This is a genomic window from Sinorhizobium chiapasense, assembly GCF_036488675.1.
GTDB classification, from domain to species: domain Bacteria; phylum Pseudomonadota; class Alphaproteobacteria; order Rhizobiales; family Rhizobiaceae; genus Sinorhizobium; species Sinorhizobium chiapasense.
Map to the genome: position 1 here is coordinate 3547672 of NZ_CP133148.1, position 57671 is coordinate 3605342.

Annotated in this window: 48 protein-coding genes (2 of these 48 only partly in view); 29 read left to right on the top strand and 19 right to left on the bottom strand. The window is 62.5% G+C overall.

What is annotated here, in order from left to right:
• Window positions 1-2 carry a 2-nt sliver of a tyrosine-type recombinase/integrase gene (locus tag RB548_RS16995; RefSeq protein WP_331372406.1) on the bottom strand. The gene continues 1270 nt to the left of window position 1, outside the view, so a 2-nt sliver of its 1272-nt coding sequence is all that appears in the window; the start codon is cut by the window's left edge — 2 of its three bases fall inside, at window positions 1-2; its stop codon lies beyond the left edge, outside the window.
• A gap of 349 nt (window positions 3-351) precedes the next feature.
• On the opposite strand from RB548_RS16995, the gene RB548_RS17000 reads away from it, so the two are divergent.
• Window positions 352-1065 carry an LssY C-terminal domain-containing protein gene (locus RB548_RS17000; protein WP_331372407.1) on the top strand — a complete coding sequence of 238 codons (714 nt, stop codon included), beginning with the start codon at window positions 352-354 and terminating at the stop codon, window positions 1063-1065.
• Between the two features lie 113 nt (window positions 1066-1178).
• On the opposite strand, the gene RB548_RS17005 is transcribed toward RB548_RS17000, so the two are convergent.
• The gene (locus tag RB548_RS17005) at window positions 1179-1904 is read right to left on the bottom strand and encodes an META domain-containing protein (protein WP_331372408.1); all 726 of its coding nucleotides are present in this window, start codon (window positions 1902-1904) and stop codon (window positions 1179-1181) included.
• Window positions 1905-2114: 210 nt separating this feature from the next.
• Here RB548_RS17005 and dxr point away from each other — a divergent pair, with 210 nt between their 5' ends.
• Entirely contained in the window at window positions 2115-3290 is a 1176-nt protein-coding gene (gene dxr, locus RB548_RS17010; RefSeq protein ID WP_331372409.1) for a 1-deoxy-D-xylulose-5-phosphate reductoisomerase, read from the top strand.
• Between the two features lie 185 nt (window positions 3291-3475).
• On the opposite strand, the gene hemA is transcribed toward dxr, so the two are convergent.
• From hemA to RB548_RS17030, 4 genes are all read right to left on the bottom strand, one after another.
• Window positions 3476-4690, bottom strand: coding sequence for a 5-aminolevulinate synthase (hemA, locus tag RB548_RS17015; protein ID WP_331375001.1), 1215 nt, complete (start codon window positions 4688-4690; stop codon window positions 3476-3478).
• Window positions 4691-4896: 206 nt separating this feature from the next.
• Entirely contained in the window at window positions 4897-5694 is a 798-nt protein-coding gene (locus RB548_RS17020; protein ID WP_331372410.1) for an FAD binding domain-containing protein, read from the bottom strand.
• A gap of 15 nt (window positions 5695-5709) precedes the next feature.
• Window positions 5710-8058 (bottom strand): xanthine dehydrogenase family protein molybdopterin-binding subunit, encoded by a 2349-nt coding sequence (locus RB548_RS17025; RefSeq protein WP_331372411.1) that lies wholly within the window; start codon window positions 8056-8058, stop codon window positions 5710-5712.
• 83 nt (window positions 8059-8141) lie between these two features.
• A complete protein-coding gene (locus RB548_RS17030; RefSeq protein WP_283961809.1) occupies window positions 8142-8630 on the bottom strand; it encodes a (2Fe-2S)-binding protein in 489 nt (162 codons plus the stop codon).
• Between the two features lie 425 nt (window positions 8631-9055).
• Here RB548_RS17030 and RB548_RS17035 point away from each other — a divergent pair, with 425 nt between their 5' ends.
• The 5 genes from RB548_RS17035 (at window position 9056) to RB548_RS17055 (ending at window position 20949) form a co-directional block, all read left to right on the top strand.
• Window positions 9056-9307, top strand: a complete 252-nt coding sequence (locus tag RB548_RS17035) for a glycine zipper domain-containing protein (protein WP_180939260.1) — start codon at window positions 9056-9058, stop codon at window positions 9305-9307.
• Between the two features lie 281 nt (window positions 9308-9588).
• The gene (locus RB548_RS17040; protein ID WP_331372412.1) at window positions 9589-10788 is read left to right on the top strand and encodes an NAD-dependent formate dehydrogenase; all 1200 of its coding nucleotides are present in this window, start codon (window positions 9589-9591) and stop codon (window positions 10786-10788) included.
• A 273-nt stretch (window positions 10789-11061) separates the two neighbouring features.
• Entirely contained in the window at window positions 11062-12975 is a 1914-nt protein-coding gene (locus RB548_RS17045; RefSeq protein WP_331372413.1) for an autotransporter assembly complex protein TamA, read from the top strand.
• A 99-nt stretch (window positions 12976-13074) separates the two neighbouring features.
• On the top strand, window positions 13075-20118 hold the full coding sequence (locus RB548_RS17050; protein WP_331372414.1) for a translocation/assembly module TamB domain-containing protein: 7044 nt from the start codon (window positions 13075-13077) through the stop codon (window positions 20116-20118).
• Window positions 20119-20169: 51 nt separating this feature from the next.
• Window positions 20170-20949, top strand: a complete 780-nt coding sequence (locus RB548_RS17055) for an APH(3')-II family aminoglycoside O-phosphotransferase (RefSeq protein WP_331372415.1) — start codon at window positions 20170-20172, stop codon at window positions 20947-20949.
• A 194-nt stretch (window positions 20950-21143) separates the two neighbouring features.
• On the opposite strand, the gene RB548_RS17060 is transcribed toward RB548_RS17055, so the two are convergent.
• Window positions 21144-21620: a VOC family protein gene (locus RB548_RS17060; protein ID WP_331372416.1), complete on the bottom strand. Its 477-nt coding sequence runs from the start codon at window positions 21618-21620 to the stop codon at window positions 21144-21146.
• Window positions 21621-21889: 269 nt separating this feature from the next.
• On the opposite strand from RB548_RS17060, the gene tnpA reads away from it, so the two are divergent.
• The 4 genes from tnpA (at window position 21890) to RB548_RS17080 (ending at window position 24890) form a co-directional block, all read left to right on the top strand.
• Window positions 21890-22228, top strand: a complete 339-nt coding sequence (gene tnpA, locus RB548_RS17065; RefSeq protein WP_331372417.1) for an IS66-like element accessory protein TnpA — start codon at window positions 21890-21892, stop codon at window positions 22226-22228.
• A complete protein-coding gene (gene tnpB / locus RB548_RS17070; RefSeq protein ID WP_041414013.1) occupies window positions 22225-22572 on the top strand; it encodes an IS66 family insertion sequence element accessory protein TnpB in 348 nt (115 codons plus the stop codon). Before tnpA ends, tnpB begins: the two co-directional genes overlap by 4 nt.
• Window positions 22573-22650: 78 nt before the next feature.
• Window positions 22651-24303, top strand: a complete 1653-nt coding sequence (tnpC, locus tag RB548_RS17075; RefSeq protein ID WP_331372418.1) for an IS66 family transposase — start codon at window positions 22651-22653, stop codon at window positions 24301-24303.
• 2 nt (window positions 24304-24305) lie between these two features.
• Window positions 24306-24890, top strand: a complete 585-nt coding sequence (locus tag RB548_RS17080; protein ID WP_331372419.1) for a plasmid pRiA4b ORF-3 family protein — start codon at window positions 24306-24308, stop codon at window positions 24888-24890.
• A gap of 148 nt (window positions 24891-25038) precedes the next feature.
• On the opposite strand, the gene RB548_RS17085 is transcribed toward RB548_RS17080, so the two are convergent.
• Window positions 25039-25473, bottom strand: a complete 435-nt coding sequence (locus tag RB548_RS17085; RefSeq protein ID WP_331372420.1) for an Lrp/AsnC family transcriptional regulator — start codon at window positions 25471-25473, stop codon at window positions 25039-25041.
• A 141-nt stretch (window positions 25474-25614) separates the two neighbouring features.
• Between RB548_RS17085 and rocF the strand changes: the two genes are divergently transcribed.
• From rocF to RB548_RS17100, 3 genes are all read left to right on the top strand, one after another.
• Entirely contained in the window at window positions 25615-26538 is a 924-nt protein-coding gene (rocF, locus tag RB548_RS17090) for an arginase (RefSeq protein WP_331372421.1), read from the top strand.
• A gap of 80 nt (window positions 26539-26618) precedes the next feature.
• Window positions 26619-27824: an ornithine--oxo-acid transaminase gene (rocD, locus tag RB548_RS17095; RefSeq protein WP_331372422.1), complete on the top strand. Its 1206-nt coding sequence runs from the start codon at window positions 26619-26621 to the stop codon at window positions 27822-27824.
• Window positions 27825-28063: 239 nt separating this feature from the next.
• Entirely contained in the window at window positions 28064-28543 is a 480-nt protein-coding gene (locus RB548_RS17100) for a chemotaxis protein CheW (RefSeq protein WP_283978039.1), read from the top strand.
• A gap of 276 nt (window positions 28544-28819) precedes the next feature.
• Here RB548_RS17100 and RB548_RS17105 read toward each other — a convergent pair whose 3' ends face one another.
• The 7 genes from RB548_RS17105 to RB548_RS17135 all read right to left on the bottom strand — a co-directional run bounded on the left by RB548_RS17105 (window position 28820) and on the right by RB548_RS17135 (window position 37037).
• Entirely contained in the window at window positions 28820-29050 is a 231-nt protein-coding gene (locus RB548_RS17105; protein ID WP_331372423.1) for a formate dehydrogenase subunit delta, read from the bottom strand.
• Window positions 29040-29867: a formate dehydrogenase accessory sulfurtransferase FdhD gene (gene fdhD, locus RB548_RS17110; protein ID WP_331372424.1), complete on the bottom strand. Its 828-nt coding sequence runs from the start codon at window positions 29865-29867 to the stop codon at window positions 29040-29042. The genes RB548_RS17105 and fdhD overlap by 11 nt, the downstream gene beginning before the upstream one ends.
• Before the next feature lie 21 nt (window positions 29868-29888).
• Complete coding sequence (gene fdhF / locus RB548_RS17115) at window positions 29889-32768, bottom strand: formate dehydrogenase subunit alpha (RefSeq protein ID WP_331372425.1); 2880 nt, start codon at window positions 32766-32768, stop codon at window positions 29889-29891.
• Window positions 32769-32991: 223 nt separating this feature from the next.
• Window positions 32992-34548 (bottom strand): formate dehydrogenase beta subunit, encoded by a 1557-nt coding sequence (locus RB548_RS17120; protein WP_331372426.1) that lies wholly within the window; start codon window positions 34546-34548, stop codon window positions 32992-32994.
• A complete protein-coding gene (locus tag RB548_RS17125; protein ID WP_331372427.1) occupies window positions 34545-35024 on the bottom strand; it encodes a formate dehydrogenase subunit gamma in 480 nt (159 codons plus the stop codon). The genes RB548_RS17120 and RB548_RS17125 overlap by 4 nt, the downstream gene beginning before the upstream one ends.
• A gap of 175 nt (window positions 35025-35199) precedes the next feature.
• Window positions 35200-36096 (bottom strand): LysR family transcriptional regulator, encoded by an 897-nt coding sequence (locus tag RB548_RS17130; protein ID WP_331372428.1) that lies wholly within the window; start codon window positions 36094-36096, stop codon window positions 35200-35202.
• A gap of 170 nt (window positions 36097-36266) precedes the next feature.
• Window positions 36267-37037 carry an SDR family NAD(P)-dependent oxidoreductase gene (locus RB548_RS17135; RefSeq protein ID WP_331372429.1) on the bottom strand — a complete coding sequence of 257 codons (771 nt, stop codon included), beginning with the start codon at window positions 37035-37037 and terminating at the stop codon, window positions 36267-36269.
• 278 nt (window positions 37038-37315) lie between these two features.
• Between RB548_RS17135 and RB548_RS17140 the strand changes: the two genes are divergently transcribed.
• The 11 genes from RB548_RS17140 (at window position 37316) to RB548_RS17190 (ending at window position 49520) form a co-directional block, all read left to right on the top strand.
• Window positions 37316-38080: a DeoR/GlpR family DNA-binding transcription regulator gene (locus RB548_RS17140; protein ID WP_331372430.1), complete on the top strand. Its 765-nt coding sequence runs from the start codon at window positions 37316-37318 to the stop codon at window positions 38078-38080.
• A 129-nt stretch (window positions 38081-38209) separates the two neighbouring features.
• Window positions 38210-39727 carry a glycerol-3-phosphate dehydrogenase gene (gene glpD / locus RB548_RS17145; RefSeq protein WP_331372431.1) on the top strand — a complete coding sequence of 506 codons (1518 nt, stop codon included), beginning with the start codon at window positions 38210-38212 and terminating at the stop codon, window positions 39725-39727.
• Between the two features lie 99 nt (window positions 39728-39826).
• Window positions 39827-40897 carry an ABC transporter ATP-binding protein gene (locus tag RB548_RS17150; RefSeq protein WP_331372432.1) on the top strand — a complete coding sequence of 357 codons (1071 nt, stop codon included), beginning with the start codon at window positions 39827-39829 and terminating at the stop codon, window positions 40895-40897.
• Between the two features lie 20 nt (window positions 40898-40917).
• Entirely contained in the window at window positions 40918-41988 is a 1071-nt protein-coding gene (locus tag RB548_RS17155; protein ID WP_331372433.1) for an ABC transporter ATP-binding protein, read from the top strand.
• 3 nt (window positions 41989-41991) lie between these two features.
• On the top strand, window positions 41992-42858 hold the full coding sequence (locus RB548_RS17160) for a carbohydrate ABC transporter permease (protein ID WP_331372434.1): 867 nt from the start codon (window positions 41992-41994) through the stop codon (window positions 42856-42858).
• A 20-nt stretch (window positions 42859-42878) separates the two neighbouring features.
• Entirely contained in the window at window positions 42879-43703 is an 825-nt protein-coding gene (locus tag RB548_RS17165; RefSeq protein WP_331372435.1) for a carbohydrate ABC transporter permease, read from the top strand.
• Window positions 43703-44122, top strand: a complete 420-nt coding sequence (locus RB548_RS17170) for a DUF2160 domain-containing protein (RefSeq protein WP_331372436.1) — start codon at window positions 43703-43705, stop codon at window positions 44120-44122. The genes RB548_RS17165 and RB548_RS17170 overlap by 1 nt, the downstream gene beginning before the upstream one ends.
• Before the next feature lie 80 nt (window positions 44123-44202).
• Window positions 44203-45927, top strand: coding sequence for an ABC transporter substrate-binding protein (locus RB548_RS17175; protein ID WP_331372437.1), 1725 nt, complete (start codon window positions 44203-44205; stop codon window positions 45925-45927).
• A 337-nt stretch (window positions 45928-46264) separates the two neighbouring features.
• Entirely contained in the window at window positions 46265-47737 is a 1473-nt protein-coding gene (locus RB548_RS17180) for a nucleobase:cation symporter-2 family protein (RefSeq protein ID WP_331372438.1), read from the top strand.
• A gap of 94 nt (window positions 47738-47831) precedes the next feature.
• Window positions 47832-48437 carry a nucleoside deaminase gene (locus tag RB548_RS17185; RefSeq protein WP_331372439.1) on the top strand — a complete coding sequence of 202 codons (606 nt, stop codon included), beginning with the start codon at window positions 47832-47834 and terminating at the stop codon, window positions 48435-48437.
• A gap of 165 nt (window positions 48438-48602) precedes the next feature.
• Window positions 48603-49520 (top strand): DMT family transporter, encoded by a 918-nt coding sequence (locus RB548_RS17190; RefSeq protein WP_331372440.1) that lies wholly within the window; start codon window positions 48603-48605, stop codon window positions 49518-49520.
• Window positions 49521-49526: 6 nt separating this feature from the next.
• Here RB548_RS17190 and RB548_RS17195 read toward each other — a convergent pair whose 3' ends face one another.
• Window positions 49527-49955, bottom strand: a complete 429-nt coding sequence (locus tag RB548_RS17195) for a Fur family transcriptional regulator (protein WP_331372441.1) — start codon at window positions 49953-49955, stop codon at window positions 49527-49529.
• A 122-nt stretch (window positions 49956-50077) separates the two neighbouring features.
• Here RB548_RS17195 and RB548_RS17200 point away from each other — a divergent pair, with 122 nt between their 5' ends.
• The 4 genes from RB548_RS17200 to RB548_RS17215 are packed head-to-tail and all read left to right on the top strand — an operon-like array spanning window position 50078 to window position 53629.
• Window positions 50078-50983 (top strand): metal ABC transporter substrate-binding protein, encoded by a 906-nt coding sequence (locus RB548_RS17200; RefSeq protein ID WP_331372442.1) that lies wholly within the window; start codon window positions 50078-50080, stop codon window positions 50981-50983.
• Entirely contained in the window at window positions 50980-51909 is a 930-nt protein-coding gene (locus tag RB548_RS17205; protein WP_331372443.1) for a manganese/iron ABC transporter ATP-binding protein, read from the top strand. The genes RB548_RS17200 and RB548_RS17205 overlap by 4 nt, the downstream gene beginning before the upstream one ends.
• Window positions 51906-52766, top strand: coding sequence for a metal ABC transporter permease (locus RB548_RS17210; protein WP_331372444.1), 861 nt, complete (start codon window positions 51906-51908; stop codon window positions 52764-52766). Before RB548_RS17205 ends, RB548_RS17210 begins: the two co-directional genes overlap by 4 nt.
• A complete protein-coding gene (locus RB548_RS17215) occupies window positions 52763-53629 on the top strand; it encodes a metal ABC transporter permease (RefSeq protein ID WP_331372445.1) in 867 nt (288 codons plus the stop codon). The genes RB548_RS17210 and RB548_RS17215 overlap by 4 nt, the downstream gene beginning before the upstream one ends.
• A gap of 105 nt (window positions 53630-53734) precedes the next feature.
• Here RB548_RS17215 and RB548_RS17220 read toward each other — a convergent pair whose 3' ends face one another.
• The 3 genes from RB548_RS17220 to RB548_RS17230 all read right to left on the bottom strand — a co-directional run.
• Window positions 53735-55753, bottom strand: coding sequence for an acyltransferase family protein (locus RB548_RS17220; protein ID WP_331372446.1), 2019 nt, complete (start codon window positions 55751-55753; stop codon window positions 53735-53737).
• 351 nt (window positions 55754-56104) lie between these two features.
• Complete coding sequence (locus RB548_RS17225) at window positions 56105-57229, bottom strand: mandelate racemase/muconate lactonizing enzyme family protein (RefSeq protein ID WP_331372447.1); 1125 nt, start codon at window positions 57227-57229, stop codon at window positions 56105-56107.
• A gap of 40 nt (window positions 57230-57269) precedes the next feature.
• Window positions 57270-57671 carry the 3' end of an aldehyde dehydrogenase gene (locus RB548_RS17230; RefSeq protein WP_331372448.1) on the bottom strand. The gene runs 1098 nt beyond the window's last position, so 402 of the gene's 1500 nt are visible here — the last part of the coding sequence; the start codon falls outside the window, past its right edge; its stop codon occupies window positions 57270-57272.

The window sequence follows — 57671 nt, forward strand, 5'->3', positions numbered from 1 at the left end:
ATCGGGGGCAATACCTTTCTCGGGGGCAACTCGGGGGCAAGTCATTTCGCCGCGCCTTGCCGTGACATATAGTGGTAAAATCCAAAAAAGCTAGTATTTTCAAAGTGAGCGTCACCTTACGGCACGCCGTGTCACGCTCTGGACTAGATTCCTAATCTGGGGGTCGCGCGTTCGAATCGCGCCGGGATCACCATTTCTTTCCCCTACTTTTTCGCTTCCTCGCAGACGATGCCGGCCTCACGCTTCAGCCTGGTCGTGGCACAATGCGATTGATCTCCTATTACACTGCTATAGAATTCCGTCCGTTCTTCATCTTAGGGGAACTCGGACCGCATGCTCGCCGAGTCTTGAATGCGCAGACGAACAAAACAACGCACCGCGGCAACCATCTTGATTGCGCTCCTCGGCGCGTACCTGCTTGCCGCCTACGTCGTGGTGCCGGCGATTTGGACGGTCCATGACGAGGATCGCGTTTTCCCACCCGAGCGGATGGTCACCACCACGGAGCAGGGCATCCCCGGCGATCCCATCAATGTCGGCCTGATGGGCTCGAAGGAGCAGGTTATCCACGCCTTTGCAGCCGCGCACTGGGATCCCGCTGACGCAATCACCTTGCGGTCCTCCGTCGACATCGGGTTGAGCGTGGTGCTCGACAGGCCCGACCTCGATGCTCCGGTCAGCTCGCTAATCTTCGAGGGCCGAAAACAGGATCTCGCCTTCGAGAAGCCCTCCGGCGAGAGCGCGGACAGGCGTCACCATGTCCGTTTCTGGCAAACGACCAAACTCGGCGAAGACGGCAAGCCGTTATGGCTCGGGTCGGCCAGCTACGATCGCGGCGTGGGTTTCAGCCATGACACTGGCCAGATTACCCATCACATCGGACCGGATCTCGATGCCGAGCGCGACCTCCTCATTGGTGATCTCATGAAAGCCGGGCGGTTGCAGTCCACCTACGAGATCGAAGGGGCCGGAGCTACGAAAACCGGTCGCAACGGCGGCGGCGATCCGTATTTCACGGACGGCAAAGTAATAGTCGGAGTGCTCGGCAAGCGCGCAGCCCAGTAGTTTATCGTCACGCCGAATTCGGGCCGCCGGAGACGGCCTACATCCTCTCGTCGCGTGGATTTCGTCGGGGCAAATTGCGGCGAATCGCGTGGGGATCCCGTCCCTCCTGTCGACTATCCGGTCTTCCTGCAAACAACGCCGGGATCCTCCTCGCCCTTCGTGACGTCGAAGAGCGTCGCCTCCTCGCCCTCGGTCCACCAGACATATCGGCCGCCAGCGTATCTTGCGCCCGATCCGGAGATGACCGCCGAAGCGACGATGTAAGTGCCGCCGATCGAGAACGTCACCAGCGAGACGGGGCCAGCATTGATATATTCAGCCTCTACCGTCTCGCCGGCGCAATCATAACGAACCTTCTGTCTATCGACTGCGCCGGCATCGGGGATGCTGAGCGTGACTTCGGCGACGCCAGGGACCGCAGCCTCCATCGAGGCGAGCCGCATGACCGGCGTGCCGTCCGGCCTCGTCAGCGTCAGTCTTCCGCTGTCGATCGTCCAGGTAAGGCCCTCGCGCAGAGTGGAGAAGAACTTCTCCTCCTGATCCATGATCGCCGGCGCGCACATCTTGCGCGCCGCAGCAGTCGGCCCGAATGTGATCGTCGTGCCCGAAAGGCTGAAGGCACCGGTGAAAATGTTGCACCCGGCCATGCCGCCATAGGTGCCGTCCTCGCGTATCTCGAGCACGCTCTGAAGGTCGTCGATCACGCCGCCGCCGCCGATGTCTTCGGCAAGCCACGAGCCGACCAGCTCTTCCGGCACCTTTTCGGCGGCAACTATCTCAGTGGAAGCAAGCTCGATCAAAACGCAAGCGCAGGAAGCGGCAGTCAGAGCCTTGAGCATCTGGAACTCCTCCACAAATCGGCACGTTTTCGCTGCCTGCACCGATGCTAATAAGTCATGACACAGGATGCGAGCGGAAAACGCTTCGCCTATTCGGTACATCCCGCTTTAGTCGGGCGGTGCGACGGAGGAACGGTAAGTCCGCCCTTGTTGCCTGGGGCGTTCGGCTGTAGAGCCTACTGACGAACGAAAAGAATACGGGATTTGGCAATGGCATCCGGCGACAGCACGAAGCGCCGTCTGACGATATTGGGCTCCACCGGTTCGATCGGCACAAACACGCTCGACGTCATCGACCGGCTGGGCGGGCGAGATCGTTTCGAGGTCGTCGCGCTGACCGGAAACGGCAATATCCCGCTTCTTGCCGAACAGGCGCGCCGGCTCGGCGCCGAACTGGCGGTGACCGCGGACGACAATCTTTATCAGGAGCTCAAATCGGCGCTTGCCGGCAGCGGGATCGCGGTCGGCGCCGGTCGCGGCGGCCTGATCGAAGCGGCCGAGCGCGACGCCGGCTGGGTGATGGCGGCAATCGTCGGCAATGCGGGTCTGGCCCCGACGCTTGCAGCGGCGCGGCGCGGTGCCGATATCGCGCTTGCCAACAAGGAATGTCTCGTCTCGGCTGGCAGCCTCTTCGTCGACGCGGTCAAGAAGGGCGGCGGCCAGCTGCTCCCCGTCGACAGCGAGCACAATGCGATCTTCCAGGTGCTGGAGAACGATCAGCGCCATGCCGTCGAACGAATCATCCTGACGGCCTCCGGCGGCCCGTTCCGCACCAAATCCCTCGACGAGATGCGCCATGTGACGGCCGAGACGGCGCGCGCCCATCCGAACTGGTCGATGGGGCTGAAGATCTCGATCGACAGCGCCTCGATGTTCAACAAAGCGCTCGAAATGATCGAGGCGCGCCATCTCTTCGGGCTGCGTCCCGAGCAGATCGAAGTCATCGTGCATCCGCAGTCGGTCATCCATTCGATGGTCGGCTACAGTGATGGATCGGTGCTGGCGCAACTCGGCTGCCCCGACATGCGTACCGCCATCGGCTACGCGCTTTCCTATCCGAGCCGGTGCGATCTGCCGGTCGAGCGGCTCGATTTCGCAAGGCTTTCGCGGCTCGACTTCGAGGCGCCGGACGAAATCCGCTTTCCGGCCCTTCGCCTGGCGCGACGCGCCATGGAAGCCGGCGGCGTCCAGGGAGCCGTGCTGAACGGCGCCAAGGAAACGGCGCTCGAGGCCTTCATCAAGGGAAGGGCCGGCTTCCTCGCCATGGCCGAGATTGTCGAGAAGGTGATGGACGGGCTTGCGAACCTGCCTGCGGCCGTAACCATGGATGATGTCTTCGCCGCGGACAAAAAAGCCCGGGAGATGGCCGCCGGGCTGATCGATTAGCATCCTGGCTCCTTCGAGCCGGTTTTCGCGTCATCTGCCCCTCATCCGGCCTGCCGGCCACCTTCTCCCCGCAAGCGGGGGCGAAGGGACTCGAGGCACGCCCTCAATCCTCTCTCCCCGCCTGCAGGGAGAGGGCTAGGGTGAGGGGCAAGTCCGCTCCAAGAGTGTCGGTGGTTCGCCCGTGCTTACGCGACGGCCCTTGCCAGCGCACAGCGCGACCAAAGCGAATGCAGCGCCCCGACCAGATGATCGATGTCGGCATCCGAATGCAGCGGCGTCGGGGTGATGCGCAGGCGCTCGGTCTTCTTCGGCACCGTCGGGTAGTTGATCGGCTGGACATAGACGCCGAAATTGTCGAGCAGCAAGTCGGAGATCCACTTGCACTTGGCGGCATCGCCCACCATCACCGGCACGATGTGGCTCGGATTGACCATGTGCGGGATGCCGCGCTGGTCGAGCAACGAGCGCAGCCGCCGCACGCGCTCCTGATGCGCGAAACGTTCGACCTGGCTTCCCTTCAGGTGCCGGATGGAAGCGAGCGCACCGGCTGCAAGCGTTGGCGGCAGCGCCGTCGTGAAGATGAAGCCGGAAGCGAACGAGCGGACGAAATCGCAAAGCGCCGCCGAGCCGGTGATGTAGCCGCCCATGACGCCGAAGGCCTTGCCGAGCGTGCCCTCGATCACCGTCAGCCTGTGCATCAGCCCCTCGCGTTCGGCAATGCCGCCGCCGCGCGGGCCGTACATGCCGACCGCGTGCACTTCGTCGAGATAGGTCATCGCGCCATACTTGTCGGCGAGATCGCAGAATTCCTTGATCGGCGCGATGTCGCCATCCATCGAGTAGACGGATTCAAAGGCGATGATTTTGGGCGCACGCGGATCGGCCGCCGCAAGTTTGGCTTCGAGATCGGCGACAGAATTGTGCTTGAAGATCACGCGTTCGCATTTCGAATGACGGATCCCTTCGATCATCGAAGCGTGATTCCCGGCGTCAGAGAAGACGATGATGCCGGGAATCTTGGAACAGAGCGTTCCAAGCGCGGCCCAGTTCGACACATAGCCGGAGGTGAACAGAAGCGCGGATTCCTTGCCGTGCAGATCGGCGAGCTCGCGTTCAAGCAGCACGTGGTAGTGATTGGTGCCGGAGATGTTGCGCGTGCCGCCGGCGCCGGCGCCGCATTCGTCAATGGCGCGCTTCATCGCTTCGGTGACGATCGGAGACTGACCCATGCCGAGATAGTCGTTCGAGCACCATACGGTCACTTCGTGGGTACCTTCGGCCGTGTGGCGCGTCGCCCTCGGAAAATCACCGCGATGGCGGGCGAGATCCGCGAAAACCCGATAGCGGCCTTCCTGATGCAGCCCGTCCAGCTCGTTTTTGAAGAAACTCTCGAAATCCATCATCATCTCCAGTGCCCTGACGCCTTTCTTCATTCAAAGCGATCAGGGGTCAACCCCGGAAAGGCCCCCGCTCCTGCGGCAAAAGGCCCCTACTTTTGAACTATTCCAAAACAGCTAGTGCAACTCAATCCCCTCAACTTTGATCGAAGTCAAGCTATTGCAAAAAAGGACGGCCAAAGCCGCCCTCTTTCAATACTTAAGTCCCATCAAGCCGTGGCCACGGCGCGCTTGGTCATAACCTTGATAAGGTTGGCGCGATAGGCAGCGCTCGCATGAAGGTCTGTCAGCAAATCCGATGCATCCACGGAGACATTGCCGACCGCATCCGGCGACCAGTTGCCGGCAAGTGCCGCCTCCATGCCCTGATGGCGGAAGACACCATTCGAACCCGCTCCGGTCACGGCAACGCGCACGTCGCCATTGTCGCGGCGCACGACGAAGACGCCGGCCATCGCGTAGCGCGAGGCCGGGTTCGGGAACTTCTGGTAGGCCGCCTTCGTCGGCGCATCGAAGGTGATGGCGGTAATGATCTCGCCATCCTCCAACGCCGTTTCGAACAGTCCGGTGAAGAAGTCCGCCGCCGCGATCTCGCGGCTGTTGGTGACGATCACCGCGTCGAGTGCCAGCATCGCCGCCGGATAGTCCGCCGCCGGATCATTGTTGGCGATGGAGCCACCGATTGTTCCCATGTTGCGGACGTGCGGGTCGCCGATATGGCTGGCCAGTGCGCAAATCGCCGGACAGACCGCCCCGAGTTCGGCCGACGACGCGACCTCGCGATGGGTTGTCGCCGCGCCGATCCGCACGGACCGGCCATTGACGGTAATCCCTTTCATTTCCGCGATGTGGCGAATGTCCACGAGATCGCTCGCCGCCGCAAGCCGCTGCTTCATGGTCGCAATGAGCGTCATGCCGCCGGCGAGATATTTGCCTTCGGCCGCTCCGCTGATCAGCTTCACCGCCTCCTGGACGGAGGACGGTCTATGATAGTTCGTCTCATACATCTCTGGTCCTCCGTATCAATTGGCGGCGTGGGCCGCAGCCCAGACCTTCTCAGGTGTCGCGGGCATGGTAAGCGCGTTGTTACCGATGGCGTCGGTGATCGCATTGATCAGCGCCGGCGGCGAACCGATCGCGCCGGCTTCCCCGCAACCCTTGACGCCGAGCGGATTGCTCGGACAGGGCGTGTTCGAGGTCGACACCTTGAAGGACGGCAGGTGGTCGGCACGCGGCATGGCGTAATCCATGTAGCTCGCCGTCAGCAGCTGGCCGTTTCCCGGATCGTAATGGACGCCTTCGAGCAGCGCCTGGCCGATACCCTGCGCCAGCCCGCCATGCACCTGACCCTCGACGATCATCGGGTTGATGAGGTTGCCGAAATCGTCCGCCGCGACGAACTGGATGATCTTCGTCTCTCCGGTATCCGGATCGACCTCCACCTCGCAGACGTAGCACCCGGCCGGGAAAGTGAAATTCGACGGATCGTAGAAGGCGCCCTCCTTCAGGCCGGGCTCCATTCCGGCCGGCAGGTTATGGGCGGTGTAGGCGGCAAGCGCCATCTGGAACCAGGGCACCGCCTTGTCGGTACCGGCAACCTTCAGTTCGCCGTTTTCGATGACGATGTCGCTTTCGTCCGCCTCCATGAGATGCGCGGCGATCTTCTTGGCCTTGGCCTCGACCTTGTCCAGCGCCTTGGCAACCGCCGACATGCCAACGGCGCCCGACCGGGAGCCATAGGTTCCCATGCCCATCTGCACCTTGTCCGTGTCGCCATGGACGATATTGACGCTGTCGATCGGCACGCCGAAGCGGTCTGCGACGAGCTGGGCAAAGGTCGTCTCGTGCCCTTGGCCGTGGCTATGCGAACCGGTCATCACTTCGATCGTTCCGACCGCATTGACCCTGACCTCCGCCGATTCCCAGAGGCCGACGCCGGCCCCGAGCGAGCCGACGGCGGAAGAGGGTGCAAGCCCGCAGGCCTCGATATAGCAGCTCATCCCGATGCCGCGCTTCATGCCGCGCCGCTCCGCTTCCGCCTTCCGGGCGGCAAAGCCGTTCCAGTCGGCGGCCGCCATCGCGGCGTTCAGCGACGCTTCGTAGTCGCCCGCGTCGTAATTCATGATCACCGGCGTCTGGTGAGGGAAAGTGCGGATGAAGTTGATGCGCCTGAGTTCGGCGGGTGAAATGCCGAGTTCCCGTGCCGCGGTTTCCATCGTCCGTTCCAGGAGATAGGTGGCCTCAGGCCGCCCCGCACCGCGATACGCATCGACCGGAGCAGTGTTGGTATAAACCGTACGGACATTGGCATGGATCGCCGGGATATCGTATTGCCCGGAAAGCAGCGTCGCGTAGAGATAGGTCGGCACGCACGAGGAGAAGAGCGACATATAGGCGCCGAGATTGGCGATGGTGTCGACCTTCAGCGCGGTAATCCTGTTGGCGCTGTCGAACGCCATCTTCACGGTCGAAACGTGATCGCGGCCGTGGGCGTCCGTCATGAAGGCTTCAGTACGGTCGCACGTCCACTTCACCGGCACGCCGGTCCTTTTCGAGGCCCAGAGACAGACGATCTCCTCCGGATAAATGTAGATCTTCGAGCCAAAGCCGCCGCCGACATCGGGTGCAATCACCCGCAACTTGTTTTCCGGCGCGACGTTATAGAACGCGCTCATCACCAGTCGGGCGACATGCGGGTTCTGGCTGGTCGTGTAGCAGGTGTAGTGATCGTCGCCCGGGTCGTAGACGCCGAGAGCCACGCGCGGCTCCATCGCATTCGGCGATAGACGGTTGTTGAGGATCTTCACCTCCGTTACATGCGCCGCCGCCGCGATCGCCGCGTCGGTCGCGGCCGCATCGCCCAGCTGCCAGTCGAAGATCAGATTGTTCGGTGCTTCCGGATGCAGCTGGGGCTGACCGTCGGCCAGCGCCTTGACCGGATCGGTGACCACCGCCAGCGGGTCGTAATCGACGACCACAGCCTCGGCCGCATCGCGCGCTTCGTTTACGCTGTCGGCGACGACCACCGCGACCGCATCTCCGACATAACGCACCGTCTGGTCGGCCAGCGGCCGCCAGGCGCCCATCTTCATCGGCGAGCCGTCTTTCGAGTGGATCATCCAGCCGCAAATCAGGTTCCCGATGCCATCGGCGGTAAGCCGCTTGCCATCGAGCACGTCGATGACGCCGGGCATCGCTTTCGCGGCCGTGGCATCGATGCTCTTGATCTTCGCGTGTGCATGGGGACTGCGTACGAAGATCGCGTATTTCATGCCAGGGACGCTCATATCGTCCGTATAGCGGCCCTTGCCGGTCAGGAAACGCTTGTCTTCCTTGCGCGCCACCCGCGCGCCAATTCCTTCAACGCCCATTGCCTATCTCCTCTCGAGACATTCAGCGAAAGTCCTGCGATGAAATCCATAGGGACGATTTTCTCGGTCCCCGTGAAAGCGCGTCATTCGGCCGCTTGGCGCACGCCGCCCATCTCGGCCGCGGCGGCGAGGATCGCCTTGACGATGTTGTGGTAGCCGGTGCAACGACAGATATTGCCCTCGAGCTCGGCCCGCACCGTCGCCTCGTCGAGGTTGCTGCCGTGCCGGGCGATCATGTCGACGGCCGTCATCACCATGCCGGGCGTGCAGAAACCGCATTGCAGCCCGTGATGCGCCTTGAACGCCGCCTGGACCGGGTGAAGTTCGCCGTCCTTGGCCAACCCTTCGATGGTGGTGATCGACGAGCCTGCCGCCTGCACTGCCAGGATGGAACAGCTCTTGACCGACAGTCCGTCCATGTGGATGACGCAAGCGCCGCACTGCGACGTCTCGCAGCCGACATGCGTGCCGGTCAGTCCAAGATTTTCGCGGATAAAGTGCACCAGCAGCGTCCGGTCATCGCACGTGCCGCTGACCTGGCGGCCGTTGACCGTCATCGTTATTTTCGCCATTTCGCTCCTCCGGGGTCGGTCGTGCCAACTCGAGCGCGGCTTCAATTCGGGTGACATACGTCCACGCGACTGAAGTACGCGCCAACTGATATCAATGCCCTTTGCCCGCGGGCCCGCTCCTCCCGGACTGACGCGGCGCCTTGTATCATTTGTCTTTTTTTGGAATGCCGCAACCGTTTCGGCCAGCGCGCGACAAAAAAATTCCGTTGTGGCTGTGACTGCGGGAACAGCGCCTTCATGTTCCGTTCAGGAAACATCGCATTATCTTGCGCCGGGAACATTTCGGCGGCCCCGTGGACTTTCCCGGGCGGCCGTTTATTTTCCCGAATGCAAGTTCAAGTGGCGGAGACATTCGTCGACCCGCCTTTCAATCCAGGGACGGACGAAGCGACAGGCTGAGATCCGTAGAGATCGGAGAGGACAACATGAAAAAAGCCATCGCATTGGTGCTGGTCGCCTTGTCGGTCGCAAGCTGCACACAGACGGAAAAGGGCGCCGGCATCGGTGCTGCTTCGGGCGCGATCATCGGCGGCGCCATCTCGAACGACGTGCGCGGCGCGGCTGTCGGCGCAGCCATCGGTGGCGTCGGGGGCGCGCTTATCGGCCATGCCACCGAGCAGCCGGGCCAGTGCTACTACCGCGACCGCTACGGACGCCGCTACATCGACCGTTGCTGATTGCCGCGGCAATCGTCAATTAGACAGGCCCCGGAGCGATCCGGGGCTTTTTTTTTGCGCCACTTGTTTCGCGGATGCAGCGACATTGCGACCACTTGAAATCGGGTTCGACTCCTCCACTTTTTGAGGTGGTATCAATTCCACGAACGTGGAGGGCCAGGAGCAACCTTGCTGGCCACAGATATTCAACAGAGCAGGTCGCTCTGCTAATCGTCCGCATTGACCGGCAGTCTTGAAAAAACCGTGGCCTTCCTCCTCGTCTTCAGTGAAGGGAGATGGAAATGGCAAAGGTCGTTTGCGTCCTATATGACGATCCGGTCGACGGCTATCCGATGGCTTACGCGCGGGATGGCTTGCCGAAACTGGAACACTATCCCGGTGGCCAGACGCTTCCCACCCCGAAGGCCATCGATTTTCAGCCGGGCGTCCTCTTGGGCAGCGTGTCCGGCGAGCTGGGCCTAAGGAAATTTCTCGAAAGCCAGGGGCACAGCCTGGTGGTGACCTCGGACAAGGACGGTGCCGACAGCGTGTTCGAACGGGAACTCGTCGACGCCGAGGTTGTGATCTCGCAACCATTCTGGCCGGCCTATCTGACCGCCGAGCGGTTTGCCAAGGCGGCCAAACTGAAACTCGCGATCACCGCCGGCATCGGCTCGGACCATGTCGATCTGCAGGCCGCGATGGACCGCGGCGTAACCGTCGCCGAAGTGACCTATTGCAATTCGATCAGCGTGTCCGAGCACGTCGTCATGATGATCCTCGGCCTCGCGCGGAACTACATCCCCTCCTACCAGTGGGTCGTGAAAGGTGGCTGGAACATCGCCGACTGCGTCGCGCGCTCCTACGATATCGAGGGCATGGAGATCGGCACGGTGGGCGCGGGGCGGATCGGAACTGCGGTCTTGCGGCGGCTGAAGCCTTTCGATGTCAAGCTGCACTACACCGACCGCCACCGGCTCCCCGACGCGGTCGAGAAGGAGCTCGGCGTTACCTTCCACAAGACGGCGGCGGAGATGGTGCCCATCTGCGATGTCGTCACCATCAACGCGCCGCTCCACCCGGAGACGGAAAACCTCTTCGACGAGGCCATGATCGCCAAGATGAAACGCGGCGCCTATCTGGTGAACACCGCGCGCGGCAAGATCTGCAATCGCGATGCCGTGGCACGGGCGCTCGAAAGCGGCCAACTCGCCGGCTATGCCGGCGACGTGTGGTTCCCGCAACCGGCACCCAAGGACCATCCATGGCGGTCAATGCCCCATCACGGCATGACGCCGCATATTTCGGGCTCGTCGCTGTCCGCTCAGGCGCGCTACGCGGCCGGCACGCGCGAGATCCTCGAATGCTGGTTCGAAGGCAAGCCGATCCGCGAGGAATATCTGATCGTCGCGGGCGGCAAGCTTGCCGGCGCCGGTGCGCATTCCTACAGCGCCGGAGATGCGACGCGCGGGTCCGAGGAGGCGGCACGCTTCAAGACCTGAATGCGGCCGGCGGCACAGCCACAAGCTGGGTGCGGCAAAGGGACTTTTTGACCGCGGCGGATGAGGAACCACCGAACGGTGGAGCTGGACTTTTGTGCCTGAAGGACAACATAACGTGTCCTTTTTGCCGAAAATCGCCGTCGAATCTCCGCTCCAGGGTAGAACACGCAGGCCGTCACCGTTAACACATGGAAAATCATATCCTGCTATGATGGCCTGTGCCGCATATGCAGGCAGTTGTTAAGAGTCGCCTGAAACGGGATGCGGAGAGCGATGTCTCCAGCACGGTCGAGTATTGCGCACTGGAAGGCAGCAACCGCGCTCGCAGTTGTGGCTTCGGCGCTGTTCGGCCCTTTTGCCGTCGATCAGGCCCACGCGTTCAGGCTCTTCGGCATGCGCTTCTTCGAAAGCGACGAGGAAGAAGTCCAGGTCATCAACCCGGTCAACTATGCCCTGACATTCGAGCCGGGTACCGACGACAAGGAACTGCGGGAAGCCATCGAGAACAGTTCGATGCTCTTCCAGGACCGGGAAAATCCTGTCTCGGGCGATCTCGGCCTCGCGATCAAGGCGCGTGACGACCGGGAGCGCATTCTCGCGGCCCTTTATGAGAAGGCCCGCTACGGCGGAACCGTAACCATTCTGATCAACGGACAGAATGTCGACAGCCTGCCGCCCGATCCGTCATTCCCCAAGGGCAAGCCTGTGCCGGTCTCGGTCACGGTCATGCCCGGGCCGGCGTTTACATTGGACTCGGTCAGATTCGAAGGCGATGCCGCCGGGCTCGATCCGGCCGCTTACGATCTGAAGCTCGGCGCCCGCGCCGACTCGACGCTGATAATCAAAGCGGGCGAGCAGATCGTGAACGATCTGAAAGAACAGAGCCGACCCCTGGCAAAGCTGACGGAGCGCAGCGTCGTCGCCGACCACGCCACTTCTACGGTCGACGTGACGATCAGCGCTGCCGGCGGACCGGTCGCGCCGGTTGGACAGCTCACGGTTACGGGCACGAAAACCGTCGACCCGGATTTCGTCAGGGATTATTCCCGCCTCAACCACGGCCGCCCCTATTCGCCGGAGAACATCCGCAAGGCCGCCGAGCGCCTGCGCCAGCTGAACGTTTTTTCGAGCGTCACGATCAAGGAAGCCGATGCGCTAACGCCCGACGGCAACATCCCGATGAACATCGAGGTTTCCGAAGGCAAACACCGCTATTTCGGTTTCGGCGGCCAGGTTTCGACCACCGACGGCCTCGGCGTGCAGGGTTACTGGGGCCATCGCAATCTCTTCGGTCGCGCAGAATCTTTGCGAATAGAAGGCTCGGTCAACCGCATCGGCGAGACCACGGACGTCGGAGGCCTCGACTATTCCGCCGGTATCCTGTTCGCGAAACCTGGCGCATTCGGGCCGGCATCGACCTTTACGGCAAGCCTCACGGCCAGCCTCGTCGACCCGGACGCCTACCGCGCAAAGATGATAACCGGGGCGGCCGGTGCGATCTTCGAACTTTCGCCACAGGATACCTTCTCCGGGGGTGCGGAATTGAGCTGGGCGGACGTCGACGACGCTTTCGGCGAGAACTCCTATCTTACCGCCAGCATTCCGCTCGAATATGTCCGCGACACGCGCGACGACAAGCTGAACGCAACCGAAGGCTACCGGGCGCTGATCAACGCCAAACCGAGCTACGAGATCGAGGGGCAGACCTTCTTCAGTTCATTCGAGGCCTCGGCCTCCGGCTACTATGCGCTGGGCGAAGAAAAGCGCTTCGTGCTGGCCGGCAAGCTCGGCGCCGGCGTGCTGGTCGGCGGCGACGAGCTTGTCGACATACCGGCCCCTCGGCGCTTCTATCTCGGTGGAGGCGGGTCGGTGCGCGGCTATTCCTATCAGGAGATCAGCCCGCGCGACGAAAACAACGATGAAACCGGCGGCCGCTCCTATGTCAGCGCCTCGCTGGAAGCGCGCATCGCGATTACTGACACGATCGGAATCGTCCCCTTCCTCGACGCCGGCACGGTTTCGGAAAACACGACCCCCGATTTCTCCGATATCCGCGCCGGCGCCGGCATCGGCCTGCGCTATGCCACCCCTTTCGGACCGATCCGGTTGGATTTTGCGGTCCCGCTCAACAAATATCCCGACGGGACCGACTACGGCATCTACGCCGGCATCGGCCAGTCCTTCTGAATTGCGCCTGATTTCGTTGATAGTTCAGGCAGATATATTCCGCAGGCGCCAAGGTCCATAAGGATTCCGAAACGGCGTAAGTTGGTCTATGGGTAGGATATGAATCAGGTCATTCGCTTCCTTCGATCCGGGCTGCGCTTTTTCCTTGCCGGCCTCGGCACTCTTGTGGTCCTGCTCCTCCTCATCATCGCCTTTGTCGGCTTCACGACACCCGGCGCGCGGCTCGTCGCCTGGGCAATCGAGAAATATGCCGCAACGCCCGACCAGATCGTCCGGATCTCGGATCCAAGCGCCCTGTTGACCGGCGATTTCAGGGCCGGCTCGGTCACGCTTTTCGATGGTAAGGGGATCTATGCGGAAATCCGGGACCTGTCGGTCAACTGGTCGCCGGCCGAGCTCCTGTCCATGCGGTTCGATGCAAGCCATATTTCGGCGGGTTCGATCCGCGTCGAACGCACCCCCATTCCCTCGACCGAGACGAGGGAGGTACGCAGGAGTTTCGCACTGCCGCTCGAGGTCAAGATCGACGCCTTCGATCTCAAGGAGATCATGATCGGCAAGGCAATCGCCGGTGAGGATCAGTTCCTGACCGCGCGCGGCAGGGCCAACGCCACGAATTCGAGCATCGCCCTGGCCTTCGATGCCGCCGTACGCGATCGCCCGGAGGCGCACGCCGTCGCGGATATCGTCTTCAATCCGGGCGGCAACCAATTGAAACTGGAAGCGAATATCTCCGAACCGAAGGGAGGACTGCTCGCCAAGCTGCTCGGCTTGCCGGGCGAGCCGGCTGTCGGCATCGCCTTGACCGGAGAAGGGCCGCTTTCCGACTGGGCGGGATCGGGCATCGCCTCGCTTGACGGCAACGAGATTCTCCGGCTCGACGGACGCCATGTGCAGGCCGGGGACGGCATGCACCGGCTGGCCGTCTCCGGTGGCGGAGCCTTCGTTTCACTCGCGCCGGCGATCTTCAAGCCGCTGTTCGAAGGCACGACGAGCATTGACGTGACGGCTGTCTTCGACGGATCGAGCAAGGTCGAGATCGAGACCGGCAAGCTTTCGACCGGTGCACTGACGCTCGACGCCTCCGGGACGGTCAACAGCGAGGGCGAGAACAACCTTCAGGCAAGCCTTGCAGGCACCAGCGGCGCCATCGACTTCCGCTGGCCGCTGAGGGAAGGCGAGTTCAGCGCGCTGATCAACACCGCCAATCTGTCGCTGATCGGCGACGGACAATCGGCGATCCTCGACGTCGCCGCCGATCTCCCTTCCGTCTCGCTGCCGCAGATGAGCCTTGGCGCCGTTCGGCTTTCGGCGCAAAGCGACGCTTTCAATCTGCAAACGCAATCCGGACCGCTGAAGACGACCGTCGAGGTCGGCGAGAGCCGTTTTGCAAGCGCGGATCTCGACCGGGCGATCAGGGCGCCGCTGAAGCTCGACGGAACGATCGATGTCCGCCCGGAGAACATCCGCTTCGATCCGCTGACGATCGAAAGCGCGAGTGTCGGCGGCAGCGTCACCGGCAACCTGAACCGCGTCAATACGACGGTCGAGGCAGCCTTCAAGCTGTTCGCGATGCCTGGCGTTCTGCCACCCGGCATCGCTGCAAAGTTCGACAACACGATTGCGGCAACTGGAAGCGTCGCGACCGGTGAGGACGGCAGCGTCCGGCTGAGCGGGCTGGAAGTCAAATCCGGAACCCTGGACGCTTCGGGTACCGTGACGCTCGCCGACAGCGCGTTGACCGCAGATATCGAGGGCAATTTGCCCGATCTCGGCAGGCTCATCGCCGACGCCCGGGGTGCGGCGGCGTTCCGTGCTTCGATCTCCGGTCCGCTCAACGAACTCGGCATCAAAGCGGAGCTGACCTCCAGCGGCGCAACGCTGGCCGGCCGCATGCTGGAAGAACTCAGAATCAACGCCGATGCGACGGCGACGCCGAACAACCCTCAAGCCAAACTGACCGCAACCGGAAACCTCGGCGGCCAGGCGATCAACGCAAGGGCCGATGTGGTCTCCGAGAACGGCCGCACCTCGATCCCGACCCTGGAGGCGACGATCGGCGACAACCGGCTGACCGGCGCACTCAATCTGACGCCGGACTTCAAGCCGGACGGCACGGTCGACTTCAACCTGCCCGACCTCGGCCTGCTGGCCGCGATGGCCGGCCAGACCGCATCCGGCGATCTCGCCGGTTCGGCAACGGTACGCACCGTCAATGGCGTCACTTCCGTGTCGGTCAAGGCAAGCGGCGGCAGCATCAGCCGCGATGCGCTGACGATTGCCAAACCCACCGCCGATATCACCATCGCCGATATCGCCAGGCTGGCGATCCGGGGCAACATCGGTGCGGAAAGCCTCGGGCAGGGAGAGAACCGCCTCTCGGGCCTCGCTCTCGCCTTCGAGCAGCAGGCGGGACGGACCGGCTTCTCGATCGATGCCGCCTATGATGGCGCGCCGGTCGCAGCCACGGGCGATCTCGTCAGCGATGCCGGTCGCACGGAAATCCGGCTGGCATCCTTCTCGGCAACCCCGAAGCGGGTTCCGCTGCAGCTTGCCGCGCCGACGACGATCGCCATCGAGAACGGCATCGTTCGCCTCAGCGACCTCACCATCCTTGCGTCGGACGGCACGATTGTCGTCGCCGGCACCGCCGGCGAAGAGCTCGACATTTCGGCGCAAATCAACGCGCTCCCCGCGACCCTGATCAACACCTTCGCCCCGACGCTCGGCGCCGAGGGCACGATCGGCGGCACCGTCGATGTCAGCGGGGCGGCAGCAGCACCGGTGGTCGGGTACGAGCTCGGCTGGAACGGCGCATCCATCGCATCGGTTCGCTCCGCCGGCATCGTCGCGCAGGACGTCATGGCGAAAGGCACGATCACGGTCGCCGCAGGCGATGTCCGCTTCGATCCGACGACGATCGAGAGCGGCGGCTTCCATGGCAACGTCACCGGCCGCCTGGACCGTGCCAATGCAACCGCCGAGGTGGCCTTCAAGCTCTTTGCCGAACCGCATCTGCTGCCCCCCAATCTTGCCGCAAAATTCGACCGGACGATCGCGGTATCCGGCAAGGTCGAAACCGGCGAAGGCGGCAGCGTCAGACTGAGCGCGCTCGAACTCACGTCCGGCACCATCGACGCCCGCGGCACCGCCGCGCTTGCGGATGGCGCCCTGACGGCGGCCATCGAAGGCACGCTGCCCACCCTCGGCAAGCTGCTTGCGGACGCAGAGGGCACAGCCGCATTCAGCGCCGACATCTCCGGTCCGCTCAACGAACTCGGCATCAAAGCGGAGCTGACCTCCAGCGGCGCAACGCTGGCCGGCCGCACGTTGACGGACTTGATGATCAATGCCGACGTGACGGCCAAGCCCGGCAGCCCGCAGGCAAAGCTGACTGCAACCGGCGCGCTCGGCGGCCAGGCGATCAATATCCGGGCGGATGTGGTGTCCGAGAACGGTCGCACCTCGATCCCGACCCTGGAGGCGACGATCGGCGACAACCGGCTGACTGGCGCACTCAATCTGACGCCCGACTTCAAGCCGGACGGCACGGTCGACTTCAACCTGCCCGACCTCGGCCTTCTGGCCGCGATGGCCGGCCAGACCGCGTCCGGCGATCTCGCGGGTTCCGCGACGGTACGCACCGTCAATGGCGTCACTTCCGTGTCAGTCAAGGCAAGCGGCGGCGGTATCAAGCGCGACGCCTTGACGATCGCAAGACCTGTCGCCGACATCAGCATTGCCGATGTCGCCGCGCTCGCGATCAGGGGCAGCGTCCGGGCAGACAGCATCTCGCAGGGGGCAAACCGTGTCTCAGGCCTCAACCTGACTTTCGACCAGCAGGGTGGCAGGACGGGTTTTTCCATCGACGGAAACTATGATGGCGGGCCGGTCGCAGCCACGGGCGATCTCGTCAGCGATGCCGGTCGCACGGAAATCCGGCTGGCATCCTTCTCGGCAACCCCGAAGCGGGTTCCGCTGCAGCTTGCCGCGCCGACGACGATCGCCATCGAGAACGGCATCGTTCGCCTCAGCGACCTCACCATCCTTGCGTCGGACGGCACGATTGTCGTCGCCGGCACCGCCGGCGAAGAGCTCGACATTTCGGCGCAAATCAACGCGCTCCCCGCGACCCTGATCAACACCTTCGCCCCGACGCTCGGCGCCGAGGGCACGATCGGCGGCACCGTCGATGTCAGCGGGGCGGCAGCAGCACCGGTGGTCGGGTACGAGCTCGGCTGGAACGGCGCATCCATCGCATCGGTTCGCTCCGCCGGCATCGTCGCGCAGGACGTCATGGCGAAAGGCACGATCACGGTCGCCGCAGGCGATGTCCGCTTCGATCCGACGACGATCGAGAGCGGCGGCTTCCATGGCAACGTCACCGGCCGCCTGGACCGTGCCAATGCAACCGCCGAGGTGGCCTTCAAGCTCTTTGCCGAACCGCATCTGCTGCCCCCCAATCTTGCCGCAAAATTCGACCGGACGATCGCGGTATCCGGCAAGGTCGAAACCGGCGAAGGCGGCAGCGTCAGACTGAGCGCGCTCGAACTCACGTCCGGCACCATCGACGCCCGCGGCACCGCCGCGCTTGCGGATGGCGCCCTGACGGCGGCCATCGAAGGCACGCTGCCCACCCTCGGCAAGCTGCTTGCGGACGCAGAGGGCACAGCCGCATTCAGCGCCGACATCTCCGGTCCGCTCAACGAACTCGGCATCAAAGCGGAGCTGACCTCCAGCGGCGCAACGCTGGCCGGCCGCACGTTGACGGACTTGATGATCAATGCCGACGTGACGGCCAAGCCCGGCAGCCCGCAGGCAAAGCTGACTGCAACCGGCGCGCTCGGCGGCCAGGCGATCAATATCCGGGCGGATGTGGTGTCCGAGAACGGTCGCACCTCGATCCCGACCCTGGAGGCGACGATCGGCGACAACCGGCTGACTGGCGCACTCAATCTGACGCCCGACTTCAAGCCGGACGGCACGGTCGACTTCAACCTGCCCGACCTCGGCCTTCTGGCCGCGATGGCCGGCCAGACCGCGTCCGGCGATCTCGCGGGTTCCGCGACGGTACGCACCGTCAATGGCGTCACTTCCGTGTCAGTCAAGGCAAGCGGCGGCGGTATCAAGCGCGACGCCTTGACGATCGCAAGACCTGTCGCCGACATCAGCATTGCCGATGTCGCCGCGCTCGCGATCAGGGGCAGCGTCCGGGCAGACAGCATCTCGCAGGGGGCAAACCGTGTCTCAGGCCTCAACCTGACTTTCGACCAGCAGGGTGGCAGGACGGGTTTTTCCATCGACGGAAACTATGATGGCGGGCCGGTCGCAGCCACGGGCGATCTCGTCAGCGATGCCGGTCGCACGGAAATCCGCCTCGCCTCCTTCTCGGCAACGCCGAGACGCATTCCGTTGAGGCTTGCCAATCCCACCGTCGTTGCGATCGGCAACGGCGTCGTGCGTCTCAACGACATCGTCATTCAGGCGTCGAGGGGTACCATCACGGTCACCGGCAAAGCGGGGGAAAGGCTCGACATCTCGGCGCGACTGAACGCCTTGCCTGCGGCACTGATCAACACCTTCGCGCCCACTCTTGGTGCGGAAGGCACGATCGCCGGAACAGTCGACATCGACGGCACACCGGCCGCACCGGTGGTCGCATACGATCTCAGGTGGAGCGGTGCGTCCGTCGCGCCAGTCCGTTCCGCCGGAATCGGCGCCGTCGACATTTCCGCGAACGGCAGGCTTGTCAACAACCGCGTCACGCTCGACACCGTGTTGTCCGGTGCTTCCGGGCTTTCCATCAGGGGTGGCGGCACCGTGGAGCTCGGTGGTGCGATGCCGCTTTCGATGAGATTTTCGGGCAACGTGCCCTTCGCGCTGCTTGCCAATCTTATGGCGCAAAACGGCTTCACGCTCACCGGGTCCGCAACGGTCGATCTTTCCATTTCCGGCTCCGCGAGGGCGCCGCAGATCAGCGGCACGATCAGGACTGCCGGCGGTCGGCTGGTCGACGTTCGGCGCAATCTCGCTCTCAACGACCTGACGGCAAACGTCACGCTCGACGGCAGGCAGGCGACGATTTCGAGACTTTCCGCCAATCTCGCCAGCGGCGGCTCGATCGAGGCAAGCGGCACCGTCGGGATCGCTGCCAATTCCGGTTTTCCTGCGGATTTGCGCATCCGCCTCAACAACGCAACCTATGTCGACGGCACGCTCTTCACCGCGAATCTCGCCGGTGACTTGACGCTCAAAGGTCCACTCGTCGCGACGCCGGTGCTCGGCGGCAGGCTGACGATCCGCCGCGCGGCGATCACCGTTCCGGAAAAACTGCCAACGTCGCTCACTGCGATCGACATCACGCACAGGAACGCCCCGGCCAGAGTGCAGCAGATGACAAGGACTTTGCGCAGAGACACCTCGGCAGGGGCCAACGCCAGAGGCGTCATCGCCTTCGATCTTGTCGTCAGTGCTCCCGGACAGTTTTTCATGCGCGGGCGCGGTATCGACGCGGAGCTCGGCGGCGAGCTGACGATCCGTGGCACGGCCGTGCAGCCAATCGTTTCCGGCGGCTTCGACATGCGGCGCGGACGGCTCGAAATTCTCGGCAAGCGCCTCACCTTTACCCGAGGGCGGATCGGTTTCGGCGGCGACCTGATCCCGACGCTCGATCTCGACGCAACTTCGAGTGCCGGTTCGACGACCATCACCGTCAATGTCTCCGGGCTCGCCAACAATCCGCAGGTGACGTTCTCGTCCTCGCCGGCGCTGCCGCAGGACGAAATACTGGCACGCCTCATCTTCAACCGGTCGCTCAACAACCTGTCGGCATTCCAGATCGCCCAGCTCGCGTCGGCCGTCAGCCAGCTCGCCGGCGGTGGCTCGACCTCCCTGCTCGACGGCCTGCGCAACAAGCTTGGCGTCGACGATCTCGATGTGACGACCGACGAGAGTGGCGGCACCCAGGTGCGCGCCGGCAAATACCTGAACGACCGGACCTATCTCGAATTGCAACAGGGCTCGGGGGCCAGCGCCGGCAAGGCCGTGATCAACCTCGATGTCGGCAGGGGCGTCAAGCTGCGAGGTGAAGCGGGTGGAGACGGATCGGCAGCCGGCGGTGTCTTCTTCGAGAGGGAATACTAGATCACGATGATTTCGGTCGAATCGACCCAAAATCGACCCGTCGAGCCGCCTATGCAAATCCAAGAGATCGACCTGCCGCCCTGCTTCCGCGACCGGCTTTCGGGCTACGCGTCACAAAAGGACACGCTTGGCCAGTCGACGTCCACTGTGTTCCTGCTCAGCGCCGACGACCGGCCCTCGCTTGTCCTCAAACATGAAAAGTCAGGACCGTTCGCGGAAAACGAGGCGGCGCGTCTCAAGTGGCTGAGGGCGCAGAGCGTGCCCTGTCCGCGAGTTCTCGGGCAAGAGCAGCATGCAGGACAGACCTGGCTGTTGATGGAGGCGGTCGAGGGGATCGACCTTGCCTCGTCTCCGCTCACGCCTGCCCAACGCATCGCCATTCTTGCCGATGCCCTCCGCAGCCTGCACCGCCTCGACCCGGCCACTTGCCCGTTCGATCACCAACTGAGGAGGCGCATCGCCGCCGCGGAGGCGCGCATGGACGCCGGCCTTGTCGATGAGAGTGATTTCGACGACGAACGGCAGGGAAGGACGGCGAGAGAGCTCGTCTGCGAGCTTCAAGCGCGGATCCCGAAGGGCGAGCAGTTGGTGGTGACCCATGGCGACGCCTGCTTGCCCAACATCGTCGCGCGAGCGGACCGATTCGCTGGCTTCATCGATTGCGGCCGCCTCGGCGTTGCGGATCTTCATCAGGACATCGCACTCGCCTGCCGAAGCATCGGCTACAATCTGGGAGAGGACTGGGTTCAGCCCTTTCTCGACCGATATGGGTTGCCGGATCCCGATCCGGAAAAGCTTGCCTACTACCGCCTTCTGGACGAGTTTTTCTGAAGCTGACGGGCGTGGACAGTTTCCGCTCGACTCGCGCATTGTTCGAGCTTCTTCCTCAAAAAACGCAGCACCCTCCACGCACGACCGGACGTGGCCACCTGCGGGAATTGGGGTAGCGCCTGCGAGCCCCTCCCATTGTGGAGAGTTCAGAAAGGAAGGGCGAAACGACAGGGCAGCGGCACACGGCCGCCTTGTCAGGCGGCGTTTCGGTCGACGCCGAACGCGTCCAATACCTCGCTTTCGTCATTGGCGGTGAACAGCGCCCATATGTGCCCGAACGGATCGATGAGGGCGCCGACCCGATCTCCCGTCGGCAGCGTCTCGGCGGCATTGCGCAGGCTCGCGCCAGAACCGATTGCCCGTCCGAGCACCCGGTCCACATCGTCGACGTGGAGTTCGAGGATGGCCGCGGTCGTGCCGAGCGCGTGCGGCGACCGCGGTCCGCCAAGCCCCGGCTCGGCATCCCGGCGCGGATTTGCGCCTGCGACGCGGAAGACGGAATCGCCGATGCAAAGGTCGGCGCTCGTCAGGATGCCGCTCCACTCATGGCGCTGCAGAAGCTCGGCGCCGAAGACGTCACGATAGAACGCGATCGCTCGCTCCTCGTCCCCATGCCTGACGAACAGCTTTATGCAAATCTGCCGTGCAGGGCCGCCATTGTACATGGCCATGACAACCTCCCAGGATCGCGATGAACGTGATTGTTTCCACTGCATGATTCCTCAAATCGGAACCGATTTGAGGAATCATGCAGCAACTCAAAGTGCTACAGCGACCTTTGCGCGTCTCAAGAGACGCGCGGCGCTGTAGAGAACGAGTACGGATGCGGAAAGACGCCGCGCACTTTCGTATCCCTCCGGCGGGGACCGCCTTGCGAAGTTCCGCTTATCCCGTGAGTCTGCGCTCTTAAGAGTGGACTTAAGAGCGCACTGAGCAATTCATGGGACATGCAGTTTTGCTGACCGGACCAGAGCGGCGGCGGCGGTGGTCGTTGGAAGATCGCGCGCAGATACTGGCAGAGGCTTTCGCCCCAGGCGCGGTTGTTTCCGAAGTTGCACGCCGCTTCGAGGTTTCGACCGGCCTGATTTACACATGGCGGCGGCAGGCTTTGGTCCAAGAGGCCGAGCCCGCCTTTGTGCCGGCAAAGCTCGTTGACTCTGCCAGCAGTGACGCAGTCGAATTGGCCATGGCGGTGGACTTCCCGAACGGCGTCAAGGTGAGAATTGGCTCAGCAGCGCCATGCGACCTGGCAGCCGCGATCATGCGGGCGCTCAAATGATCCCGATCAGTTCCGGGGTGCGGGTGTGGATCGCGAGCGGTCACTGCGACATGCGCAAGGGCATGCAGGGTCTGGCTCTGCTGGTGCAGGAGGGCCTCGGTCGCGATCCGTTTAAGGGCGACGTCTTCGTCTTTCGCGGTCGTAGCGGCCGACTGATAAAAGCCCTTTGGCATGATGGGATCGGCCTATCGTTGTATGCGAAACGGCTCGAGCGCGGCCGCTTCATCTGGCCGGCGACGGAGAGTGGCGCAATCGCGCTGACCGCCGGTCAGATGTCCTATCTGCTGGAGGGGATTGATTGGCGAAATCCGCAGCAGACATGGCGGCCGACGAGTGCCGGGTGAGCCGCCCGAACGCGAATATTCCGGGGCAAGTCCTTTGAAACACTAGGCAAATCAGGACTTCTGTGATTCACTTCGGGCATGGAAAACAGCCCTGATTTGCTTCCCGACGATGTTGCCGCCCTGCGGGCAGAGCTCATCGCGGTACGCGCCAAGGGCGCACAGATCGAGGCTGAACTTGCCGTTGCCAAGGCCAAGGCGTCGGAGGATCTTGCCGTCATTGCCCGGCAGAAGCTGCGCATCGAAAAGCTCGAGCGGCAGCTCTATGGCCCGAAGGCAGAGCGTCGCGCCCGGCTGATCGATCAGATGGAGTTCCAACTGGCAGAGTTGGAGATGGCGGTGACCGAGGACGAACTCGCGGCCGAAATGGCGGTCGCGGCCACCGTCAATGTCGCCGGCTTTACCCGCAGCCGGCCGGCGAAGAAGTCTTTCCCCGATCATCTTCCGCGCGAACGCGTCGTCGTGCCCGGTCCCGTGAGCTGCCAATGCTGTGGCGGCGACCGACTGCGCAAGCTGGGTGAGGACATCACCGAGACCCTCGAGGTCATTCCGCGCCAATGGAAAGTGATCCAGACGGTGCGCGAGAAGTTCACCTGCCGCGATTGCGAGAAGATCAGCCAAGCTCCGGCCCCTTTCCATGCCATCCCGCGCGGATGGGCCGGCCCCAATCTCCTGGCGATGATCCTGTTCGACAAGTTCGGCCAGCATCTGCCGCTCAATCGTCAGGTCGAGCGCTTCGAACGCGAAGGCGTTTCCCTCAGCCTGTCGACGGTGGCCGATAGCATCGGCGCATGCTGTGCCGTACTCGATCCGATCATCAAACGGATCGAGGCCCATACGTTTGGGGCAGATCGATTGCACGGCGACGACACGACGGTCCCGGTTCTGGCGGCAGGAAAGACCGATATCGCCCGAAGTTGGGTCTATGTCCGCGACGATCGACCGTTCGGCGGCACAGCCGCACCGTCGGCGATGTTCTACTATTCCCGTGATCGCGCGGGCGAGCACCCGCAGGCGCATCTTGCCGGCTATAGCGGCATTCTGCAGGCGGACGCCTATACCGGCTACACCAAACTCTATCTTCCGGATCGACGGCCAGGCCCGATAACGGAAGCAGCCTGCTGGGTCCATGCGAGGCGGCCCTTTTTTGCGATGGCCGACGTCGAGGCGAATGCGCGCCGAAAAGCGCAGGGCAAGAAGGCGGCCGTCATCTCGCCGATCGCGCTGGAAATGGTGGAGCGGATCGATGCCCTGTTCGACATCGAGCGCGAGATCAACGGTCAGAGCGTGGAGCTCCGCAAGGCCGCTCGTCAGGATCGGAGCCTGCCTCTGGTCCTCGAGCTGGAAGCATGGATGAAGGCTCAGCGTGCCAAGCTGTCTCGCAACGATGATCTCGCCAAGGCCTTCGATTACCTGCTGAAACGCTGGCCTGCCTTCACCCTCTTCCTCGACGACGGGCGTGTCTGTCTGTCGAACAATGCCGCCGAACGCGCCCTGCGCGGCATAGCCTTGGGCAGGAAATCCTGGTTGTTCGCCGGATCGGACCGCGGTGGCCAGCGCGCCGCCGCTATGTACAGCTTGATTGTCTCGGCCAAGATGAACGACGTCGATCCGCAAGCCTGGCTCGCCGACGTGCTTCACCGCATTGCCGGTTATCCCGCGCATCGGCTCGATGAGCTCCTGCCCTGGAACTGGAAGAGCGCGTCGCCAGTGGCGCACAAGCTGGCAGCCTGAAGATGCCGGCTTCTCTGGTCCGCCTGAAGATCACCCTCGACCACGTCGAACCGACGGTGATGCGGCGCGTTGTGGTGCCGTTCCGCATCAAGCTCCATCGCCTTCATGAGGTGCTGCAGGCGGCGATGGGCTGGAGCAACAGCCACCTTTACGAATTCCGCATCCGCGACGTCGGCTTTGGTCTGCCTGATCAGGACTGGGGAGATGGCCCGCTCGATGCGCGCAAGATCTCGCTGCTGGCGGCAGTCGAAGACATCGGCGCGAAATCGTTCAAGTACCTTTACGACTTCGGCGACGGCTGGACGCACAGCATCAAGATCGAGCGCACGTTCCCCGTCATCGGCCCTGCGGAGCCAATGCTTCTCGAAGCAGCCGGACGTTGCCCTCCCGAGGACATCGGCGGGCCATGGGGCTATCAGGAGTTCCGCGAGGCTCTCGCCGATCCGACCCACGAGCGGCACGCCGAGCTCGTCGAATGGTGGGGCAGCAACGAATACGATCCGGACCAGGGCAACTTCGCCGAGCTCAACAAAGCCGTCGATGATCTGGCGGCAAAGTGGGCCCGCAAATCACGCCGAAAAATCTGAAAGTCCTTCAGCCTGCGGTCTTTGCCGGATGCTTACGCACTTTCCTCATGCCTCTCTTTTTCGCTGAGGTGGGATATCTTACAGGGAATAGGGAACAAAGCAAGAACAAACTGCTTTGCGACGGCAAAAAATGGGCGATGCAATGGCGTCAGGACGCTCCGCTCATCTTGCTGGTCTTCAGGAGGATATTGGTCTCGGTCACGGTGATGCCGTCGATGAGCCGGATGCGCCGGAGCGTTTCATCGAAGCTGACGAGGTCGCGATCCTCCAGTTCAGCGATGAAATCCCATCGTCCGTTGGTGCTGTGGAGTGCCCTGACCTGCGGCAAGCCGCGCAATTGATCCGCAACGCGGTCGGCCATCTTGCCGTGAACTTCGATCATGACGACAGCGCGCACACCGGACGCCGGAATTTCCGAGCCGGTCCGGATCGTGAAGGCCGCAATCGTTCCATTTGCCACCAGCCGATCGATGCGCGCAGCAACGGTCGCACGCGACACGCCCGTCATCGCCGAAAGCGTCGAGACCGGTGTGCGCGCATTCTGTCGGAGCGCGCTGATGAGGGCTTGGTCGAGATCGTCCATGTTTCTCAATTTGGCAAATTCGTCTTATCAATATGGCGATTATAGCCTTCCAATCGACAGTTTTCCATCTTTTTGCTGTCATGCCTTTTGACGATAATCCGCGCCATTCTTGCGGGAATCAGAGGAAGGAAAAGGGCGGAAATGAAGACCATTACCTTGATCGGCGCACCCATCGAAGAAGGTTCCGGACGGCGCGGCGCGGCCATGGGCCCGACGGCGCTGAGGATCGCCGGCATCGACACGGTTCTGGCCGAACTCGGCCATACGGTTCACGACGAAGGCGATGTCCGGCCGCTGCCGGCACGCGATCTCGCCAATCATGCGCGGGCCAACAACCTGCAGATGGTCGCAGCCTTCGCCCGCGCGTTGCACGACACCGTGCACGACGTCGCGCGCAAGGGATATTTCCCGATCATCCTCGGTGGCGACCATGCGCTTTCCATGGGCAGCGTCTCCGGCATGGCCCGCCACGCCGACGAGGTCGGCCGGCCGCTTTTCGTCCTCTGGCTCGATGCCCATGCCGACTTCAATTCGCCCGACACTTCGCCCTCCGGCAACATGCATGGCATGCCCGTCGCCTTCTTCTGCGGCGAGGCGGAATTCGCCCCGATCCTCGCCAGCGATCGGCCGCTGGTCGACCCGAAGAAGGTCTATCAGATCGGCATTCGCTCGGTCGACGCGCGCGAGCGCGAGGAGATCACCGAGCACGGCGTCAATGTCTACGACATGCGCGCCGTCGACGAACTGGGCATGGCCCAGATCATGCGTCAGATCCTCGATGAGGTCCGCGCCGCCAACGGCCTCTTGCATGTGAGCCTCGACGTCGATTTCATGGACCCGGAAATTGCGCCCGGTGTCGGGACCACCGTTCCAGGCGGCGCGACATTCCGCGAAGCCCACCTGATCATGGAGATGCTCTGCGACAGCGATCTCGTCTCCTCGCTCGACGTCGTCGAACTCAACCCCTTCCTCGATGACCGCGGCAAGAGCGCCCGTATCCTGGTCGAGCTCACGGCAAGCCTCTTCGGCCGTCGCATTCTTGACCGGCCGACCCGCGGCGCATGAAGGTAACTGAGGCATCTCGGCGATCTCGCGCATGACCCACGAGGCGCGCGGCGCCACGATACAACCCGGAGGAATTATTTATGACGACAACTGAGGCCCTGATCGAAACCGAATACCGGCTGGGCGCGCATAACTACAAGCCGCTCGACGTCGTGCTTTCGCGCGGCGAAGGGGTCTACGTTTGGGATATCGACGGCAATCGCTATCTCGACTGCCTGTCGGCATACTCCGCCGTCAACCAGGGCCATTGTCATCCGAAGATCTTCAAGGCGATGATCGAGCAGGCGCAGAAGCTGACGCTGACCTCGCGCGCCTTCCGCAACGACCAGCTCGCGCATTTCTACGAGGAGATCGCAGCGCTTACCGGCTCGCACAAGGTGCTGCCGATGAACTCCGGCGCCGAAGCGGTCGAGACCGCCATCAAGGCGGTGCGCAAGTGGGGATACGAGGTCAAGGGCGTCGCCGACGACAAGGCGGAGATCATCGTCTGCTCCAACAATTTCCACGGCCGCACCATGGGCATCGTCGGCTTTTCGACCGATCCGGACGCCCGCAGCGGCTTCGGGCCGTTCGCGCCGGGTTTCAAGATCATTCCCTTCGGCGACATCGACGCGTTCCGCGAAGCGATCAGTGAAAACACCGTCGCCTTCCTCGTCGAGCCGATTCAGGGTGAAGCCGGCGTGATCGTGCCGCCAGCGGGATATTTCACAGGTGTGCGCGAGCTCTGCACGAAACATGGCATCACGCTCATTCTCGATGAAATCCAGACCGGTCTCGGCCGCACGGGCAAGCTGCTTGCGGAAGAGCATGAAGGCATCGAGGCGGATGTGACGCTGATCGGCAAGGCGCTGTCCGGCGGCTTCTATCCGGTCTCAGCCGTGCTTTCGAATTCGGAGGTGCTCGGTGTCCTGAAGCCCGGCCAGCACGGCTCGACCTTCGGCGGCAATCCGCTTGCCTGCGCGATTGCCCGGGCAGCGCTGAAGGCGCTCACCGAAGAGGACATGATCGAAAATTCCGCCCGGATGGGCGAGCGCTTCCAGAACGGCCTGCGCGATATTCGCTCCAATATCATCAGGGATGTTCGTGGCCGCGGCCTCATGCTCGCCGTCGAGCTGGTTCCGGAAGCCGGCGGCGCCCGCAAATATTGCGAGGCACTGAAGGCGCGCGGCATTCTTGCCAAGGACACCCATGGCGACACGATCCGCATCGCCCCGCCGCTCGTCATCACCGAAGACCAGGTCGATTGGGCGGTCGAACATTTCGCGGCCGTACTCGCCTCCGCATGAAACGATACTTCCGATCCGTCTCGACATCGGGGCGGATCGGCCGCTTCGCAAAAGCAAGTCTTAACGAATCCCGGCTTAGAATAGCTCCCCAAAGCGCAAAGCGGGTTCCTCCGCGCATGATGCAGCCTGCGCCCCGCCGGATGTCCTCGGCGGATTGTAACGACAGCCCCTGACTGGCTGGAGACTGCTTGGCAGCAGCACCGCAGGAGGCGTCGACCGGCAAGCTGGAGGGACCTTCGATGACAGGCACATTGAGAACGGCCGGATTTGACGGCGAGACGCTGGAAATCATAGCGTTCCGTCTTCACGATCAGGAATTTTGCGTCAAGACCACGACGATCCGTGAAATCCGCGGCTGGGCACCGTCGACGCCCATCCCGCATTCGCCTCCGGAAGTCATCGGCGTGATGAACCTGCGCGGCACCGTGATCCCGATCATCGACCTTGCCCACAAGCTCGGAATGAAATCGACCGTCGCCAACGAGCGCAGCGCGATCGTCGTCGCCGAAGTGCACAACATGGTCATCGGCCTCGTCGTCGACCGCGTCTCCGACATTCTCACAGTCCAGGGCAGCCAGGTTCAGCCTGTGCCGGAAGTGACGGCTTCCTTCGACAAGAGCTTTGCCGAAGGCATCATCGCCAACGAATCGGGCATGATCTGCTTCCTCAATCTTTCCCGCATGTTCAAAGAACGCGACGTCGAAGAACTCGCCGCCTGAGGTTTCGCCTATTCTTGGATAGAGGCCGTCTCGCTCGCGCTGAGGCGGCCTTTCCGTTCGGGGCGACAGGTTGGGTCCAATTGAGTCGAGACAACCCTCCCCAACCCCTCCCCACAAGGGGAGGGACTTCCGATGCCGCACTCGCTCTATTCATCTCTCGACGGTTCTCTGCGCTCGGAGTTTGATGATGGCGGTGGCCGGACGGCGGGGAAAGCCCCTCCCACCTGTGGGGAGGGGTTGGGGAGGGGTCTTCTTCGGCCCGCTGACGATAACGGACTACGCGGCTTCCGGCCGCTTGATTTTCGAAGCCGCCTCGATCACCAGCGGGTTCAGTCCTTCGCCGCCATGATCGATATGCTCGAAAAGCTTGCGGCGCATGCGCGGCTCCCAATATTTGTTGATATGGGTCGCAACGCCCTCAGCCGCTTCCGCTGCCGGCTGGCTCTTGAAGAACGTGGCGATCTGGTTGGCCATGTAGATGAGCTTGGCATTGGTATCAGGCGACATCGGCAACAGCTCCGGGATGTATGCGCGCGGCATGGGTGAAGATTTCGAATTCGTCGCCGCGCACGAGCGCAATCAGCGTCATGCCCGCCTCTTCTGCCGTGCGAATGGCGAGCGCCGTCGGGGCCGAAATGGCAATGATCACCGGGCTCCCGATGATCGCGGTCTTCTGAACCATCTCGACCGATACGCGCGAGGTGACGACGACGGCACCCTCACCGCCCTTGAAGCCGGCGCGCGCCGCCGCACCCACGAGCTTGTCGAGCGCGTTGTGGCGTCCGACGTCCTCGCGTACCGCAATCAGGCCCTTTCCCGGCACATAGAACGCCGCGCCATGCACCGCACGCGTTTCAAAATGCAGCGGCTGCTGGCCGTTGAGCAGGGCGACGGACTTGACGACGTCCGCCTGCGAAAGCCTGAGCGTCGCCCCAGAGACATCCGGGGTAAGGCGGACAGCCTGCTCGATCGATTCGATGCCGCAAAGGCCGCAACCGACCGGACCGGCCATGTGCCGGCGCCGCTGCCGCAGCATGTCGTTCTCTTCGTCCCGGAGCGTAATCTGCAGGTCGATGCCCTTGTCCTCGGCCACGACGTCGACGGCCTCGATCTGGTCCGGCTCGGTGATGATCCCTTCGGTCAGGCTGAAGCCGACGGCAAAATCCTCGAAGTCGGCGGGCGTCGCCATCATCACTGCGTGCGTGGAACCGCCATAGGTCAATGCGATCGGCGTCTCCTCGGGCACCACGCGTGACCCGGCGACAAGAGTCCCGGCGCGGCGCGCAGCTTCAGCGACCTTTACGCTCGTCTTGAAATCGGTCATGCGACGCGCTCCCGCACTCCCCTACTCCGCCGCCTCCAGCTTGCCGCTGATGCGGCGCGACTGCCGGGCCTGCTCGTCATAGTCGCGCTGCCAGTCGGACGGACCGTTGGAGGGCGAGACCTGCACCGCGGTCACCTTGTATTCCGGGCAGTTGGTCGCCCAGTCGGAGAAGTCGGTGGTGATGACGTTTGCCTGCGTCGTCGGGTGATGGAAGGTGGTGTAAACCACGCCAGGCGCGACGCGATCGGTGATCAGCGATCTGAGCGTCGTGTCACCCGAACGGCTGGCAAGCCTGATCCAGTCGCCGTCGCGAATGCCGCGTTGTTCAGCGTCATGCGGATGGATCTCCAGCCGGTCCTCCGGATGCCAGACGACATTTTCCGTGCGACGCGTCTGGGCGCCGACATTGTAGTGGCTGAGGATGCGGCCGGTGGTCAGAAGCAGCGGGAAGCGTGGGCCCGTCTTCTCGTCGGTCGCTACATATTCCGTGCGGATGAACTTGCCCTTGCCGCGGACGAAACCGTCGACATGCATGATCGGCGAACCAAGCGGCGCCTTCTCGTTGCACGGCCACTGCACCGAACCCATCTTGTCGAGATAGTCGTAGGAGACCATCGCGAAGGTCGGCGTCGTCGCCGCGATCTCGTCCATGATCTCGGACGGGTGGCGGTAGTTCCAGTGAAGCCCCATGGCCTGGGCGAGCTTCTGCGTCACCTCCCAATCGGCATAGCCGTTCTTCGGCCGCATCACCTTGCGAACGCGATTGATGCGGCGTTCGGCATTGGTGAACGTGCCGTCCTTTTCGAGGAACGTCGAGCCCGGCAGGAAGACGTGGGCGTAGTTTGCCGTCTCGTTGAGGAAGAGATCCTGCACCACGACGCATTCCATCGCGGCAAGACCGGCGGCGACGTGCTTGGTGTCCGGATCCGACTGCAGGATATCCTCGCCCTGAATGTAGAGCGCCTTGAAGGTGCCCTCGACGGCGGCATCGAGCATGTTGGGGATACGTAAGCCCGGCTCGTTGTTGAGCGTAACGCCCCAGAGCTTCTCGAAGATGTCGCGCGTCGCGTCATCGGAGATGTGCCGGTAGCCGGGCAATTCGTGCGGGAACGACCCCATATCACAGGAGCCCTGCACGTTGTTCTGACCGCGCAGCGGATTGACGCCCACCCCGGGCCGGCCGATGTTGCCGGTCACCATGGCGAGGTTGGCGATCGCCATGACGGTCGTCGAGCCCTGGCTGTGCTCGGTGACGCCGAGGCCGTAATAGATCGCGCCGTTGCCGCCGGTGGCGTAAAGCCGCGCCGCGCCGCGGACGAGCCCTGCCGGTACGCCCGTATAAGCCTCGGTCGCTTCCGGGCTGTGATAGGGTTCGGCAACGAAGGCCGCCCAATCCTCATATTCCGACCAGTCGCAGCGCTCACGGATGAAGGCTTCATTGGCGAGGCCTTCAGTAACGATGACATGGGCGAGCGACGTCAGGATGGCGACGTTGGTGCCGGGCTTCAGCGGCAGATGGTAAGAGGCTTCGATATGGGCAGAGCGGACGAGATCGATCCGGCGAGGATCGATGACGATCAGCTTGGCGCCCTCGCGCAGACGCTTCTTCAGCCGCGAAGCGAAGACCGGATGTCCGTCGGTCGGGTTGGCGCCAATGATGATCGCGACATCCGTATGCTCGACGCTGTCGAAATCCTGCGTGCCGGCGGAGGTGCCGAAGGTCTGGTTAAGACCGTAGCCGGTCGGCGAATGGCAGACGCGGGCGCAGGTATCGACATTGTTGTTGCCGAAACCGGCGCGCACCAGCTTCTGCACGAGATAGGTCTCCTCGTTGGTGCAGCGCGATGAGGTGATGCCGCCGACGGAATCGCGGCCGTACTGATACTGGATGCGGCGGAACTCGGAGGCGACGTGCGCAAAGGCCTCTTCCCAGGTGGCCTCGCGCCAGGGATCGGTGACCTTCTCGCGGATCATCGGGTTGAGGATGCGATCCTTGTGGCTCGAATAGCCGTAGGCGAAACGCCCCTTGACGCAGGAATGGCCGCGGTTCGCCTGGCCGTCCTTCCACGGCACCATCCGCACCAGTTCCTCGCCGCGCATTTCCGCCTTGAAGGAGCAGCCGACGCCGCAATAGGCACAGGTGGTGACGACCGAATGTTCCGGCTGGCCGATCTCGATCACCGATTTTTCGGTCAGCGTCGCCGTCGGGCAGGCCTGCACGCAGGCGCCGCACGAGACGCATTCTGATGAAACAAAATCCTCGTTCATGCCGGCGGAGACGCGGGAGTCGAAGCCGCGGCCGCTGATCGTCAGCGCAAAGGTGCCCTGCACTTCTTCGCAGGCGCGAACACAGCGCGAGCAGACGATGCATTTCGCCGAATCAAAAGTGAAATAGGGATTGGATTCGTCCTTCGGCGCCCATTGCCGATTGATCTCGCCATTGTTGCGCGCCTTGACGTGGTTCGCGCCGTCATAGCCGTAGCGAACATCGCGCAGACCCACGGCTCCGGCCATGTCCTGCAGTTCGCAATCGCCATTGGCGGCACAAGTCAGGCAGTCGAGCGGATGGTCGGAGATGTAGAGTTCCATCACGCCGCGGCGCACGTCCTTGAGGCGCGCTGTCTGGGTGGAAACCACGATCCCCTGCGCGACCGGGGTCGTGCACGAGGCCGGCATTCCGGCGCGTCCCTCGACTTCCACGAGACAGAGGCGGCAGGAACCGAAGGCGTCCATCATGTCGGATGCACAGAGCTTCGGCACCTCGATGCCGGCCTCCATGGCTGCGCGCATGATCGAGGTGCCCTCCGGCACGGTGATCTCGCGACCATCGATGGTGAGCGTCACCTGCTTTTCGGATTTCGAAGCAGGAGTGCCATAGTCGATTTCATGAATGAGAGACATTAGGCCTCCTGGGAAATTGTGTTCAGCGGCATGTACGCCACCGCCGCCGATGCCGTCGTCCGCCCCTCATCCGGCTGCCGCCACCTTCTCCCCGCAGGCGGGGAGAAGGGATATGCCGCACCGTCTTGTTGAGCCGCTACCGACGCACAGGGGGTGTCGCCTCTCCCCGCCTGCAGGGAGAGGGTTAGGGTGAGGGGCAAGCTCCCATATGCGATTGCAGCCATCATTCCGCAGCCTCTACCGCCGGGGCCGGCGAAAAATCCTCCGGGAAATGCGTCATCGCGCTCATCACCGGATAGGGCGTGAAGCCGCCGAGCGCACAGAGCGAGCCGAACTTCATCGTGTTGCAGAGATCGGCGAGCAGTTCGCGGTTCCTCTGCGGCTCGATGCCGGCTGCGATCTTGTCCGCGACCTCGACCCCGCGGATCGAGCCGATACGGCAGGGCGTGCACTTGCCGCAGCTTTCGACCGCGCAGAACTCCATGGCGAAGCGCGCCTGTTTCAGCATGTCGGCCGTGTCGTCGAAGACCACGATGCCGGCATGGCCGATCAGGCCATCCTTGGCCGCGAAGGCCTCGTAGTCGAACGGGGTGTCGAACAGCACACGCGGGAAATAGGCGCCGAGCGGGCCGCCGACCTGCACCGCCTTTACAGGCCGGCCGCTTGCCGTGCCGCCGGCGATCTCGTCGACAAGCTCGCCAAGCGTCACGCCGAAGGCGGTTTCATAGAGGCCGCCATGCTTGACGTTGCCGGCGATCTGAATCGGGATCGTGCCGCGCGACCGGCCCATGCCGAAGTCTCGGTAGAAGGCGGCGCCCTTGTCGAGGATCACCGGTACGGAGGCCAGCGAGATGACGTTGTTGATGACGGTCGGACAGTCGAACAGGCCCTTGTGTGCCGGAAGCGGCGGCTTGGCGCGAACGATACCGCGCTTGCCTTCGAGGCTGTTCAGAAGCGAGGTCTCCTCGCCGCAAACATAGGCGCCCGCACCGGTCCTGACTTCCATGTCGAATGCGTGACCGGAGCCGAGCACCGAAGGTCCGAGCACGCCGGCTGCGCGGGCTACCTCGATCGCTTGCGTCATCGCCGCGATCGAATGCGGGTATTCGGAGCGCGTGTAGACATAGCCCCTGGTCGCGCCGGTCGCGATGCCGGCGATCGCCATGCCCTCGATCAGCACGAAGGGATCACCTTCCATGATCATCCGGTCGGCGAAGGTGCCGCTGTCCCCCTCATCGGCATTGCAGACGATGTATTTGCGCGTGCCCGCCGCATCGAGAACCGTCTTCCACTTGATGCCGGTCGGGAAGCCGGCGCCGCCGCGACCGCGAAGGCCGCTTTCAGTGACCTCTGCAACGATCGCCGCAGACTGCATGGCGACGGCCGTTTCGAGACCGCGCAGACCACCGTGGGCGCGGTAGTCGTCGAGCGACAGCGGATCGATGACGCCGCAGCGGGCGAAGGTCAGCCGCGTCTGGTTCCTGAGGAACGGAATCTCCTCCGTCTTGCCAAGACAGAGCGGATGCGCCCCGCCAGAGGGCAGTCCGGCATCGAGCAGCGAGGCAACATCGCGCGCCTTCACCGGCCCATAGGCGATGCGGCCCCCGGCCGTTTCGACTTCGACCAGCGGCTCCAGCCAGTGCATGCCGCGTGAGCCGTTGCGGACGATCGTGGCGTCGAGCCCGCGAGCGGCGATCTCTTCGGTCATCGCCGTCGCCACCTTTTCGGCGCCGACCGCCAGTGCCGCGGCATCGCGCGGAATGTATATCTTCACGGTCATCGGCGCGCCTCCGCGACCAGCGCCTCAAGCTCTGCTTCGTCGACCCGGCCATGCACCTCGCCGTCGAGCATCGCCGACGGCGAGCAGGAACAGAGCCCGAGACAGTAGACCGGCTCGAGCGTCACCGCTCCGTCCGGCGTGGTCCCATGGAAATCGATGCCGAGCAGCGCCTTCGCGCGTTCGGCCAGCTGGTCTCCGCCCATGGACTGGCAGGCTTCGGCGCGACAGAGCTTCAGCACGTGGCGACCGGCCGGATGCTCGCGGAAATCATGATAGAAGGTGACGACGCCATAGACCTCGGCGCGCGAAAGGTTGAGCTCCCGCGCAATCACCGGCAGGCACTCCTCAGGCACGTAGCCGAACTCGTCCTGGATTTCGTGCAGGATCGGAAGAAGCGGACCCTCGAGCCCCTTGAGTTCACCGACAATCGCCAGTGTACGCTCGCCCACGTCTGCGCGCGGCACAGGAATATTCACGCGAAGAGCCCTCCCGGCTCGCGGCGCCGCCCGGTGTTTCCCCGACCGTCATCGCGCCGAATTATCAACCACTTGGCAAAGATCAAAGCCTCCTCGGTCTTTGCCTATGGATTGAAGCTTCGCGCTTATGGCCCGAAGGGTCAATAATGCTGTTCCGTTGGTTGATAGAAAAAAGCTATTGAGCTTTGTTGCGTTCGGCGAGGATGCGCGCCTCATGCAGCAGCGCGGAGACCAGCGGCGTGAACGGTTCGCGGTAGGTGGCGACCAGGCCGACCGTGTGGCGGACATCCGGATCGACGATCGGGATCATCCGGATATCCTCGTGAAAACCGAATGATTTCGCAACGTTAAAGGGCATGATGCTCGCCCAGCGGCCGGTGCGCACATGGGAGAAGAGCACGATCATCGAATTCGATTCGAGCGTCGGGCTGGCGATCGCGCCGGCTTCGGCAAAATGCTGATTGATGATACGGCGGTTCTGCATGTCGGCGGTCAATAGACAAAGCCGAATGTTGCTGACTTCCTTCCAGGTCACGCTTTTGCGATCCGATAGCGGCGTGCCGGAGGCGGTAACCAGATGATATTGCTCGATCTGCAGCGGCACGCTCGTCACCCGGCCGAGCGGCTCGTTCTCCAGATAGGTCAAACCGGCATCGATCTCGAGGTTTTCCAGAAGCCCCAGAATCTGCAACGATGTGGTCGAAAGCACCGAGAAAGTGACGTCCGGATGCTTTTCCTGGAAGGGCGCGGTGATCATCGGCACCATGGCAAGCGTCGTCGGGATCGCGGCCAGCCGGATATGCCCTGACAGACCCTTGCGTGCCGCGCGCATTTCCTCGCGCATGGTCCGGGTGTCGCTGACGATCCGCCGCGCCCATTCGAGCACCCGCTGGCCCTCGGGCGTCAGACCCTGATAACGCGATCCGCGGTTGACGAGCATGACGCCGAGTTGGTCCTCGAGTTGCCGGATCGCCGCCGACAGCGTCGGCTGCGTTACGCCGCACTCCTCCGCCGCCCGGCCGAAATGCCGTTCGCGGGCAAGTGCAAGGAAGAACTCCAGCTTATCGATCATGCCTGCCTTCTGGATCGCGGCGTTCTACACTGTGGGTCGCCCCTCACCCTAGCCCTCTCCCGCACGCGGGGAGAGGGGACTGAGACGTTGCGGCGTCTTCCCTTCGCCCCGCCTGCGGGGAGAAGGTGCCGGCAGGCGGATGAGGGGCAGCAAGACAGCGCCCATTCTGCTCAAGCGATGAGCTGGCCGCCGTTCACCTCCAGCACCTGGCCGGTGATATAGCCCGAAAGGGCGTTGGACGCGAGGAAGAGATAGGCCGGCGCGCAATCCTCGGCGGTGCCGAGCCGGCCGAGCGGGATCGTCTTGCGCGTCGCCTCCAGCTTTTCCGGCGATGAATAGCGCTCGTGGAAATCCGTGGCGATCGTTCCCGGCGAGACGCAGTTGACGCGGATGCCCTCCGGCGCCAGCTCACGCGCCAGCGCCTTCGAATAGGTCGCGACGAAGGCCTTGGTGGCGGAGTAGATCGACGAGCCGGCGCTGCCGCCGGTTGAAGCGGAGATCGACACGGTGTTGACGATCGCAGGATGGCTGCCCTTGCGCAGCAGCGGCAACATCGCCCGCGTCATCTCGACGACCGACGTCTGATTGAGCTGCACGACGGTGCGGTAGTCTTCGTCGGTGAGGTCGGCGGCAGGAAAGCGCCCGACCATCGTGCCTGCATTATTGATGAGGACATCGACGCTGTCGAACCGCTCACGGACGGCATCCGCCAGACTTTCGACGCCGCCAGCGGCAAGAAAATCGGCGGCACAAAGGAATGCCCTGCCCTCGGTTGCCGCCAATTCGAGAAAATCATGACGGTCGCGGGCGACTGTCCTGCCCATGTGGACGAGGACATGCGCGCCGCAATCGAGAAATTGCCGCGCAACCTCCAGCCCGATGCCACGGCCGCCGCCGGTCACCACCACATTCATGCCCTTGAACAAGGCTGGATGAAACATGCCTTCCCCCTCTGACCCACGATCCCCAACAGGAGCAGTCCGGATCACACCCGCGATCAACAGTCATAAAGTTGGAGCAGAATGCGGGAGAAAAAAGCGCCCGACGTCTCTTCTCCTGCCCTGACAGACCAACAGGCTCGCCCATCCTCCGCCGGATTGCAACATGGGCGCGTCCGCGACTGCCGCGAAACCAGCATCATGCAAAAACACTGACTTCTGAAATTGCAAGGCTTTCGTTTTTGCATATTATGAAAGAAAACGAAACCACGGGAGGCAAAATGTATCTCAGCGGGCGGCAAGCGGAAATCCTGGAGCTGGCAAAAACGGAGGGGCGCGTCCTCGTTGAGGAGCTTGCCCAGCGCTTTTCGGTGACGCCACAAACGATCCGCAAGGATCTCAACGATCTCTGCGATGCAAGGGTGCTGAACCGCATTCACGGTGGCGCCATCTTCCCGAGCGGCAAGGAAAACGTCAAATACGACGCGCGCCGCCAGATCGCTGCTGCGGAAAAGCAGGCGATCGGCCGTGCCGCTGCCGCGCTTATCCCCGACAACGCCTCGCTCTTCATCAATATCGGCACCACAACCGAAGCGGTGGGAGAAGCACTGCTCGACCACAAGGAATTGATGGTCATCACCAACAACATCAATGTTGCCAACAGGTTGCGCGTTTTCCCCTCGATCGAGGTGGTGATCGCGGGCGGTGTCGTGCGCGGTTCCGACGGCGGCATCGTCGGCGAGGCCGCCGTCGACTTCATCAAGCAGTTCAAGGTGGATTTCGCCGTCATCGGAGCCTCGGCAATCGACCACGACGGCGCGCTTCTCGATTTCGATTACCGGGAAGTGAAAGTCGCCCAGGCGATCATCGCAAATGCCCGGCACGTCATTCTCGTTTCGGACTCCACGAAATTCGAACGTACGGCACCGGTCAGGATCGGTCACATCTCCCAGGTCCAGACTTTCATCACTGACCACTGCATCATTGAAAACGTTCGGAAAATATGCGCCGAACAGGACGTTCGACTGATCGAGACCGATGGCTAATTCAGGGCGCGCGTCGGGCGCGCAGAATGGGGAAACATTCGTTTGACATTCGATATGTTTTCGTTTTAACTGATTTCACTTTCGCAGCCGCATCAATTTGTGCATTGCGAAATGCGGAGGGGAAGTACAGTGTCAGAGCAGACGATCTTCGACGTCTTCGTCATAGGCGGCGGCATCAACGGATGCGGCATTGCACGCGATGCGGTCGGTCGGGGTTATTCCGTCGCGCTCGCCGAAATGAAAGACTTCGCCTCGGGCACCTCCTCCGGCTCCACCAAACTTATCCACGGCGGTCTGCGCTATCTCGAATATTACGAGTTTCGCCTCGTTCGCGAGGCGCTGATGGAGCGCGAGGTTTTGTGGGCGATGGCGCCGCACGTCATCTGGCCGATGCGCTTCGTGCTGCCCTTCCACAAGGGCGGCATGCGTCCCGCCTGGCTCATCCGCCTCGGCCTGTTTCTCTATGATCATATCGGCGGCCGCAAGCAGTTGCCCCCGACCCGCACGCTGGACATGACCCGCGACCCGTCGGGACTGCCGCTGAAGCGCCTTTTCACCAAGGCATTCGAATATTCCGACGGGTGGGTTAACGACGCTCGCCTGGTGGTGCTGAACGCTCGCGACGCCGCCGACCGCGGCGCACGGGTCATGCCGCGCACCCGAGTCGTCTCCGCACGCCGCAACGATGGCCACTGGGCAATCGAAACGGAAAATACGGTGACGGGCGCGCGCGCAACCCTGCGTGCCCGCATGCTCGTCAACGCCACGGGTCCCTGGGTGGATCGCGTGCTCGCCGACGCGATCGGCAAGAACGACGTGCACAATGTCCGCCTCGTCCAGGGCAGCCATATCGTCGTGAAGAAGAAGTTTGACGATCCCCGCGCCTATTTCTTCCAGAACCCGGACGGACGGATCATCTTCGCCATTCCCTACGAGAACGAGTTCACGCTGATCGGAACGACGGATCACGATTTCGACGGCAACCCGGCGGAAGCGCACATCAATGACGCCGAGATCGACTATCTTTGCAAGGCGGCGAGCGAATACTTCACTGACCCGGTAACGCGGGACGACATCGTCTGGACCTATTCGGCGGTGCGCCCGCTGTTCGACGACGGCGCCAGCAAGGCGCAGGAGGCGACCCGCGATTACGTGTTGCGCCTCGAGGGCGAGAACGGCCAGGCGCCGTTGCTCAACGTCTTCGGTGGCAAGCTCACGACCTACCGGCGGCTGAGCGAATCCGCGCTGGAAAAGATCGGCGAGGCGATTGGGGTCAAGGGCCGGAAATGGACGGCCGGGTCGAGCCTGCCGGGTGGCGATTTTCCCGCCGCCGGCTACGACGCCGAGGTCGCCAGCCTCAAGGCCCGCTACCCTTTTCTTGCCAATTCACACGCGCGCCGCCTCGTGCGGCTCTACGGCACGCGGGCGGCCCGGATTCTCGGCAAGGCGGCAAGCGAGGCCGATCTCGGAAAACGTTTCGGAGCAGACCTCTACGAAACCGAAGTCAGCTGGCTGATCGATCAGGAATGGGCGCGGCGCGCGGAGGACGTATTGTGGCGCCGGACGAAACTGGGACTGAAGCTCTCGCCGGCGGAAGCCGCGGAGCTGGAGGAATATATACAGGGCGCGGCCAACGCTGCCGCCTAGGTGATGACGCGGGGGGAAGCAGAAGAGCCTTTTCCTCTTCCCGCTCTGATACCCTGTAATTGAGACTGCCGATGGCTGGGTGGAACACCGGAGAATGCAATGCTTGAAATGAAGAATATATCCAAGGTCGTGGGCGGGGAGACGCATATCCACCCGACCAACCTTGTGCTGGAGAGGGGGTCGCTCAATGTGCTGCTCGGCCCCACGCTCTCCGGCAAAACGTCGTTGATGCGGTTGATGGCCGGTCTCGACAAGCCTGCCTCCGGTTCGCTTCGCTTCGATGGCGCCGACGTCACCGGCCTGCCGGTGCAAAAGCGCTCGGTCGCCATGGTCTACCAGCAGTTCATCAACTATCCGGCGATGACGGTCTACGACAACATCGCCTCGCCGATGCGCATCAAGGGCGCCGATAGCGCAACCGTCGACCGGGAAGTGCGCAAGGCCGCCGAACTCCTGAAGCTCACCCCCTATCTCGACCGCACGCCCTTGAACCTTTCCGGCGGCCAGCAGCAGCGCACCGCGCTTGCGCGTGCGATCGTCAAGAACGCCGATCTGGTGCTGCTCGACGAACCCCTCGCCAATCTCGACTACAAGCTGCGCGAGGAACTGCGCGAGGAATTGCCGAAGATCTTCTCCGCCTCCGGCGCAATCTTTGTTTATGCGACGACGGAACCGTCCGAGGCCTTGCTGCTCGGCGGCAATACCGCGACCCTGAGCGAGGGGCGCATCACCCAGTTCGGCCGCACCATCGATGTCTATCGCCGCCCGATCGACATCATCACCGCGCGCACTTTCGCCGATCCGCCGTTGAATACGATCGAGCTCGTGAAAACGGGAATGGATTTTACGCTCGATGGAAAGCCAGTGCTTAGCGTCCCGGCCCACCTTTCGACCGTTCCCGACGGCCCCTGCACGGTCGCCTTCCAGCCGCACCACCTTTCTTTCGATCCGCCAAACGGCGGCGGCAATGCGCTTACCGTTAAGACGGCGATCTCTGAAATCGCAGGCTCGGAGAGCTTCATTCACGTCGGCTTCGCCGGCGCGCGCTGGGTCATGCTCGCGCCCGGCGTTCACGACATCGAACCGGACGCGGTTCTTCAGGTGTTTGTCGATATACGCCACCTGATGGTCTTCGGGCCGGACGGTCGCGCGATCGGCGGCACGGCCTGAGGCGGCGCTGGGAGGAGAAAATGGCACAAATCAACCTTGAACATATCCGCCACGCCTACGGCGCCAAGCCAAAGTCGGAAGCGGACTACGCCCTGAGAGAAGTGCATCACGAGTGGAACGACGGCGGCGCCTATGCGCTGCTCGGTCCTTCCGGATGCGGCAAGACCACGCTTCTCAACATCATTTCCGGCCTCATCAATCCGTCGGAAGGCCGCATCCTCTTCGATGGCCACGATGTCACGCATCTGTCCACCCAGGAACGCAACATCGCCCAGGTGTTCCAGTTCCCGGTGATCTACGACACGATGACGGTCTACGACAATCTCGCCTTCCCGCTGCGCAACCGGCACGTGCCGGAGGCGGAGGTCGACCGGCGCGTCAAGGAGATCATCGAGATGACGGGGCTCGGCGGCTGGGCGAACAAGACGGCCCGGAGATTGACTGCCGACCAGAAGCAGAAGATCTCGCTCGGCCGCGGCCTGGTGCGCTCGGACGTCAGCGCCATCCTCTTCGACGAACCGCTGACGGTCATCGACCCCGAGATGAAATGGGTGCTGCGCTCCCAGATCAAGCGGCTGCACAAGCAGTTCGGCTTCACCATGGTCTATGTCACGCACGACCAGACCGAGGCGCTGACCTTCGCCGACAAGGTCGTCGTCATGTATGACGGCCAGATCGTCCAGATCGGCACGCCGGCCGAACTCTTCGAGCGGCCCCGCCATACCTTCGTCGGCTATTTCATCGGCTCGCCGGGCATGAACGTCCTGCCGGCGACGATCGAAGGCAGCAGGGCGGCGGTAGGCAACGAGCGCATCGCCCTAAATTTCCAGCCGAAGGTTACGCCCGGCGCCAAAACCGAACTTGGCATCCGCCCGGAGTTCATCATGCTTGGGCGCGAAGGCATGCCGGTCGCGATCACCAAGGTCGAGGACATCGGACGCCGCAAGATCGTCCGCGCCCGCTTCGCCGACCGGCCGATCTCGATCGTCGTCGACGAGGACGGCGAAATTCCCGCCGAGCCGCGCGTCACCTTCGATCCGAAGGCAATCAACATCTACGCCGATTCCTGGCGCGTCGGAGAGGAGGCCTGACCCATGGAAAAAACCTGGAACAACAAGGCCTGGTTCATGGTCCTGCCGGTGCTGGTGCTCGTCGCCTTCTCCGCCGTGATCCCGCTTATGACGGTCGTCAACTATTCGGTGCAGGACACTTTCGGCAACAACGAGTTCTTCTGGGCCGGCACCGACTGGTTCCTGGATGTGCTCGAGTCCGACCGTTTCTGGGATGCGCTCATCCGCAACCTGATCTTCTCGGCGATCATCCTGACGATCCAGATTCCGCTCGGCATCGTGATCGCACTCAATATGCCGAAGAAGGGCATCGGCGTCCCGATCTGCCTGGTGCTGATGGCGCTGCCGCTGCTCATTCCGTGGAACGTCGTCGGCACCATCTGGCAGGTCTTCGGTCGTGTCGATATCGGACTGCTCGGACGTACGCTCGCATCGCTCGGCATCAACTACAATTATGTGCAGAACCCGCTCGACGCCTGGGTGACGCTGATTGTCATGGACGTCTGGCACTGGACCAGCCTCGTCGTGCTCCTCTGCTATGCCGGCCTCGTGTCGATCTCGGACGCCTACTACCAGGCGGCCAAGATCGACGGCGCCTCGCGCTGGTCCGTCTTCCGCTACATCCAGCTTCCGAAGATGAAGCGCGTGCTCTTGATCGCATTCCTGCTGCGCTTCATGGACAGTTTCATGATCTACACGGAACCTTTCGTCGTCACCGGCGGTGGTCCGGGCAATTCAACGACCTTCCTGTCGATCGATCTCGTCAAGATGGCCATCGGCCAATTCGACCTCGGCCCGGCCGCAGCCCTCTCGATCATCTACTTCCTCATCATCCTGCTGCTCTCGTGGATCTTCTACACGGTGATGACCACCAGCGATGCGCAAGGCTGAGAAAGGAGGGAGGAGACATTATGAAAACCAATACACAACCGCTCTCGCAGCGCCTCTCCTGGCTGGTGCCGACGGTCTATATCGTCTTCCTGCTCCTGCCGATCTATTGGCTGGTCAATATGAGCTTCAAGGAGACGGGCGAGATCCTCAGCACGTTCTCGCTCTGGCCGCAGAACCCGACCCTCCGGAACTACCGGGTGATCTTCACCGACCCCTCATGGTACAACGGCTACATCAACTCGATCACCTACGTGGTGATGAACACGGTGATCTCGGTCTCCGTGGCGTTGCCGGCGGCCTACGCCTTCTCGCGCTACCGCTTCCTCGGGGACAAGCATCTGTTCTTCTGGCTGCTGACGAACCGGATGGCGCCGCCGGCCGTTTTCGCGCTGCCCTTCTTCCAGCTCTATTCCGCCTTCGGCCTGATCGACACGCACATCGCGGTCGCGATCGCGCACTGCCTCTTCAACGTGCCGCTGGCGGTCTGGATTCTCGAAGGTTTCATGTCGGGCGTGCCGAAGGAGATCGACGAGACGGCCTATATCGACGGCTACTCCTTCCCGCGCTTCTTCGTAAAAATCTTCGTGCCGCTGATCGCATCCGGCATCGGCGTTGCCGCCTTCTTCTGCTTCATGTTCTCCTGGGTCGAACTCCTGATCGCCCGTACGCTCACGACCACCGATGCCAAGCCGATCGCGGCCACCATGACCCGCACCGTCTCGGCGTCCGGTCTCGACTGGGGCGTGCTTGCCGCCGCCGGCGTGCTGACGATCATCCCCGGCGCCCTCGTCATCTATTTCGTTCGCAACTACATCGCCAAGGGCTTCGCCCTGGGGAGGGTCTGATGGAAACCATCGCCACTCGCAAGAACCGCTGGCCCGTCGCACTTGTCGCCGTGCTCGTCATTTATGTCGTCGCTGCGGGCCTGCTCGTTTCCGCCCTGCCGGTCGAGGACGGCAAGCGCGACTGGTTCGCCCCGCTGATCCCCGGCGGCTGGATGGCCTGGTCCTTCCCGACCGCCATGTTCTTTCTGACGATCTTCGCGCTGCTGTCTCTGATGGCCGTCTGGGAATATGCCCGGCCCGGAGGCAATCCGCGCGTCGGCATCCTGCGCTTCGAAACGACCCGCGGCGACCGGCTCTTCGTCTCGCTGCTCGGATCCGCCTACATTCATCTCGGCTGGCTGGGGCTCGTCGGCACAAACCTCTGGTGGGCGGTTGCGCTCTCCGTGGTCTATGCCATCGGTGTCTTCCGCTACGTCTGAGAATGGAACGAGGGGCGCATCGACGGCGCGCCCCTCGAAACTGCAATGAACTGCAATCGCAAAACCCAAGGGAGGAAATTATGCGACGGCATCTTCTAACGACGACCGCAGCAATGTTGCTGGCTCTCACCGGCTCGGCCTATGCCGGCATGGATGAGGCAAAGGCGTTCCTGGACAATGAAATCGGCGACCTCTCGGCGCTCGACCGCGCCGCCCAGGAAGCGGAAATGCAATGGTTCGTCGATGCGGCGAAGCCCTTTGCCGGCATGGAAATCAAGGTCGTCTCAGAAACGATCACGACCCATGAATATGAATCGAAGACCCTCGCCAAGGCCTTCTCCGACATTACCGGCATCAAGATCACCCACGATCTGATCGGCGAAGGCGACGTCGTCGAAAAGCTGCAGACGCAGATGCAGTCGGGCGAAAACGTCTATGACGCTTACATCAACGACTCGGATCTGATCGGTACGCATTGGCGCTACCAGCAGGCCCGCAGCCTGACGGATTTCATGGCGAACGAGGGCAAGGACGTCACCAACCCCAACCTCGACATCGACGACTTCATCGGCAAGTCCTTCACCACCGCTCCGGACGGCAAGCTGTACCAGTTGCCCGACCAGCAGTTCGCGAACCTCTACTGGTTCCGCTACGACTGGTTCAACGATCCGAAGATCCAGGAAGAGTTTAAGGCAAAATACGGCTACGACCTCGGCGTTCCGGTCAACTGGTCGGCCTATGAGGACATCGCCGAGTTCTTCAATGGTCGCGAGATCGACGGCAAGAAGGTCTACGGCCACATGGATTACGGCAAGAAGGACCCGTCTCTCGGTTGGCGGTTCACCGACGCCTGGCTGTCGATGGCCGGCAACGGCGACAAGGGTATCCCGAACGGCAAGCCGGTCGACGAGTGGGGCATCAGGGTCGACGAGAATTCGCGTCCCGTCGGATCCTGCGTTGCGCGCGGCGGTGACACCAACGGCCCTGCGTCGGTCTATGCCATCCAGAAGTATCTCGACTGGCTGAAGGCCTATGCTCCGGCTGCTGCCCAGGGCATGACCTTCTCGGAATCCGGTCCGGTACCGTCGCAGGGTGAGATCGCCCAGCAGATGTTCACCTATACGGCGTTCACCGCGGACTTCGTGAAGGAGGGCCTGCCGGTCGTGAACGCGGACGGCACGCCGAAGTGGCGTTTTGCCCCGAGCCCGCATGGCGTCTACTGGAAGGACGGCATGAAGCTCGGCTATCAGGACGCCGGTTCCTGGACGATCCTGAAGTCCACTCCGGACGACCGCGCCAAGGCCGCGTGGCTCTACGCGCAGTTCGTGACCTCCAAGACCGTGGACGTGAAGAAGAGCCATGTCGGCCTCACCTTCATCCGCCAGTCGACGCTCGATCATCCGAGCTTCACCGACCGCGCACCGAAGCTTGGCGGCCTGATCGAGTTCTACCGTTCGCCAGCCCGCCTGCAGTGGTCGCCGACCGGCACGAACGTACCTGACTATCCGAAGCTGGCTCAGCTCTGGTGGCAGGCGATCGGCGATGCTTCCTCCGGCGCCAAGACCGCCCAGGAGGCCATGGACTCGCTTTGCGCCGAGCAGGAGAAGGTGCTGCAGCGCCTCGAGCGCGCCGGCATCCAGGGCGACATCGGCCCGAAGCTCGCCGAAGAGCACGACCTCGAATTCTGGAACGCGGAAGCCGTCAAGGCAGGCAGCCTCGCCCCGCAACTGAAGGTCGAGAACGAGAAGGAAAAGCCGATCACCGTCAACTACGACGAACTGGTCAAGAGCTGGCAGACGAACTAAGCCTCCCAAGGCAGGTGCCGTCCGAATAGTCGGGCGGCACCACGACGTCTGGAGATGCGGCGCCGGGGCTGGAAACAGCTCCGGCTTTCGTTTGATGGGAAACGAGCATGCTATCCCCGTTTCAAGTCGGGCCGTGCGCGTCTTGCAACGGCAAGTATCCAGAAGCGAACGGATAACATACGGGGCCGATGCGTTGCCGATCGACCGTATTACCGCCGATCAATCGAAAACTGTTTCCACTATTTCAATAAAGTAATGCCTCGCCGTCGCTGCCATAGTTTGCCACCTACCTCATGACGGGGCGGGAATACATGCAAAGGTATTGGAGGAGATTACCTTGGCAAACGATGCAGACGCAACTGTACGACATACGCGGCCGGAGGACGAGAATCTCGGCATCGGCGCCAATCTGGCCTATGGCCTGCAACATGTTCTAACGATGTATGGCGGCATCGTCGCGGTACCGCTGATCCTGGGCCAGGCGGCGGGCCTGAGTTCCAGCGATGTCGGCCTGCTGATCACAGCCTCCCTTTTCGCCGGGGGCCTCGCCACCATCCTGCAGACCATCGGCCTGCCGTTTTTCGGAAGCCGGTTACCACTGGTCCAGGGCGTTTCTTTCTCTGGTGTTGCGACCATGATTGCCATTTCCGGCAATGGCGGCATCGAGTCCGTGCTCGGAGCCGTCATGGCCGCGTCGCTGATCGGCCTTCTGATCACGCCCGTCTTCTCGCGGATCACCCGCTTCTTCCCGCCGCTCGTCACGGGCATCGTGATCACCACCATCGGCTTGACCCTGATGCCCGTCGCCGCACGCTGGGCCATGGGAGGCAACAGTGCTGCGCCGGACTTCGGCAGCCCGGCCAACATCCAGCTCGCGGCGGCGACTCTTGTGATCGTGCTCCTGCTCAGCAAGCTCGGCAGCGCATCGATCTCAAGGCTGTCGATCCTGATCGCACTGATCATCGGCACCGTCATCGCCTATTTCGCCGGCATGACCGATTTTACGAAGGTGGCCGAGGGACCACTCTTCGCCCTTCCGACCGTGTTCCATTTCGGCTATCCGACCTTCGAGATCGCGGCGGTCGTCTCGATGTTCATCGTCATCATGGTCACCCTGGTCGAGACTTCGGCGGACATCCTTGCCGTCGGCGAAATCATCGAAACGAAAGTGGATTCACGCCGCCTCGGCGATGGGCTCAGGGCGGACATGCTGTCCAGCCTCATCGCCCCGGTCTTCGGCTCCTTCACCCAGAGCGCCTTTGCCCAGAATGTCGGGCTGGTGGCTGTCACCGGCGTGAAGAGCCGCTACGTGGTGGCGACGGGCGGCATGTTTCTTGTGGCGCTCGGCCTGCTGCCCGTCATGGGCCGCATTGTCGCGGCGGTTCCAAGTGCCGTGCTTGGCGGCGCCGGCATCGTGCTCTTCGGCACGGTCGCGGCGAGCGGCATCCGGACGCTCTCGAAGGTCGACTACAACAACAATATGAATCTCGTCATCGTTGCCACGTCCATCGGCTTCGGCATGATCCCGATCGCTTCTCCCGGCTTTTACGAGCATTTTCCGGCCTGGGTCGCGACGATCTTCCACTCCGGCATCAGCTCCGCCGCACTGATGGCGATCAGCCTTAATCTGGTCTTCAACCACATGACGGCGGGAAACTCCGACCAGCAATCGGTGTTCGTTGCCGGAACGGAGCGGACGCTCCGGTATCAGGATATCGCGGGGCTGCACGATGGCGACTACTTCCTCAACGGCAAGCTCTACGACGCGAAGGGCATCGAGGTGCCCTTGATCGCTTCGGAAGCGCACTAGGTCTGAGTCCCGGGCATTTTCAACCCGGCGGCCGATGGTTGCTGAACCACCATCGGCCGCGTTGCCAAGCGTTCAATTACCAAGAAAGAACCGCATGACACAGGAACACGAGACGCTCCCCTTGCTCGACGCCCTGCTGACCACGATGGAGCGAGGCATCGTCCCCGCAACAGAGGCCGGAGTAGCGGCCGGCAACAAGGTTTTCGGCGCCGCCCTCCTCAAGAAGTCGGATCTGTCGATCGTCCTCGTCGAGACCAACAACGAAACCGAGAATCCGCTCTGGCACGGCGAAGTCCACACCTTGAAGCGGTTCTACGAAATGGCTGGATCCGACCGCCCCGACTCGCGCGACCTCATCTTCCTGTCGACGCACGAGCCCTGCTCCATGTGCCTCTCGGCGATCACCTGGTCAGGTTTCGACAATTTCTTCTATTTCTTCAGCCACGAGGATTCGAGAGACGCCTTTTCGATCCCGCACGATCTGAAGATCCTCAAGGAGGTCTTCACCCTGGAACCCGGCGGCTACAACAAGACGAACGCCTTCTGGAGAGGCCAATCGATCGCTGCGCTGATTGCCGGGGTTCCCGAGCCACACCGGACCCGGTATCAGCAGCGCGCCGAAGCGATAAGCCGAAAATACGCCGAACTCTCCGCCGCCTACCAGGCTGGCAAGGAGAACAATGCCATTCCGCTGAATTAAGCGGCTTCCGCAATCAGACCTCAGAGCGGCCGCGCCATCCAGTGAAAAGATCCCCCCGTATCCGGGAGATCTCCCGCAGATGCATCACATTTCGATCGGGACCGAAGCATCCATCTGTCGACGATGTTAGAAGAGCGGCATGGACTCGCTTCAAGGACTGGATTGATGACCGCCGCCAAGACAAACATTGCCTTCGAACTCTTGCTTCTTCTCGCGCTTGCGACCCTCTGGGGCGCCTCCTACACGTTCATCAAGCTCGGCGTCGAAACCATTCCACCGGTCACTCTGATTGCCGCGCGCACCCTGCTCGCCGGCGCAATTCTTCTGGCAGTGATCGGATGGCGCGGCCTTTCGTTGCCTCGTGACACCGCCACCTTGAGGCGCTTTCTGTTCCAGGCTTGCCTCAATAGCGTCTTTCCGTTCACGCTGATCGCCTGGGCCGAACGGACGATCGACGCCGGTGTGGCGGTGATCCTCAATTCCACCACGCCCATTTTCGCCTTCCTTTTGACGGCCCTGATCACCCGGCACGAGCCTGTTACCGCCCGCAAATTCGTGGGCGTCATTGCCGGCCTCACCGGCATCAGCCTGATCATTGGGCTCGAGGCCTTTCGCGGCATCGGCGATCAGTTGGTTCCGCAGCTTGCCGTTGTCCTTGCAACCATTTGCTATGCCGGCGCGGCGATCTTCGGCAAAAGTTTCAAGGGCCTGGATCCGATCATACCCGCCGCCGGGTCGCTTCTCGCCGGTACCGTCTTGCTCGTCCCGGCGAGCCTGGTCATCGATCGGCCCTGGACGCTCAACCCCTCGCCCGAATCGCTGATCGCGCTCGTCTGCCTGTCGGTCTTCTCGACGGCACTCGCCTTCGCCATCTATTTCCGTCTGATCCACACGCTCGGATCCGTTGGTACGACGGCACAGGCCTATGTCCGTGTTCCGATCGGCGTTGCCATCGGAGTCCTGTTCCTCGGCGAAACTCTATCGACGACCGGATGGATCGGCCTCTGCTGCGTTATCGCCGGCGTCGCCGCCATGACGTTACCGGCGCGGCAACGCGCGACGACGGCCGCAGCCGAAGGGTGATCCCGGTCAGTCCTTGTGCTTCCGGCAATAGAGCTCGAGCCGGTGGCGCACAAGATCGTAACCGAGCTCGGCGGCGATCTCCGCCTGCAATTGTTCGATCTTGTCGGACCTGAACTCGATCACAGCACCTGTGTCGATGTCGATCAGATGGTCGTGATGCGGCGCGTCCGCCGTCTCGAATCGCGCCGTTGCGTTCTCGAAAGCATGGCGCTGCACGACCCCCTGCTGCTCCAGTGCCGACAGCGTCCGATAGACCGTCGAGAGCGAGACGGTTGCGTCGATTTCCTTTGCGCGGCGATGCAGTTCGCTTGCATCGGGGTGATCCTCGGCCTCCGCCAGAATCTTCAGGATTGCAGCGCGTTGGCGCGTGACGCGCACGCCCCCTTCGCGTAGGATTCCTTCCAGCTCCTCGATCCGATTCTTGCTCTTTCTCATCCGGCGACACTAGCCAAGGGCAATCTGTTTGGGAATAGCTAGTTGCAAATGGTTCTCATTTGCATTGACTTATGCAAGTCATTCGCATAGTCAAGGCATTGGTTACATTTGAGGAGTGATGAATGATCGATTGCACGAAGCGCATGATATTGGCGGCAGCCGCGGCGGCGGCTGCCTTTTCCTTCGTACCCGGCGCGGCGCTGGCCCAGGAAAAATTCAAGGCCGTCACCACCTTCACGGTCATTGCCGACATGGCGCAGAATGTCGCGGGCGACGCGGCAATCGTCGAATCGATCACCAAGCCCGGCGCGGAGATCCACAACTACCAGCCGACGCCGCGCGACATCCTGAAAGCGCACGACGCCAAGCTCATCCTCTGGAACGGCTTGAACCTGGAACTCTGGTTCGAAAAATTCTTCCAGAATTTCGATGAGGTTCCGGGCGTCGTCGTCTCCGAAGGAGTCGAGCCGATGGGGATCGCGGAGGGGCCCTATACCGGCAAGCCGAACCCGCATGCCTGGATGTCGCCCTCGGCAGCACTGATCTATGTCGACAACATCCGCGATGCCTTCGTGAAATTCGACCCTCAGAACGCCGAAACCTACAAGGCAAATGCCGAGGCCTATAAACAGAAGATCGAGGCGGCCATCGCGCCGATCCGGGCGGAACTCGAGAAGATCCCTGCGGAAAAGCGCTGGCTCGTCTCGAGCGAGGGCGCCTTTAGCTACCTGATCCGCGACTTCGGCATGAAGGAACTCTATCTCTGGCCGATCAATGCCGATCAGCAGGGCACGCCGCAGCAGGTGCGCAAGGTCATCGACGCGGTGCGTGCCAACAACATTCCCGTGGTCTTTTCCGAGAGCACGATCTCGCCGGATCCGGCGGAACAGGTGGCGCGGGAAACCGGCGCGAAATATGGTGGTGTGCTCTATGTCGATTCCTTGAGCGAGGCCGATGGTCCGGTGCCGACCTATATCGATCTCCTGCGTGTCACCTCCGAAACGATCGCGAAAGGTCTTTCGCAATGAACCTTCAGGTAAAGGAGCGCGCTACGCCGGCGCCAGCTTCAACGGACGAGGAGGGCGGCATCCGCGTCCGCGGCGCGACGGTGACCTATCGCAACGGTCACCGGGCGCTTCGCGATGCCTCCTTCGAAATCCCCACCGGCACGATTGCAGCACTCGTCGGCGTCAACGGCAGCGGCAAGTCGACGCTGTTCAAGGCGATCATGGGCTTCGTCCGGTTGGCGAAGGGCGAAATCACGATTCTCGGCCTTTCCGTGCCGGCGGCGCTGAAGCGAAACCTCGTCGCCTATGTGCCTCAGGCCGAGGAAGTCGACTGGAACTTCCCGGTTCTTGTCGAGGACGTGGTGATGATGGGCCGTTACGGCCACATGAACATGCTTCGGATCCCGAAGAAAGCGGATCATGAGGCGGTCGAGGCCGCACTTGCACGCGTCGGCATGAGCGATTTCCGCAAGCGCCAGATCGGTGAGCTTTCCGGCGGCCAGAAGAAACGCGTTTTCCTCGCCCGGGCGCTAGCCCAGGACGGCCGTGTCATCCTGCTCGACGAGCCCTTTACCGGCGTCGACGTCAAGACCGAGGATGCGATCATCCGCCTGTTGATCGGCCTGCGCGATGAGGGGCGCGTAATGCTCGTCTCTACCCACAATCTCGGCAGCGTGCCGGAATTCTGCGACCGCACCGTGCTTCTGAAGAACACCGTGCTCGCCTACGGACCGACGGCAACCACATTCACCCGCGACAACCTCGAGCTCGCCTTCGGCGGCGTGCTGCGCCATTTCGTGCTCGGCGGCGAGAACCTCCACGACGACGCCGACCCGCGCCAGCTTGCCGTCATCAGCGACGACGAGCGTCCGCTCGTCATGTACGGCGCGAAGGGGCGGATGGTGACGCAGCCGGCAAAGCCCGAAACCGAGGCGGACGCCGAATGATCGCCACGCTCGTCGAGCCGTTCACATACGGGTACATGCTAAATGCCATGTGGGTCAGCGCGCTGGTCGGCGCGGTCTGTGCCTTCCTCTCGGCCTATCTCATGCTCAAGGGCTGGTCGCTGATCGGCGATGCCCTCTCGCACGCTATCGTGCCCGGGGTCGCCGGTGCCTATATGCTGGGGCTTCCGTTCTCGCTCGGCGCCTTCTTTTCCGGCGCGCTTGCCGCAGCCTCCATGCTGTTCCTCAACCAACGCACGCGGCTGAAGGAGGACACTATCATCGGCCTAATTTTTACGTCCTTCTTCGGCCTCGGTCTTTTCATGGTGTCGCTATCGCCGACCTCGGTGAACATCCAGACGATCGTGCTCGGCAACATCCTCGCCATCACGCCGGCCGATACGCTGCAGCTCGCGATAATCGGCGTCGTCTCGCTGGCGATCCTCTTCGCGAAATGGAAGGATCTGATGGTCACCTTCTTCGACGAGAGCCATGCCCGCTCGATCGGCATCAACACGACCTTCCTCAAGGTGCTGTTCTTCACGCTGCTCTCGGCCTCTACGGTCGCCGCCCTTCAGACCGTCGGCGCCTTTCTCGTCATCGCCATGGTCGTAACGCCCGGGGCGACCGCCTACCTGCTCACCGATCGTTTCCCGAAGCTGATTGCGATCAGCATCGCCATCGGCGCGGCTACGAGCTTCTTCGGCGCCTATGCGAGCTATTTCCTCGATGGCGCGACCGGCGGCATCATCATCGTGCTGCAGACATCGATCTTCCTGCTCGCCTTCGTCTTCGCCCCGAAGCATGGACTGATTGCCGCCCGCCGCCGCGCCTCCGAGGCACTGGAGGTTGCGCGATGATCTCACTCGACATGCTTCTCGCCGTCTTCGAATTCGAGTTCATGCGCAACGCGCTGCTGATCTCGGTTCTGGTCGCAATACCGACGGCAATGCTCTCCTGCTTCCTCGTCCTCAAGGGCTGGTCGCTGATGGGCGATGCGATCTCGCACGCGGTTTTTCCAGGCGTCGTCATCTCTTACATCGTCGGCCTGCCGCTTGCCGTCGGCGCCTTTGCCGCCGGCATGTGCTGCGCGCTCCTGACCGGCTATCTCAAGGAAAACAGCCGCATCAAGCAGGACACGGTGATGGGCATCGTCTTTTCCGGCATGTTCGGTATCGGCCTTGTGCTCTACACCAAGATCCAGAGCGATGTGCATCTCGACCACATCCTTTTCGGCGACATGCTCGGCATCGGCTGGGGCGATATCCTGGAAACGGGCATCATTGCGCTTGTTGCCGCCGGTATCCTCGGGCTCAAATGGCGCGACCTGCTGCTGCACGCTTTCGACCCTGCCCAGGCGCGCGCCGTCGGGCTGCCAGTCGGATGGCTGCACTACGGGCTGCTTGCGATCCTGTCGCTGACGATCGTCGGCGCGCTGAAGGCCGTCGGCCTTATTCTTGCGATCGCGATGCTGATCGCGCCCGGTGCAATCGCCTTTCTGCTGACGCGCACATTCGGCGGCATGCTGATTGTCGCGGTGCTTGTCGCCGCCATCGCCTCGTTTGCCGGGGTCTACCTGTCCTTCTTCATCGACAGCGCCCCGGCCCCGACCATCGTGATGCTGATGACCGCGATCTTCCTCGCCGCCTTCGCCTACTCCACCTGGAAGACCGCGCGCCTGACCAGCTCGTTGAATTCAAACACGCAGCGCTCGCAAGAATAACCACCCGCGCCAATCATTCTGTGGCGGGAATGCTCGTCCGGTCGATTCCAGTCAGGCGCTCATGGTGAAAGGCTGTTCTTGTTGCCACCGCTTTGAGCGCGACGTTCATTTCTGCGCCAAAGGTTTCGCATCGCGCATGAGCGGGGCAAGTTGACGAGCAAGCGCTTCGCTCAACGTGCGCATATAGGTCGCCGTTACGTGATGCTTGTCGTAATAGACCTGCACATTGCCAATGACTGCGGGGCACATTTCAGCGGTGCAGAAATAATCGGAAAAGTCCAGAAAATGCAGGTTTTCCCTGAAGGACACCGCGCGGGTGGGATTGATCGGAGCGAGCACCGAATCCCGCTCCACAATGCATTTCGGCGAGAAGCGGCCATTGATTTCCACGCACTCGGGCACATCAAAGCCAAACCAGGGCGTGTCGCGCATTGCCACGACAGGAATTCCCGCCGCCGCCAGCTTCGCCCATTGCCGTTGATAACCAGCGGGAACTTCCTCGATGCCATCGATCACCCGCGTGGATGTGGTGAAAATCAGGTTCGGCTTTGTCGCCAACAATCTTTCCATCAGCAGTTCGTTCCACTTGGTGCAGGCATCGCGATATGCGGGTACCTCGGACGACTCCTGCGAACTGAGGACGCAACTGCTCTTGGTGTACGTGACGATTTTCCAGTCCGGATACCGCTGCAAGACGCCCTGCAGTGCCGGTAGCCAATGCACGCTGTGCGAACCGCCAACGAGCGCCAAAGTGTGGCTTGCGCCTCTCGGTCCATAACTGCAACTGAGCAAAGTGGTGCCCAGCAGCGACTGATGGCAGCCGTCCCGATATACGTCTGCATCGTCCCATCTTGCGGTCATTGCTCCAGGATGGACGGGGACTTCACTCGAACCCGCCGCGAGGCCCTTGATCGCCGCACCGGGGTAACGCGCGGGATCCGCGACACGCAACCGCTCCTCGGCCATGCTCCGAGCAGCCTCCCCTCTCCAGACGAACAGGCCCGCGGCTATCACGGCAAGAGCAATGATCGCTCCGAACGCCGTTTGCAAAGGCCGGTCATCATTCTTCCGTCCAGGAAAACGTCCATCGAGCATTCGCGTCGTAGCATGGGAAAGGACGATGGAGACGATCAGGACGACCGCGCCCTCTATTGGACCGGCCGAGGTTTGATACGAGTAGGTGAGATAGAAGACGAGGATCGGCCAGTGCCAGAGATATAAAAAATAGGATATGTCTCCAAGCCACACCAGCGGTCGCGCGGCCAGCAATCTGGCAACGCCGAACCGTAACGGCGGACCATTGCCACAAACAAGGATCGCTGCGGCGGCGAGCGTCGGCCAGAGCGCGGCGTAGCCGGGGAAAACAGTCGATATCTCAAGCACGATGCCACAACTCAAGATGGCAACCAAGCCGATCCACCCGCCGATCGTCCGGTGTATTGGCGACAAATTGATACCGGGCAGCAGCAGGCCAGTGATTCCGCCAAGCGCGAACTCCCAGATCCGTGCAAAGGTGTCGTAGTAGGCGAATGCCTGGTTTCGGGACGTGCTGTAGATCGAGTAGGCTAACGACAGCGCGAATACACTTATGAGAAACGCCAACAGGTCAGTGCGCGACGGCCGACGCCTTATCAAGGTAAATACGGCAACAGCCGCACCCAAAATCAGCAAGCATTGGACTTGGGCGGCCATCGCCCAGTAGTGCTGGACCGGGCTTGCCACTTCGTCTCGTGCAAGATAATCGATCGCCGCAGTCGCCAGCAGCCAATTCTCGAGATAGACAGAACTGGCCGCAATCTGCTGCATAACGGTTTGCCATTGCATTCTCGGTAGCCAAAAAGGCGCCGACGTCGCGATCACAGCAAGCACCAAAAAGGACGAGGGCAGAAGCCGGCGGGCCAATTTGGTGGTAAAGAGGACGAGGTCCACGCGATGCTCGGCTTCCGCCTGGCGCGCCAGCGACGCAATGAGCAGGTAGCCGGAGACGATGAAGAACACATCGACACCCCCAGACACCCGGCCGATCCATATGTGATATATCGCGACCAGAAGCGCGCCGATTGCCCGCAGGCCCTGAATGTCATCGCGCCGCGGTACGGCGCGAATATTTGGCTCGACTGTCACGTCAGTTCGACCCCGATAATCAGGCCGGGATGCCAAAGCAGCCTCGACAGAGTCTCGAAACGCCTTCAAAGGTCTGTTTTCCGATCGCCAAACTGCGTCACTCTCAGGATTGAATTAGCCCGGCCTTACATAACAGTTTTATAGTGCCGGGCAAAACAATGCCAAGACGGGGAAGTTCCAGGGATGCGGATCACTTTGGGCGTTAAATGTCACAAAGGTTGATAGTGGCTCTGTCACTCAACCTCAGCAACAGCAATGGGCACGAGACCGGGCGATGACAGGCGTGGAGCAGCAGTCTCATGCCTTGTCGTGAGATCTTGGCATGAGTGAAAGTGCCGTTCGGCCGATGTCTCAGCCGATCCGGATCGCCTTCAACCGCTCCTCGTCGAGGACGACGCCGAGACCCGGCGCCTCGCCGAGTTCGAGCCAACCCTTCGCGTGTCTCAGTGGCGCTGCCATCGGATAGTCGCGACGCGCTTCGCTCCACTCCGGATTGTCGTACGGGTATTCGAGCCACGGCGCTTCGCCGACGCCCGCCGTCAGATGGGCGTTTGCCAGCACGCCGATGCCGTTGGTCCAGGAATGCGGCGTGAACATCACGCCCGCCTCGCGCGCCTGCCAGGCAAGCCTGCGGCAGCCGGTGATGCCGCCGACCAGCGCGGCGTCCGGCTGAATCACATCGCAGGCCCGCTCCTCGATGATGTCACGGAATTCATAAAGCTCGCGCGTCATCTCTCCGCCGGCGATGCGGACGGACGTCGCATCGCTCAACCGCCTCATGCCTTTCCGGTCGGAGCGATGCAGCGGTTCCTCGATCCAGTAGACACCGAGCCGCTCCAACTCTCTCGCAACCGCCACCGCATCCTTGAAGGTCCAGGCAAGTGTTGTATCCCAAGGCATGCGCCAGCCCTGATTGCAGTCGACCATCAGTTCCAGCCGGTCGCCGACCCGCGCTCGGATCGCCTCAAGTGCCCGCACATCGGCGCGCCAGCCGTTGCGGCCGCCGGCGGACGAGGTGAAGCGGACCTTCATCGCCGGAAAACCTTCCTCCAGATAGCTCTCGGCCTGCGCCGCCATCGCCCCGGCATCACGGAGAACGCCCGATGAAGCATAGAGACGGACGCGGTCCGCCCGTCCGCCAAGCATGCGCCAGACGGGCTCGCCTGTAATCTTGCCGATGAGATCCCAGAGCGCCAGATCCATCGGCCAGCAGCGGCCATAGTGGAAACTGATATGCGACAGCACTTCGTAGTGCCGCTCGACATGGCGCGGGTCTTCGCCGATGAAAAGGTCTTCGTGCCCCTCGAAGCCCTTCATCAGATCACCGGATCCGATCCCTTCGCGGCCCTCGTCATCGCGCACCCGGACGATCGTCGCATCGAAGTGTTTACGCGGCCGCCCGTCCCAGCTTGCCTTGAACGGCGGATCGAGCGGCAGGCGGTGATGGGTGATCTCGATGGAAACGATCTTGCTCATGACTCCTCCGATCCGCCTCTTTTCACATCCGGCGAAGATTCTAGCCGAACTGCTGCCAGATGGTCTTGTAGTCGCAATATTTGTCGATCGCATGCACCGACCGGTCGCGGCCGAAGCCGGATTGCTTGAAGCCGCCGAAGGGAGTCGCGAAGTTCGACATGTCGTAGGTGTTGATCCACACCGTGCCCGCATGGATCGCCTCTGAGAAGCGATGCGCCCGGTCCATGTCGCGGGTGAAGACGGCGCCCGCCAGCCCGTAGATCGTATCGTTGGCGATCCTCAGCGCCTCCTCCTCCGTGTCGAAGGGAATGGCGGCGAGCACCGGCCCGAAGATCTCCTGGCGCGCGAGCGTCATGTCGTTGGTGACGTCGATGAAGACGCCGGGCGAAACATAATGGCCGCCGGTTTCACCCATCACCCGTTCGGCGCCGAAGGCACGGCG

Bases quoted from the DNA above. Each gene is read 5' to 3' on its own strand.
- RB548_RS17080 (WP_331372419.1), top strand. From the start codon at position 24,306: ATGCCGGCTTCTCTGGTCCGCCTGAAGATCACCCTCGACCACGTCGAA.
- hemA (WP_331375001.1), bottom strand. From the start codon at position 4,690: ATGGATTTCGAGAGTTTCTTCAAAAACGAGCTGGACGGGCTGCATCAG.
- RB548_RS17155 (WP_331372433.1), top strand. From the start codon at position 40,918: ATGGCACAAATCAACCTTGAACATATCCGCCACGCCTACGGCGCCAAG.
- RB548_RS17150 (WP_331372432.1), top strand. From the start codon at position 39,827: ATGCTTGAAATGAAGAATATATCCAAGGTCGTGGGCGGGGAGACGCAT.
- RB548_RS17205 (WP_331372443.1), top strand. From the start codon at position 50,980: ATGAACCTTCAGGTAAAGGAGCGCGCTACGCCGGCGCCAGCTTCAACG.
- RB548_RS17160 (WP_331372434.1), top strand. From the start codon at position 41,992: ATGGAAAAAACCTGGAACAACAAGGCCTGGTTCATGGTCCTGCCGGTG.
- RB548_RS17005 (WP_331372408.1), bottom strand. From the start codon at position 1,904: ATGCTCAAGGCTCTGACTGCCGCTTCCTGCGCTTGCGTTTTGATCGAG.
- RB548_RS17060 (WP_331372416.1), bottom strand. From the start codon at position 21,620: ATGGCCATGTACAATGGCGGCCCTGCACGGCAGATTTGCATAAAGCTG.
- RB548_RS17035 (WP_180939260.1), top strand. From the start codon at position 9,056: ATGAAAAAAGCCATCGCATTGGTGCTGGTCGCCTTGTCGGTCGCAAGC.
- RB548_RS17210 (WP_331372444.1), top strand. From the start codon at position 51,906: ATGATCGCCACGCTCGTCGAGCCGTTCACATACGGGTACATGCTAAAT.
- RB548_RS17135 (WP_331372429.1), bottom strand. From the start codon at position 37,037: ATGTTTCATCCAGCCTTGTTCAAGGGCATGAATGTGGTGGTGACCGGC.
- RB548_RS17140 (WP_331372430.1), top strand. From the start codon at position 37,316: ATGTATCTCAGCGGGCGGCAAGCGGAAATCCTGGAGCTGGCAAAAACG.
- RB548_RS17195 (WP_331372441.1), bottom strand. From the start codon at position 49,955: ATGAGAAAGAGCAAGAATCGGATCGAGGAGCTGGAAGGAATCCTACGC.
- RB548_RS17000 (WP_331372407.1), top strand. From the start codon at position 352: ATGCGCAGACGAACAAAACAACGCACCGCGGCAACCATCTTGATTGCG.
- RB548_RS17190 (WP_331372440.1), top strand. From the start codon at position 48,603: ATGACCGCCGCCAAGACAAACATTGCCTTCGAACTCTTGCTTCTTCTC.
- rocD (WP_331372422.1), top strand. From the start codon at position 26,619: ATGACGACAACTGAGGCCCTGATCGAAACCGAATACCGGCTGGGCGCG.
- RB548_RS17170 (WP_331372436.1), top strand. From the start codon at position 43,703: ATGGAAACCATCGCCACTCGCAAGAACCGCTGGCCCGTCGCACTTGTC.
- RB548_RS17100 (WP_283978039.1), top strand. From the start codon at position 28,064: ATGACAGGCACATTGAGAACGGCCGGATTTGACGGCGAGACGCTGGAA.
- RB548_RS17025 (WP_331372411.1), bottom strand. From the start codon at position 8,058: ATGGGCGTTGAAGGAATTGGCGCGCGGGTGGCGCGCAAGGAAGACAAG.
- RB548_RS17215 (WP_331372445.1), top strand. From the start codon at position 52,763: ATGATCTCACTCGACATGCTTCTCGCCGTCTTCGAATTCGAGTTCATG.
- RB548_RS17120 (WP_331372426.1), bottom strand. From the start codon at position 34,548: ATGACCGTGAAGATATACATTCCGCGCGATGCCGCGGCACTGGCGGTC.
- RB548_RS17130 (WP_331372428.1), bottom strand. From the start codon at position 36,096: ATGATCGATAAGCTGGAGTTCTTCCTTGCACTTGCCCGCGAACGGCAT.
- fdhF (WP_331372425.1), bottom strand. From the start codon at position 32,768: ATGTCTCTCATTCATGAAATCGACTATGGCACTCCTGCTTCGAAATCC.
- rocF (WP_331372421.1), top strand. From the start codon at position 25,615: ATGAAGACCATTACCTTGATCGGCGCACCCATCGAAGAAGGTTCCGGA.
- RB548_RS17085 (WP_331372420.1), bottom strand. From the start codon at position 25,473: ATGGACGATCTCGACCAAGCCCTCATCAGCGCGCTCCGACAGAATGCG.
- RB548_RS17105 (WP_331372423.1), bottom strand. From the start codon at position 29,050: ATGTCGCCTGATACCAATGCCAAGCTCATCTACATGGCCAACCAGATC.
- fdhD (WP_331372424.1), bottom strand. From the start codon at position 29,867: ATGACCGATTTCAAGACGAGCGTAAAGGTCGCTGAAGCTGCGCGCCGC.
- RB548_RS17185 (WP_331372439.1), top strand. From the start codon at position 47,832: ATGACACAGGAACACGAGACGCTCCCCTTGCTCGACGCCCTGCTGACC.
- RB548_RS17050 (WP_331372414.1), top strand. From the start codon at position 13,075: ATGAATCAGGTCATTCGCTTCCTTCGATCCGGGCTGCGCTTTTTCCTT.
- RB548_RS17030 (WP_283961809.1), bottom strand. From the start codon at position 8,630: ATGGCGAAAATAACGATGACGGTCAACGGCCGCCAGGTCAGCGGCACG.
- tnpC (WP_331372418.1), top strand. From the start codon at position 22,651: ATGGAAAACAGCCCTGATTTGCTTCCCGACGATGTTGCCGCCCTGCGG.
- RB548_RS17165 (WP_331372435.1), top strand. From the start codon at position 42,879: ATGAAAACCAATACACAACCGCTCTCGCAGCGCCTCTCCTGGCTGGTG.
- RB548_RS17045 (WP_331372413.1), top strand. From the start codon at position 11,062: ATGTCTCCAGCACGGTCGAGTATTGCGCACTGGAAGGCAGCAACCGCG.
- RB548_RS17020 (WP_331372410.1), bottom strand. From the start codon at position 5,694: ATGTATGAGACGAACTATCATAGACCGTCCTCCGTCCAGGAGGCGGTG.
- RB548_RS17040 (WP_331372412.1), top strand. From the start codon at position 9,589: ATGGCAAAGGTCGTTTGCGTCCTATATGACGATCCGGTCGACGGCTAT.
- tnpA (WP_331372417.1), top strand. From the start codon at position 21,890: ATGGGACATGCAGTTTTGCTGACCGGACCAGAGCGGCGGCGGCGGTGG.
- RB548_RS17175 (WP_331372437.1), top strand. From the start codon at position 44,203: ATGCGACGGCATCTTCTAACGACGACCGCAGCAATGTTGCTGGCTCTC.
- RB548_RS17225 (WP_331372447.1), bottom strand. From the start codon at position 57,229: ATGAGCAAGATCGTTTCCATCGAGATCACCCATCACCGCCTGCCGCTC.
- tnpB (WP_041414013.1), top strand. From the start codon at position 22,225: ATGATCCCGATCAGTTCCGGGGTGCGGGTGTGGATCGCGAGCGGTCAC.
- RB548_RS17055 (WP_331372415.1), top strand. From the start codon at position 20,170: ATGCAAATCCAAGAGATCGACCTGCCGCCCTGCTTCCGCGACCGGCTT.
- dxr (WP_331372409.1), top strand. From the start codon at position 2,115: ATGGCATCCGGCGACAGCACGAAGCGCCGTCTGACGATATTGGGCTCC.
- RB548_RS17200 (WP_331372442.1), top strand. From the start codon at position 50,078: ATGATCGATTGCACGAAGCGCATGATATTGGCGGCAGCCGCGGCGGCG.